Annotated in this window: 56 protein-coding genes (2 of these 56 running past the window's edge); 30 read left to right on the top strand and 26 right to left on the bottom strand. The window is 73.4% G+C overall.

The annotated features are described in order from the left end of the window. Both GA0070564_RS13225 and GA0070564_RS13220 read right to left on the bottom strand, forming a co-directional pair. Window positions 1-13, bottom strand: partial view of an aquaporin gene (locus GA0070564_RS13225; protein WP_245669960.1) — the beginning only. The gene continues 242 nt to the left of window position 1, outside the view; only the first 13 of its 255 coding nucleotides appear in the window; its start codon is at window positions 11-13; its stop codon lies off the left edge, out of view. Between the two features lie 53 nt (window positions 14-66). Beyond that, complete coding sequence (locus tag GA0070564_RS13220; RefSeq protein WP_091608451.1) at window positions 67-441, bottom strand: ArsR/SmtB family transcription factor; 375 nt, start codon at window positions 439-441, stop codon at window positions 67-69. 244 nt (window positions 442-685) lie between these two features. On the opposite strand from GA0070564_RS13220, the gene GA0070564_RS13215 reads away from it, so the two are divergent. Beyond that, window positions 686-1,144: an ArsI/CadI family heavy metal resistance metalloenzyme gene (locus tag GA0070564_RS13215; RefSeq protein ID WP_091608448.1), complete on the top strand. Its 459-nt coding sequence runs from the start codon at window positions 686-688 to the stop codon at window positions 1,142-1,144. 239 nt (window positions 1,145-1,383) lie between these two features. Here the strand turns inward: GA0070564_RS13215 and GA0070564_RS13210 are convergent, their stop codons facing one another. Both GA0070564_RS13210 and GA0070564_RS13205 read right to left on the bottom strand, forming a co-directional pair. Continuing rightward, a complete protein-coding gene (locus tag GA0070564_RS13210; RefSeq protein ID WP_091609163.1) occupies window positions 1,384-2,559 on the bottom strand; it encodes a low temperature requirement protein A in 1,176 nt (391 codons plus the stop codon). 140 nt (window positions 2,560-2,699) lie between these two features. Next, window positions 2,700-2,888, bottom strand: a complete 189-nt coding sequence (locus tag GA0070564_RS13205; protein ID WP_091608444.1) for a hypothetical protein — start codon at window positions 2,886-2,888, stop codon at window positions 2,700-2,702. 128 nt (window positions 2,889-3,016) lie between these two features. Here GA0070564_RS13205 and GA0070564_RS13200 point away from each other — a divergent pair, with 128 nt between their 5' ends. Continuing rightward, the gene (locus GA0070564_RS13200) at window positions 3,017-3,724 is read left to right on the top strand and encodes a VOC family protein (RefSeq protein WP_091608441.1); all 708 of its coding nucleotides are present in this window, start codon (window positions 3,017-3,019) and stop codon (window positions 3,722-3,724) included. A gap of 14 nt (window positions 3,725-3,738) precedes the next feature. On the opposite strand, the gene GA0070564_RS13195 is transcribed toward GA0070564_RS13200, so the two are convergent. Further along, complete coding sequence (locus tag GA0070564_RS13195) at window positions 3,739-4,119, bottom strand: DUF6234 family protein (RefSeq protein WP_091608437.1); 381 nt, start codon at window positions 4,117-4,119, stop codon at window positions 3,739-3,741. 97 nt (window positions 4,120-4,216) lie between these two features. Beyond that, window positions 4,217-5,197 carry an aldo/keto reductase gene (locus GA0070564_RS13190; protein WP_091608434.1) on the bottom strand — a complete coding sequence of 327 codons (981 nt, stop codon included), beginning with the start codon at window positions 5,195-5,197 and terminating at the stop codon, window positions 4,217-4,219. A 244-nt stretch (window positions 5,198-5,441) separates the two neighbouring features. Between GA0070564_RS13190 and GA0070564_RS13185 the strand changes: the two genes are divergently transcribed. Then, window positions 5,442-5,936, top strand: a complete 495-nt coding sequence (locus GA0070564_RS13185; RefSeq protein WP_091608430.1) for a hypothetical protein — start codon at window positions 5,442-5,444, stop codon at window positions 5,934-5,936. Window positions 5,937-6,039: 103 nt separating this feature from the next. Here GA0070564_RS13185 and GA0070564_RS13180 read toward each other — a convergent pair whose 3' ends face one another. Further along, window positions 6,040-6,453, bottom strand: a complete 414-nt coding sequence (locus GA0070564_RS13180; protein ID WP_091608426.1) for a GntR family transcriptional regulator — start codon at window positions 6,451-6,453, stop codon at window positions 6,040-6,042. A 252-nt stretch (window positions 6,454-6,705) separates the two neighbouring features. Between GA0070564_RS13180 and GA0070564_RS13175 the strand changes: the two genes are divergently transcribed. From GA0070564_RS13175 to GA0070564_RS13165, 3 genes are read left to right on the top strand one after another with little or no spacing between them, the layout of a single operon-like run. Beyond that, on the top strand, window positions 6,706-7,023 hold the full coding sequence (locus GA0070564_RS13175) for a DivIVA domain-containing protein (protein ID WP_091609162.1): 318 nt from the start codon (window positions 6,706-6,708) through the stop codon (window positions 7,021-7,023). After that, complete coding sequence (locus GA0070564_RS13170; RefSeq protein WP_141714768.1) at window positions 7,020-7,280, top strand: hypothetical protein; 261 nt, start codon at window positions 7,020-7,022, stop codon at window positions 7,278-7,280. The genes GA0070564_RS13175 and GA0070564_RS13170 overlap by 4 nt, the downstream gene beginning before the upstream one ends. Then, window positions 7,162-7,833 (top strand): inositol monophosphatase family protein, encoded by a 672-nt coding sequence (locus tag GA0070564_RS13165; RefSeq protein WP_091608422.1) that lies wholly within the window; start codon window positions 7,162-7,164, stop codon window positions 7,831-7,833. The genes GA0070564_RS13170 and GA0070564_RS13165 overlap by 119 nt, the downstream gene beginning before the upstream one ends. Window positions 7,834-8,020: 187 nt before the next feature. Here GA0070564_RS13165 and GA0070564_RS13160 read toward each other — a convergent pair whose 3' ends face one another. Next, a complete protein-coding gene (locus GA0070564_RS13160; protein WP_091608418.1) occupies window positions 8,021-8,308 on the bottom strand; it encodes a VOC family protein in 288 nt (95 codons plus the stop codon). 64 nt (window positions 8,309-8,372) lie between these two features. Then, window positions 8,373-9,017 carry a class I SAM-dependent methyltransferase gene (locus tag GA0070564_RS13155; RefSeq protein WP_091608413.1) on the bottom strand — a complete coding sequence of 215 codons (645 nt, stop codon included), beginning with the start codon at window positions 9,015-9,017 and terminating at the stop codon, window positions 8,373-8,375. A gap of 96 nt (window positions 9,018-9,113) precedes the next feature. On the opposite strand from GA0070564_RS13155, the gene GA0070564_RS13150 reads away from it, so the two are divergent. After that, window positions 9,114-9,434: a hypothetical protein gene (locus GA0070564_RS13150; protein WP_091608409.1), complete on the top strand. Its 321-nt coding sequence runs from the start codon at window positions 9,114-9,116 to the stop codon at window positions 9,432-9,434. Here GA0070564_RS13150 and GA0070564_RS13145 read toward each other — a convergent pair. The 3 genes from GA0070564_RS13145 to GA0070564_RS13135 form a co-directional block, all read right to left on the bottom strand. Then, on the bottom strand, window positions 9,422-9,784 hold the full coding sequence (locus GA0070564_RS13145) for a PH domain-containing protein (RefSeq protein WP_091608405.1): 363 nt from the start codon (window positions 9,782-9,784) through the stop codon (window positions 9,422-9,424). The two genes, GA0070564_RS13150 and GA0070564_RS13145, sit on opposite strands and share 13 nt — an antisense overlap. 94 nt (window positions 9,785-9,878) lie before the next feature. Beyond that, on the bottom strand, window positions 9,879-10,208 hold the full coding sequence (locus GA0070564_RS13140; RefSeq protein ID WP_245669959.1) for a hypothetical protein: 330 nt from the start codon (window positions 10,206-10,208) through the stop codon (window positions 9,879-9,881). A 159-nt stretch (window positions 10,209-10,367) separates the two neighbouring features. Then, window positions 10,368-10,676: a 4a-hydroxytetrahydrobiopterin dehydratase gene (locus tag GA0070564_RS13135; protein WP_091608402.1), complete on the bottom strand. Its 309-nt coding sequence runs from the start codon at window positions 10,674-10,676 to the stop codon at window positions 10,368-10,370. Window positions 10,677-10,861: 185 nt separating this feature from the next. On the opposite strand from GA0070564_RS13135, the gene GA0070564_RS13130 reads away from it, so the two are divergent. Then, window positions 10,862-11,332: a (deoxy)nucleoside triphosphate pyrophosphohydrolase gene (locus GA0070564_RS13130; RefSeq protein WP_091608400.1), complete on the top strand. Its 471-nt coding sequence runs from the start codon at window positions 10,862-10,864 to the stop codon at window positions 11,330-11,332. 83 nt (window positions 11,333-11,415) lie between these two features. Here the strand turns inward: GA0070564_RS13130 and GA0070564_RS13125 are convergent, their stop codons facing one another. The 6 genes from GA0070564_RS13125 to GA0070564_RS13100 form a co-directional block, all read right to left on the bottom strand. Next, on the bottom strand, window positions 11,416-12,483 hold the full coding sequence (locus GA0070564_RS13125; RefSeq protein WP_091608397.1) for a succinate dehydrogenase/fumarate reductase iron-sulfur subunit: 1,068 nt from the start codon (window positions 12,481-12,483) through the stop codon (window positions 11,416-11,418). Further along, the gene (locus GA0070564_RS13120) at window positions 12,483-14,396 is read right to left on the bottom strand and encodes a fumarate reductase/succinate dehydrogenase flavoprotein subunit (RefSeq protein WP_091608394.1); all 1,914 of its coding nucleotides are present in this window, start codon (window positions 14,394-14,396) and stop codon (window positions 12,483-12,485) included. Before GA0070564_RS13120 ends, GA0070564_RS13125 begins: the two co-directional genes overlap by 1 nt. A 10-nt stretch (window positions 14,397-14,406) precedes the next feature. Further along, window positions 14,407-15,213: a hypothetical protein gene (locus tag GA0070564_RS13115; RefSeq protein ID WP_091608391.1), complete on the bottom strand. Its 807-nt coding sequence runs from the start codon at window positions 15,211-15,213 to the stop codon at window positions 14,407-14,409. A 354-nt stretch (window positions 15,214-15,567) separates the two neighbouring features. Then, window positions 15,568-17,007 carry a TldD/PmbA family protein gene (locus GA0070564_RS13110; RefSeq protein ID WP_091609160.1) on the bottom strand — a complete coding sequence of 480 codons (1,440 nt, stop codon included), beginning with the start codon at window positions 17,005-17,007 and terminating at the stop codon, window positions 15,568-15,570. A 17-nt stretch (window positions 17,008-17,024) separates the two neighbouring features. Next, entirely contained in the window at window positions 17,025-18,461 is a 1,437-nt protein-coding gene (locus tag GA0070564_RS13105; protein ID WP_091608388.1) for a TldD/PmbA family protein, read from the bottom strand. 112 nt (window positions 18,462-18,573) lie between these two features. Then, window positions 18,574-19,179, bottom strand: coding sequence for a Uma2 family endonuclease (locus GA0070564_RS13100; RefSeq protein ID WP_245669955.1), 606 nt, complete (start codon window positions 19,177-19,179; stop codon window positions 18,574-18,576). 153 nt (window positions 19,180-19,332) lie between these two features. On the opposite strand from GA0070564_RS13100, the gene GA0070564_RS13095 reads away from it, so the two are divergent. From GA0070564_RS13095 to GA0070564_RS13075, 5 genes are all read left to right on the top strand, one after another. Beyond that, a complete protein-coding gene (locus GA0070564_RS13095; RefSeq protein ID WP_091608384.1) occupies window positions 19,333-20,430 on the top strand; it encodes an ABC transporter ATP-binding protein in 1,098 nt (365 codons plus the stop codon). Between the two features lie 55 nt (window positions 20,431-20,485). Beyond that, complete coding sequence (locus GA0070564_RS13090) at window positions 20,486-21,553, top strand: ABC transporter ATP-binding protein (protein ID WP_245669954.1); 1,068 nt, start codon at window positions 20,486-20,488, stop codon at window positions 21,551-21,553. Continuing rightward, window positions 21,550-22,557 (top strand): ABC transporter permease, encoded by a 1,008-nt coding sequence (locus GA0070564_RS13085; protein WP_091608381.1) that lies wholly within the window; start codon window positions 21,550-21,552, stop codon window positions 22,555-22,557. The genes GA0070564_RS13090 and GA0070564_RS13085 overlap by 4 nt, the downstream gene beginning before the upstream one ends. A gap of 14 nt (window positions 22,558-22,571) precedes the next feature. Then, window positions 22,572-23,558 carry an ABC transporter permease gene (locus tag GA0070564_RS13080; protein ID WP_091608378.1) on the top strand — a complete coding sequence of 329 codons (987 nt, stop codon included), beginning with the start codon at window positions 22,572-22,574 and terminating at the stop codon, window positions 23,556-23,558. Window positions 23,559-23,692: 134 nt separating this feature from the next. Further along, complete coding sequence (locus GA0070564_RS13075; protein ID WP_091608375.1) at window positions 23,693-25,435, top strand: ABC transporter substrate-binding protein; 1,743 nt, start codon at window positions 23,693-23,695, stop codon at window positions 25,433-25,435. An 89-nt stretch (window positions 25,436-25,524) separates the two neighbouring features. Here the strand turns inward: GA0070564_RS13075 and GA0070564_RS13070 are convergent, their stop codons facing one another. Beyond that, window positions 25,525-27,669 (bottom strand): S9 family peptidase, encoded by a 2,145-nt coding sequence (locus GA0070564_RS13070; RefSeq protein ID WP_091608371.1) that lies wholly within the window; start codon window positions 27,667-27,669, stop codon window positions 25,525-25,527. Window positions 27,670-27,755: 86 nt separating this feature from the next. Between GA0070564_RS13070 and mshB the strand changes: the two genes are divergently transcribed. From mshB to GA0070564_RS13055, 3 genes are all read left to right on the top strand, one after another. Continuing rightward, a complete protein-coding gene (gene mshB / locus GA0070564_RS13065) occupies window positions 27,756-28,679 on the top strand; it encodes an N-acetyl-1-D-myo-inositol-2-amino-2-deoxy-alpha-D-glucopyranoside deacetylase (RefSeq protein ID WP_176730663.1) in 924 nt (307 codons plus the stop codon). A 17-nt stretch (window positions 28,680-28,696) separates the two neighbouring features. Further along, a complete protein-coding gene (locus GA0070564_RS13060; protein ID WP_091609156.1) occupies window positions 28,697-29,179 on the top strand; it encodes a hypothetical protein in 483 nt (160 codons plus the stop codon). A gap of 82 nt (window positions 29,180-29,261) precedes the next feature. Beyond that, complete coding sequence (locus tag GA0070564_RS13055) at window positions 29,262-29,726, top strand: hypothetical protein (protein WP_091608365.1); 465 nt, start codon at window positions 29,262-29,264, stop codon at window positions 29,724-29,726. 39 nt (window positions 29,727-29,765) lie between these two features. Here the strand turns inward: GA0070564_RS13055 and GA0070564_RS13050 are convergent, their stop codons facing one another. Further along, the gene (locus GA0070564_RS13050) at window positions 29,766-30,728 is read right to left on the bottom strand and encodes a GNAT family N-acetyltransferase (protein WP_091608362.1); all 963 of its coding nucleotides are present in this window, start codon (window positions 30,726-30,728) and stop codon (window positions 29,766-29,768) included. A gap of 79 nt (window positions 30,729-30,807) precedes the next feature. Between GA0070564_RS13050 and fdxA the strand changes: the two genes are divergently transcribed. Genes fdxA through GA0070564_RS13025 form a run of 5 tightly spaced genes read left to right on the top strand, consistent with a single transcriptional unit; the run spans window position 30,808 to window position 34,609 of the window. After that, entirely contained in the window at window positions 30,808-31,134 is a 327-nt protein-coding gene (gene fdxA, locus GA0070564_RS13045; protein ID WP_091608359.1) for a ferredoxin, read from the top strand. Beyond that, window positions 31,131-32,246, top strand: a complete 1,116-nt coding sequence (gene dapC / locus GA0070564_RS13040) for a succinyldiaminopimelate transaminase (protein ID WP_091609153.1) — start codon at window positions 31,131-31,133, stop codon at window positions 32,244-32,246. Before fdxA ends, dapC begins: the two co-directional genes overlap by 4 nt. Window positions 32,247-32,259: 13 nt before the next feature. Further along, window positions 32,260-33,273, top strand: coding sequence for a prephenate dehydrogenase (locus GA0070564_RS13035; RefSeq protein WP_091608356.1), 1,014 nt, complete (start codon window positions 32,260-32,262; stop codon window positions 33,271-33,273). A 47-nt stretch (window positions 33,274-33,320) separates the two neighbouring features. Next, window positions 33,321-33,962, top strand: coding sequence for an SIMPL domain-containing protein (locus GA0070564_RS13030; RefSeq protein ID WP_091609151.1), 642 nt, complete (start codon window positions 33,321-33,323; stop codon window positions 33,960-33,962). Then, a complete protein-coding gene (locus GA0070564_RS13025) occupies window positions 33,962-34,609 on the top strand; it encodes a nucleoside/nucleotide kinase family protein (protein WP_091608352.1) in 648 nt (215 codons plus the stop codon). Before GA0070564_RS13030 ends, GA0070564_RS13025 begins: the two co-directional genes overlap by 1 nt. Here GA0070564_RS13025 and GA0070564_RS13020 read toward each other — a convergent pair. Together GA0070564_RS13020 and GA0070564_RS13015 are read right to left on the bottom strand one after the other, a co-directional pair. Continuing rightward, on the bottom strand, window positions 34,586-37,153 hold the full coding sequence (locus GA0070564_RS13020; protein ID WP_245669952.1) for a hypothetical protein: 2,568 nt from the start codon (window positions 37,151-37,153) through the stop codon (window positions 34,586-34,588). The two genes, GA0070564_RS13025 and GA0070564_RS13020, sit on opposite strands and share 24 nt — an antisense overlap. A 96-nt stretch (window positions 37,154-37,249) precedes the next feature. Beyond that, window positions 37,250-37,804, bottom strand: coding sequence for a sugar O-acetyltransferase (locus tag GA0070564_RS13015; protein WP_091608348.1), 555 nt, complete (start codon window positions 37,802-37,804; stop codon window positions 37,250-37,252). A 191-nt stretch (window positions 37,805-37,995) separates the two neighbouring features. Here GA0070564_RS13015 and GA0070564_RS13010 point away from each other — a divergent pair, with 191 nt between their 5' ends. Then, complete coding sequence (locus GA0070564_RS13010; RefSeq protein ID WP_091608345.1) at window positions 37,996-41,304, top strand: S8 family serine peptidase; 3,309 nt, start codon at window positions 37,996-37,998, stop codon at window positions 41,302-41,304. Between the two features lie 64 nt (window positions 41,305-41,368). Here GA0070564_RS13010 and dapD read toward each other — a convergent pair whose 3' ends face one another. Further along, entirely contained in the window at window positions 41,369-42,328 is a 960-nt protein-coding gene (gene dapD, locus GA0070564_RS13005; RefSeq protein ID WP_091608341.1) for a 2,3,4,5-tetrahydropyridine-2,6-dicarboxylate N-succinyltransferase, read from the bottom strand. Between the two features lie 24 nt (window positions 42,329-42,352). On the opposite strand from dapD, the gene dapE reads away from it, so the two are divergent. Then, window positions 42,353-43,426 (top strand): succinyl-diaminopimelate desuccinylase, encoded by a 1,074-nt coding sequence (gene dapE, locus GA0070564_RS13000; RefSeq protein ID WP_091608336.1) that lies wholly within the window; start codon window positions 42,353-42,355, stop codon window positions 43,424-43,426. Between the two features lie 122 nt (window positions 43,427-43,548). Here the strand turns inward: dapE and GA0070564_RS29305 are convergent, their stop codons facing one another. After that, window positions 43,549-43,704 (bottom strand): hypothetical protein, encoded by a 156-nt coding sequence (locus GA0070564_RS29305; RefSeq protein ID WP_176730662.1) that lies wholly within the window; start codon window positions 43,702-43,704, stop codon window positions 43,549-43,551. A gap of 155 nt (window positions 43,705-43,859) precedes the next feature. On the opposite strand from GA0070564_RS29305, the gene GA0070564_RS12995 reads away from it, so the two are divergent. From GA0070564_RS12995 to GA0070564_RS12965, 7 genes are all read left to right on the top strand, one after another. After that, the gene (locus GA0070564_RS12995) at window positions 43,860-44,759 is read left to right on the top strand and encodes an LOG family protein (protein WP_091609147.1); all 900 of its coding nucleotides are present in this window, start codon (window positions 43,860-43,862) and stop codon (window positions 44,757-44,759) included. Window positions 44,760-44,763: 4 nt separating this feature from the next. After that, the gene (locus GA0070564_RS12990; protein WP_091608332.1) at window positions 44,764-45,309 is read left to right on the top strand and encodes an LOG family protein; all 546 of its coding nucleotides are present in this window, start codon (window positions 44,764-44,766) and stop codon (window positions 45,307-45,309) included. Window positions 45,310-45,475: 166 nt separating this feature from the next. Continuing rightward, window positions 45,476-49,069 carry an ATP-dependent helicase gene (locus tag GA0070564_RS12985; protein WP_091608328.1) on the top strand — a complete coding sequence of 1,198 codons (3,594 nt, stop codon included), beginning with the start codon at window positions 45,476-45,478 and terminating at the stop codon, window positions 49,067-49,069. A 37-nt stretch (window positions 49,070-49,106) separates the two neighbouring features. Continuing rightward, a complete protein-coding gene (locus tag GA0070564_RS12980; protein WP_091608324.1) occupies window positions 49,107-52,625 on the top strand; it encodes an ATP-dependent helicase in 3,519 nt (1,172 codons plus the stop codon). Between the two features lie 199 nt (window positions 52,626-52,824). Next, window positions 52,825-53,028 (top strand): transcription antiterminator/RNA stability regulator CspE, encoded by a 204-nt coding sequence (gene cspE, locus GA0070564_RS12975; protein WP_007464836.1) that lies wholly within the window; start codon window positions 52,825-52,827, stop codon window positions 53,026-53,028. 222 nt (window positions 53,029-53,250) lie between these two features. After that, on the top strand, window positions 53,251-54,561 hold the full coding sequence (locus GA0070564_RS12970; RefSeq protein ID WP_091608320.1) for a DEAD/DEAH box helicase: 1,311 nt from the start codon (window positions 53,251-53,253) through the stop codon (window positions 54,559-54,561). A gap of 179 nt (window positions 54,562-54,740) precedes the next feature. Beyond that, window positions 54,741-54,941, top strand: coding sequence for a hypothetical protein (locus GA0070564_RS12965; RefSeq protein WP_091609144.1), 201 nt, complete (start codon window positions 54,741-54,743; stop codon window positions 54,939-54,941). Here GA0070564_RS12965 and GA0070564_RS12960 read toward each other — a convergent pair. Both GA0070564_RS12960 and GA0070564_RS12955 read right to left on the bottom strand, forming a co-directional pair. Then, window positions 54,928-55,371 (bottom strand): RrF2 family transcriptional regulator, encoded by a 444-nt coding sequence (locus GA0070564_RS12960; protein WP_091608317.1) that lies wholly within the window; start codon window positions 55,369-55,371, stop codon window positions 54,928-54,930. The genes GA0070564_RS12965 and GA0070564_RS12960 overlap by 14 nt on opposite strands. A 4-nt stretch (window positions 55,372-55,375) precedes the next feature. Beyond that, a protein-coding gene (locus GA0070564_RS12955) for an ABC transporter permease (RefSeq protein ID WP_091608314.1) crosses the window boundary here: on the bottom strand, window positions 55,376-55,610 show its end. It continues 653 nt past the right edge of the window; only the last 235 of its 888 coding nucleotides appear in the window; its start codon lies beyond the right edge, outside the window; the stop codon is at window positions 55,376-55,378.

The raw sequence follows: 55,610 nt of genomic DNA, 5'->3' as shown, positions 1-55,610 counted from the left end.
CGACGGCGGCCACCAGGAGGGCGGTGCCGGCGAACTCCGCCGAGGCCCGCCGGAGCAGGGTGAGGCTCAGCCGGCGCTGCTGCCGGCCGGGGCGGCGGAGATCTCCAGCAGCGCGCCGAGCTGGCGGAACGCTTCCGGCTTCACCCGATACCAAACCCAGGTGCCGCGCCGCTCAGCGTCAACGAGGCCGGCTTCGCGCAGCACTTTGAGGTGGTGGGAGATGGTCGGCCCGGACAGGTCGAAGGCGGGAGTCAGGTCGCAGACGCAGATCTCGGGCACCGAGGCGATCATCGACATCAGTCGCAGCCGGACCTGGTCACCGAGGGCCTTGAATAGCGGTGCGACCACGGCGGCCTGCTCCGCGTTCATCGGGCGGACCGCAATCGGCGAGCAGCAGGCCACCGCGTTGAGGTCCGCTACCGGCAGCTCTTGTTTCGACATTCTTCTAGCTTGACAGATTTCAAAACAGGAGGCAACGTGGGTCCTGCTTCGAAAAACATCTAGGCAAGGGCCGGAGCGATGATCAAGCTGTTCCGGCGTCGCCACGCCGACGCCCAAGCCGTGAGGTTCTGCGACTCGTGCGGCCAGGTGTGCACTGCGGCCTGTCGCGCCGACGCCCACTACCAGCGCAACCGCGCCACCGCTCTCGTCAGCCACATCCGCTGAACCCGATCAGGAGGCAGTCATGTCCCGTGTCCAGCTCGCCCTGCGCGTGTCCGACCTCGAAGGCTCCGTGGCCTTCTACTCCACGCTGTTCGGCGTCGAGCCGGCGAAGCGTCGCCCCGGCTACGCCAACTTCGCCATCGAGAACCCGCCGCTGAAGCTGGTGCTCCTTGAGGGTGAGGCCGGCCAGCCCACCGTGCTGGACCACCTGGGCGTCGAGGTGTTCAGCACGGACGAGGTCATCGCCGCCACCAAGCGACTGACCGACTCCGGCCTGATCACGCTGGAGGAGAACAACACCGAGTGCTGCTACGCCCTCCAGGACAAGGTGTGGGTACGTGGCCCCGGTAACGAGCCGTGGGAGGTCTACACCGTCAAGGCCGACTCCGCGCAGTTGGACAAGGCCACCGAAAGCGCGTGCTGCACCCCAGCCGCCGAGAAGGAGCCGGCCACCAGCGGGGCCGCATCGACCTGCTGCTGATCACTACGCCCTCGCGCGCCCGTCCTCTGTCTAGAAGGCGGGCGCGCAGTGCTGGGGCACAACGGGGGCACAAGACAGCGTCAAACGCCGTCAACCGGCGCGAGATGACGAGGGAGCGGAAGATGCCCTAGCAGCGCGGGGACGACGTTGCTGAAGGTCACGGGACTGCCGGTCCAAGTTCCGCTTCAACGTCTGAGTCCGGCACCGGCCGCCCGCGCTGCCTTCCGTGCCACGGCCCGCTAGGTCGGTGGGGACGGTGGCTCGGGTCTCCGCCCGTGGGAGCGGGCTGCGTCGGCGACGGCAGTCCCGGCCAGAACCGTGGTCGCGGCGAGGGCGGCCAGCAGCGGCGGCCCGAGCGGCATCGCGGGTGTCAGGGCGGCCAGCGCGAGCAGGCCGATCAGCCGATGCCGGGACACCCGGGCGAACACCGTGTATTCGAAGCCGGCCCGGCCGACCAGGAACAGTGCGGGTCCGCCGAGGATGACCGCGACCCAGGCCGGTGGGGTGTGTCCGAGTGGATGGGCGATGACGAGTTCGTCACCCACGGCGGTGGCGACGATGCCAGCCAACATGATCAGTTGGGCGAACGCTGCCCACTGCGCGAGGCGGTTGCGGTCGGACGCCGCTGCGATGGCGGCCGGCACCAGTTCCCCGGCCCGGTGGATGTAGATGCGCCAGAACAGCGCGGTGCCGACGAACGACACGACGAACGCGGCGATCTGTGGAGCCGCGAAGTCGCTGCCGTCGAGGGTCAACGCGACGACCAGGATCAACTCCCCGAGCGCGATGATGAAGAGTTGGCGGTACCGCTCGGCCAGGTGTTCGGCCACGATCGCCCACTCGGATCGGGGCGAGCGACCCAGTCCGGGGAAGGAGTAGCGAACGACGGCCGCCGTGTAGTCCACCGCGAGAGCCAAGGTCCACAGGACCGCACGCCCGGTGCCCGGCACGAGCGCGCCCCCGATCCAGGGCACCGCCGACACAGCGAACCAGGCCAGCACCCGGATGCTCCTGCGTTGCAACTCGTGGCCGTGCTGGGCGAGGACGAGGAAGAGTTGGCGACCGACCGGGATGGCGACGTACGTGCCGGCGAAGAGCAGGCTCCGCTCGCCGAACGCGTCGGGCAGCACGACCGCCAGCAGCAGGCTGCCGAGCATGGTCGCGGTGACCATCAGCTGGATCGTCGGATGTTGCGGGTCGTAAAGGTCGGTCGTCCACGCGGTGATGCTCCAGATCCACCAGACCGCCATCAGCAGCACCAGCGTCTGGTAGGCGCCCTCCCACGAGAGATCGTCGATCAGCCCACGTGAGAGTTGGGTGAGCGCGACGACGAACACCAGGTCGAAGAAGAGCTCCAGGTAGTTCGCCTGCGGCGGCACCTCGGGCCGTCGCAGGAACCTGGCACCGCTCGGCATCATCCCGTCCCCGTTCCGCCGGCTTTGCGCCGGGGTTGGGGCATTCGTAACATGCGGCCGTGCCGGTTGGTCCGGATAACGCGGCGATGGCCGGGAGGGGGGCGGCCCGGGTTACCCGGACGGGCGACGGCCGAGGCCGGTCAGGCGAAGACGAAGTGCTGCTGGCCGGGCATGCCGGCCGCGCCGACGGTGGCGAGCAGGTGGCGGTCCGCGTCGAGGCGGTAGGTGCACGGCCAGTACGCCTGGCAGTCGCGGCAGCGCCGCGGGTCGTCGTCGTGCTGCCGGTGCTGGTCGGCCAGGGTCCGCCAGAGTTCGGTGTCGGTGTCCATTCCGTTCTGATACCCAGCGAACGGTCCGGTCAGCCCTTCTTCCGCCGGATTGTTCGGGGGGACACCCGACTCGGGGCGGCGTCGGTAACCCGGTTGGCGCGGCGCTGCCCCGTGTCTACGGTGCGGGGATGCTCTCACGAACGCTGACGGTGGCCTTCGACGCGGACGACCCCACCCGCCTGGCCCGGTTCTGGGCCGGCCTGCTCGGCCGGGAGGTGGTCGAGGACGCCCGGGGAGCGCTGCTGCCCGGCACGGACACCCAGGTCGGCCTCCGCTTCGTCCCGGCCGGTCCGGACGAGGGCGGGCCGCACCGCCGCCTGCACCTGCACGTGACCAGCGACGCCGTCGGCGACCAGCAGCGGGTGGTGGCGGCGGCGCTGCGGCTCGGCGCCGCTCACCTCGACGTCGGGCAGCTCCCGGAGGAGAGGCATATCGTCCTGGCCGACCCGGAGGGCAACGCGTTCTGCGTGATCGAGCCGGAGAACAACTACCTCGCCGGCTGCGGCCCGTTCGGCGAGGTGGCCTGCGACGGCACCCGCCAGGTCGGCCTCTTCTGGAGCGCGGCGGTGGACTGGCCGCTGGTCTGGGACTCCGACGAGGAGACCGCGGTCCAGTCGCCGCACGGCGGCACCAAGGTGGCGTGGGGCGGCCCGCCGGTGGCCGCCAAGGAGGTACGCAACCCGCAGCGCTTCGAACTCACGCCGACCGGCGGCGACCAGCGGGCCGAGGTCGACCGGCTGGTCTCGCTCGGGGCGACCCGGGTGGGGGCCGGCGCGGCCGGCGTGATCGTGCTGGCCGACCCGGACGGCAACGAGTTCGTCGTGCTCGGGAGCTGAGCGGGCGCGGCGGGTCAGCCGCCGGGGCAGCGGGTGTCGCCGCCGCTCAGTTCGCGGCAGCCGGGCACCGTCGTCGCCGGGGGAGGCGGGCTCGGATCGCGGTAGGCGACCGCGCCCAGCGCCAGCGCGGGTACACCGACCGCGACCGCCAGCACCAGGAACCCGATCGCCGTGCGCCTGAGCCGCATCTCGGACGCCACCAGGGCGATCAGCAGCGGCCCACCCGCCGCGAGGAGGCCGAGGAACACCGCGGCGTCGGACGCCCGCCGGCCCAGGTCCGCCGAACCGGCGTCCCCTGGGGAGTACGAGGCGGCCCACTGCTCCATCCCGATGGTGAACAACCACCACCCGAGGGCGAGCAGGCCGCCCACCCAGAGCAGCACCAGAAGTCCCACGACCGGAGCGCCGTGGCGCGGGGGCGCGGGTGTCGACGTTTTGGTCATGCCGCCCAGCGTGGCCCGGGCGGCATCGCTGGCACATGAGCCGGCGTACTCAGGAGAAGCCGAGGACCGGGTGTGGCCGGTAGGGGCTCTCCAGCGTCTCGTTCTCCTCGTCGGTGAGGTGCAGGTCGAGGGCGGCGACGGCGTCGGTGAGGTGGTGCGGCTTGGTGGCGCCGACGATGGGCGCGGTGACGCCGGGCCGGTCGGCCAGCCAGGAGAGCGCGACCTGCGCGCGGGGCACGCCGCGCGCCGCGGCCACGGCGGCGACCGCGTCGACCACCCGCCGGTCGTCGGCCTCGGTGCCGGCATAGAGGGTACGACCGAACTCGTCCGTCCCGGACCGCTCGGTGGTCTCGTCCCAGTCGCGGGTCAGCCGGCCCCGGGCCAGCGGGCTCCACGGGATGACCCCGACGCCCTGGTCAGCGCAGAGCGGCAGCATCTCCCGCTCCTCCTCCCGGTAGAGCAGGTTGTAGTGCGGCTGCATGGACACGAACCGGGTCCAGCCGTGCGCGTCGGCGAGCCAGAGCGCCTTGGCGAACTGCCACGCGTACATGGAGGAGGCCCCGAGATAGCGGACCTTGCCGGCCCTGACCAGGTCGTGCAGCGCTTCGAGGGTCTCCTCCAGCGGCGTGCCGGGGTCCAACCGGTGGATCTGGTAGAGGTCCACGTAGTCGGTGCCGAGCCGGCGCAGGCTGTTGTCGATCTCGGTCATGATGTGCTTGCGGGACAGGCCGGCGCCGTTCGGCCCGGGCCGCATCCGCCCGTGCACCTTGGTGGCGATGACCACCTCCTCGCGGCGGGCGTACTCGTTGAGGGCCCGGCCGACGATCTCCTCGCTGGTGCCGTCGGAGTAGACGTTGGCGGTGTCGAAGAAGTTGATCCCCGCCTCGATCGCCTGCCGGATGAACGGGCGGGCCTGGTCCTCCGGCAGTGACCACGGGTGCGGGCCGCGGCCGGGCTCGCCGTAGCTCATGCAGCCGAGGCAGAGAGCGGACACCTCGAGGCCGGTGGATCCGAGAGTGGTGTAGCGCATCAGGTGGTGCTCCGTTCCGTCGTGTCCCGGGCCCCGTACCCCGTCCCGGCGGGAGCGAACGGGGCGCCCGTCCGAGCGCACCCGAAAAGCGGTTGTGAGGCTCGACACAGTCCTTTATGGTCGGTCGCAATCAGTACTCAGAAGCGGTCCTCCGGCTGATGTTGATCGCCGGGACTCCTCTTCCGTTCATCCGGACCAACGGGGGAGCGGGCACACGGGTGCCCTGCTCCGGTAGGGAGACGACGTGAAGCGCAAACCGACCACACCGCTGCGGCTGCTCTGGGCGGCCCTGACGGCGGTGACCCTCGTCCTGCTGGGCGGGCAGGCCCCGGCGATGGCCTCCCTGCCTTCGGACTACAGCATCACCACCTCGGTGATCCTGCACGGCAGCAGCTACTCGGAGTCCTACAGCCGGACCATCGTCATCCGGAACGGGCGGGGCGAGAAGGTCGGCGACGGCGAGTTCCGCGCCGACCCGCTGAACGGCTCGCCGGGCGACGCCCTCGGCGCGTGCGACGACCTCGCCGACGGGCTGGGCGTCGAGATCCGGATGGACATCGGCTCGTCCAGCGGCTTCTACTCCACCGACCGGATCGCCTCGACCCGCGGCCGCAACTCACCCACCTGCACCGGCTGGGTGACCGGCGACATCGCCGAGAACACTCCGGTGGCGCTCAAGGTGTGCCTGGTCAGTGGCTCCCTGGAGTACTGCAGCGGCGTGTACTACGCCCGGGCCTGACGCCCGCGCAGGGCCGGCGGCCGCAGGGCCGACCCAACGAAAAGACCGCTTCCGGGTACGCCGGGAGCGGTCTTTTCCGTCCGTCGGGCCGCCCTGGATGGCGTCAACGTTCGGGCCGGGTCAGCTCCACCTCGTCACCGGGCAGCACCTCGACCTCGCCGCCGGGGTTGCGGACCTCCAGGATCGGTACGCCCTCATCGAGCTGCATCGTCCGCCGCTCCTTGCCGCTCGGCATCCGCGCCACCACCGTGGCACCCGGTCGCAGCTCGACCTGCCGCCGCTGTGGCACCTCACGAACCCGGGTGCCCATCGGACGGGTCGTGGTGACCAGTCCCTCGGACCTCAGCAATGAGATGGCCATCCGCACCGCGTCCCGACCGATTCCGTGTTCCTGGCTGAGCTGGAGCTCGGTGCCGACGGGCGCACCGGCGGCGAGGTCGCCGGACTCGATCCGTTCGCGAATCAGGTCGGCGAGCTGCACATAGACCGGCGTGTGCGAATACGGATCGATGGTCATTCGTCAAGCCTTGTGCCCCTGTGGCAACGAGCCATGTTGGCATTGTTGGAACATTGCCATCTTGCTAGAGTTCCGAATAGCAAGGGGTGCTCGCCGGGTGACCGAACGCTCTCACCCGAAGGTGTCCCTAGCTGTGTGCGGCCCCGCTGTCGTACCGCTGATCGGAGCTGCGGTGGTGGGGCGGGGTGGTCGGCCCGCGCGCGGCGGGCGGGTCGACCGCCCCTTCCAGTCCGACTCCGAGAGGTGGAGACCATGCGTGCCTTGCTGCGGCGTACCGGCCGGAACCAGCGACCGATCCGGACCCGGGCGCCAGGGGCGAACTACCGATCGTCGGCGTACCTGCCGTTGCTGCCCTGGCAGGTGCGGGAGCGGCGGTTCCGGTGGACCCGCCTCGGCCGTCGTGGCCTGGATCCCGACGAGGTGCGGACGTTCCTCGACCGGGTCGCCGGCGATCTCGCCGCGGTCCACGACGCGCTCCGCGAGAGCCGCCTGGAGACGGCCCGGATCAAGGAGGCGCTGCGCCGCTGGCAGTCCGAGCAGGCGCAACGGGACCAGGCGGCCCGGCGGTGAGGGCCGGGCGGGAGCGCTTCGTCGTACACCTGCCGTTGGTCACGACCGACCTGGCCGCGGCCCTGCGGCTGGCCCGGGTGGTGGCGCGGTGGGCGGGCCTGCTGCCGGCCGCCGACCCGGGGGAGACCACCGTGTCCGTTGAGGACGACCAGGGCGTACGCCATCGGGTCTTCTGCGACCTGCGGCTGCCCGGCGGCCGGCGGTGCCTGCTCCGGGCCGACCACGACGGGCCGTGCGCCCGCAGATCGACTCGTTGACCGCTGCGGCGGTATCCCGCTCAACTTCGCGGCCCGCACCCAGCTGGTGGCGGTGAACGTGGCCCTGGGCACCGGTTCCCACGTCACCGCGGCTGCCGTGGCGGACCCGTTCACCGACGAGGTCTTCTGGACCGACGGCGCCCGCGCCTCCGTCCGCCGCGCCGGCACGGACGAGCCGCTCGCGCCGACGGCGGAGTCCCGGCTGGTGGACGTCAACCTGGACCCGCCGTTCCCGAACGCCCCCGCCTTCCGTGCGGTCCGGCTGCTCGCCGACGACCGGCTCCTCGCCCGGTTCGGGCCCCGGGTGCTCTCCACCAGCCTGGCGCTCACCTGGGTGGTCGCCGGCCGGCGGGCCGCCTACCTGACCGACGGCGCGGCCGCCGACAGCGTCCACTTCGCGGCCGGGATCGCGCTGTGCCGGGCGGCCGGCTGCGTGGTGACCGACCTGCACGGTGCGCCGCTCGCGGCCGGGCCGGTCGGGCTGCTCGTCGCCGCGGACGCGCAGACGCACACCGAGCTGCTGTCCCTCGTCCGCGACCAGCTCACCGGCTGAGCCGGCTCAGAGTCGCGGTGGCCGGCTCAGCGCGTGGTGGCCGGCGCGCAGGGCGGAGGCCGGTTCGGAGCGTCTCGGCGAACCACCGGAGCAGCCCCGGCCAGCCGCTGCCGTGGGCGACCGCCCCACGGACGCCCTCCCAGCCGGGGCCGTGTGCGTCGAGTTGGTCGTGCACCAGCGTGACCGCTCAGAGGGGCTGGACCAGCTGGATCGGGTTGCCGTCCGGGTCGGCGACCCAGGCGATCAGCAGCCGGTCGAGCCACCGGTACGGCGCCGCAAGGGCGGCAGCGCCGGCGGCCGTGACCCGGGCGAAGGCGGCGGTCGTGTCGTCGGTCCAGAGGACGACGGCGGCCCGCTGGCCCTGGCTGATCGGATCCGGGCCGTGGTCGTCCCGGGTGGAGCGTGCCCACGCAATACCGATCTTGTAGCCGTCGAGGGCCAGGTCGACGTGGATGACCTGCGGCGTCCGGAACATGGACCGACCCTCGTCAGCGCCGCCCGGCCTGTGCCGACCGCCGTCCGGGCAACGGATTTTCCGGTCAGGCCGGACGGCGGGCCAGCAGATAGCAGCGTTCCGTCGACGCCTCCTGCGGCAGGGGCGAGCGCTCCAGCCGGGCCCGCACCACCAGACCGACATCCCGCAGCGCGTCGGCCACGAGTTCCACCGGGAAGAAGTGGAAGTCCACGTCCACCGGGTGCCCCCACCAGTCGTCCAGGTGCCGAGTCTCGGTCCCGACGTGGAAGGCGACCAGCAGCGTCCCGTCGGGCCGCAACACCCGGCGCATCTCGGCGAACGCCGGCCGCAGCTCGTCGGCCGCCAGGTGGATCACCGAGTACAGCGCCACCGCCGCGTCGAACTCGCCGTCCGCCGCCGGAAGCCCCAGCAGGTCGCCCTCCCGGAACTCCACCCCCGGGTACGCCGCCCGCCCGGTGGCCACCATCGCAGGGGAGAGATCGACGCCGACGGCGCGTACCCCCTGACCGGCCAGCCACGCCGCCACGTGGCCCGGCCCGCAGCCCAGGTCGACGACGACCGGCTCGGGGCCGGCCTCCTCGACCAGCGCGGCGAGCAGCGCTCGGTCCAGCGGCTTGCCGTCCAGTTCGTCGCCGATGCGCTCCCGGTAGGTTTCGGCGACCGTGTCGTAGCTCCGGCGTACCCGATGGTGTTCCGCGATGCCCGGCATGGCCGCCAGCCTGCCAGCCCCACGGCCCTCGTGTGGGGTCACGGGCCCGGCCGGCCGCCCCTAGGCTGAGTTGACGCCGACGGATCGGGGGACGCGGTGGAGCATCTGGGCGCCTGGTCGGGCGGGGTGGTCGGCGGGCTGTTCGCGCTGGTGGGCCTGACGCTGCTGGTCAAGGGCGTCGTCCGGCGGGACCCGGTGGCCCGGCGGCACGGCTGGCAGTACCTGGCGATCGGGGTCGGTCTCGGGCTGGTCGGCGTGGCCGCGGGCCACGGCGGCTGGGCGGGGTGGCTCGTGTTCCCCGGCATGGCCCTGGCCTGGGTGGTCAACCGGCAGATGTCCCCGGGCGCGAACGCGCCGACCGGCTGGCGGCCCTGGCGGCGCCACCCCGCCGACGGGCCGGGCGGTCACGAGATGTAGTGCAGGATGACGTTGTGCACGTGGTGGCTCTTCTCGGCCCCGCGGAACTCCACCTCGTAGGTGTGCGTGCCGACGTGGATGGCGATCGCGCCGGTGGAGAAGAACGACCCGCCCCACGACTTGTTGCTCACCACGCTCACGCTGGTGATCTTCGAGTACGGGATGCTGGTGATCGCGTACTTCTTGCCGACGAACGAGCGGTCCTGGATGATCACGCGTCGGTCGGTCAGGCCGATGAACCCGGTCCCCGTCCCGACGGCGTCGTAGACGGCGATGATCCGTTCGGAGTCGAGCAGGCCGCTCTGGATCTGCTGGAACTGCTCCTTGCGGTCGTACGTCGCGTTGGCCATGCACCCCACGGTAGGAACCCGGGACCACACCCGGACGCGGCGGAGCCCCGCCGGTCACGGGGACGGGCGGGGCTCCGGCGAAGACGCGGGTGCGTCAGTGGTCGACGCGCGGGTCGTGGTCCCGGGTGCGGGTGCCCGACTTGGCCAGACCCCGGCTGACCAGGTAACCGATGGTCAGCAGGGTGATGTACCACCAGGCCTTGTCGGCCGCGAAGTAGTCACCGCCGTTGTTCGCGGCACCGTCACCGACCGCGTTCGACGCGATCAGCACGCCGATGACGGAGAGCAGGTAGACGGCCAGCTCCGTGGTCTTCCACGACGGCTTGGTCTCCTCGCCGTGCAGGTGGTGGCGGGTGCCCCGGTCCAGGTGGCCGTCGTGGTCGCGGTCGGTGCGACGGTCGTTCTTGGTGGTCGGTGCAGTCATGGTCAGCTCCCAAGAAGCGTGGTATCAGGTCTTCCGTCCTTAACGGGACGGTCTGCTTCATCCCGTGCAGATTGGTTACCCGCGCCCTGATTCGAGGAAACAAAATTTCTCAGGAAACTGCCAGCGACCCGGCTGACCAGGCCGGACGCGCAACGGCGATCAGGCGCCCGTGACGGCGCGGTACGCGTCCTCTATGCGGGCGGCCAGCAGGACCTCGCCCTCGGTGAGCGGCTCATCGTCGCCGTGACCCAACCGGATCTGGGTGTGGTCGGCGCGTCGGCTGATCTCCGGCCGCAGCCGCAGCGCGTCCGCGACCACCTTGACCCGCTCGGTCAGGGCCGCGTGCTGGGTGTCGTCGATGACCAGGGTGCGGCGGATCTGCTCGCCCTCACGCGTCCAACCGGTCAGCAGGGTCAACGCGTCGGTGAGGTAGTCGTGCTTCGTCCGGCCGTTGAAGAGCGCGCGCATCACCGCACCTCCCAGGCGTCGTTGCCGGCTTGTGGCCAAATCGTCGCCGTCCCGTGTCTTCGTCGGTACCCCCAAGTCTTGTCGCCGCGCTGGGGGTGTGTCCACGCCCACACTTCCCAGATCTACTGTCCTGGCGGCCGGTCACGGTACCCGAATCGCCGATTGATCTGGCACGCTGGACGGCCGTGCGGACCGAACGGGCTAACGGAAATGGGCAGGCCGACCGACGGGACCTGAAGGTCGTGGTCGGAGCGGCGATCATCGCGGACGGGCGGGTGCTCGCCTGCGCCCGCTCCGCGCCGCCCGAGGTGGCCGGCCGGTGGGAGTTCCCCGGCGGCAAGGTCGAGCCCGGCGAGACCGAGCCCGACGCCCTGACCCGCGAGTGCGCCGAGGAGCTCGACGTCCGCGTACAGGTCGGCGAGCGGGTCGGCCGGGACGTCCGGATGGCGCACGGCCGGTCGGTGCTGCGCGTCTACTACGCCCGCCTGCTGCACGGCGACCAGCCCAGGCTGCTGGAGCACTCGGCCCTGCGCTGGCTCGCGGTCGACGAACTCGACAGCGTCGACTGGCTCCCGGCCGACGTGCCGATCGTGCCGGCGCTGCGTGCCCTGCTCACCCGGCCCGGAGCGGGGGACGGGCAGGCCGCCCGGGCCTGAGCCGGCGGAAACGGACAGCGCGTCGAAAACGGGACGGGGGCCGCCGGCATGTGCCGTGGCCCCCGTCGTGGTGCTCGTCGTGCTCAGTGCTTCTCGTCCTGCTGCGGGTGAGCGAAGTTGAGGTGCTCGGGCGGCAGCGGGAAGGTGACGTCGTCGCCGAACGGCGACGGGGCCGCCGCCCGGTCGAAGGTGAGTTCCGTCAGCGGCAGCTTGCCGTTGTCGTCCACCGCCGGTGCCGTCGGGTGCGGCACCTCCCGGTGCCAGTTCACGCCCTGCTGCGCCTGGCGCTCGGCCCGGGCGTCGTGCGAACCGCCGGCGTGCGAGTGCACACCCCGGTGGGCCGCGCTGGTGGTCGCGGCGCCGCTGTGCTGCCCGCTGTTCACGCTGGTCTGAGGCACCTGACCCCTCCGGAAGATCTTGCTACCAAGCCACACGAGGGGATCGTACCTGCGGTCGACGACCCGTTCCTTCATGGGGATGATCCCGTTGTCGGTGATCTTGATGTGCTCGGGGCAGACCTCGGTGCAGCACTTGGTGATGTTGCAGAAGCCCAGACCCTGCTCGGCCTGCGCGTACTCCTTGCGGTCGGTCTTCGCGTCCAGCGGGTGCATGTCCAGCTCGGCGGCGCGGATGAAGAACCGCGGGCCGGAGAAGGCCTGCTTGTTCTCGTCGTGGTCGCGGATCACGTGGCAGACGTTCTGGCACAGGAAGCACTCGATGCACTTGCGGAACTCCTGCGAGCGCTCCACGTCGACCTGCTGCATCCGGTACTCGCCCGGGGCCAGGTCGGCCGGGGGCGCGAACGCCGGCGTCTCGCGCGCCTTCTCGTAGTTGAAGGAGACGTCGGTGACCAGGTCGCGGATGACCGGGAAGGTCCGCAGCGGGGTCACCGTGACCGTCTCCGCCTCCTCGAAGGTCGACATCCGGGTCATGCAGCTCAGCCGCGGCTTGCCGTTGATCTCCATCGAGCACGAGCCGCACTTGCCCGCCTTGCAGTTCCACCGGCAGGCGAGGTCCGGCGCCTCGGTGGCCTGGAGCCGGTGGATGACGTCGAGGACCACCTCGCCCTCGTTCACCTCGACCGTGTAGTCCTGAAGGTCACCGCCGGACTCGTCGCCCCGCCAGATCCGGAACTGCCGCTTGCTTCCCATCAGTTGCCCGCCTCCTTCGCGAGGGCGTCGAACTCGGCGAGCTCCTCGTCCGTCAGGTACTTGCCCAGCTCCGCCCGGTCGAAGAGATTGATCAGCTCGGGGCGCATCTTCGGCAACGGCTTGTGCGTCAGCCGGACCGTGTCGCCCTCCAGGGCGCAGACCAGGTTGACCCGACGCCACTTCGGGTCCATCGCCGGGTAGTCCTCCCGGGTGTGCCCGCCGCGCGACTCCTGCCGCTCCAGGGCGGCCTTCGCGGTGCACTCCGAGACCACCAGCATGTTGCGCAGGTCCAGGGCCAGGTGCCAGCCCGGGTTGTAGCGCCGGCCACCGGCCGCGCTGACCTTCGCCACCCGCTCCCGCAGCTCGGCCAGCCGGGACAGCGCGTCCACCAGCTCGCCCTCCCGGCGGATGATGCCGACCAGGTCGCCCATGACCGCCTGGAGGTCCTGCTGGAGGACGTACGGGCTCTCGCCGGTGTCCCGCTGCAACGGCGCCAGGGCCGTCTCCACCGCGGCCTCGACCGCGGCCACCGCCAGCTTTGGGCGGGCGGTCAGCCCGTCGGCGTACGAGGCGGCGTGGCCACCGGCCCGCTTGCCGAAGACCAGCAGGTCGGACAGGGAGTTGCCGCCGAGCCGGTTGGAGCCGTGCATGCCGCCGGAGACCTCACCGGCGGCGAAGAGCCCGCGCACCGTGCCGAACGCCGCCCCGCTGTCCGGGTCGACCTCCACGCCACCCATCACGTAGTGGCAGGTCGGGCCGACCTCCATCGGCTCCTTGGTGATGTCGACGTCCGCCAGCTCCTTGAACTGGTGGTACATCGACGGCAGGCGGCGACGGATCTCCTCGGCCGACTTGCGGGAGGCGATGTCCAGGTAGACGCCTCCGGCGGGCGTACCCCGGCCCTCCTTGACCTCGGTGTTGATCGCCCGGGCGACCTCGTCGCGGGGGAGCAGCTCCGGCGGACGCCGGTTGTTGTCCGGGTCGGTGTACCAGCGGTCCGCCTCCTCCTCGGTCTCCGCGTACTGCTTGCGGAAGACGTCGGGGACGTAGTCGAACATGAACCGCTTGCCCTCGGAGTTCTTCAGCACGCCGCCGTCACCGCGGACCGACTCGGTGACCAGGATGCCCTTCACCGAGGGCGGCCAGACCATGCCGGTCGGGTGGAACTGGAGGAACTCCATGTTGATCAGCGTGCCGCCGGCGCGCAGCGCCAGCGCGTGTCCGTCCCCGGTGTACTCCCACGAGTTCGAGGTGACCTTGTAGGAGCGGCCGACGCCGCCGGTGGCCAGCACGACGGCCGGCGCCTCGAAGAGGACGAACTCGCCGGACTCCCGGTAGTAGCCGAACGCGCCGGCGATCCGGTCCCCGTCGAGCAGCAGCTCGGTGATCGTGGTCTCCGAGAAGACCCGGATCCGGGCCTCGTAGTCGCCGTGGTCGCGCTTGTCCTCCTGCTGGAGGGAGACGATCTTCTGCTGGAGGGTACGGATCAGCTCCAGGCCGGTCCGGTCACCGACGTGCGCCAGCCGCGGGTACTCGTGGCCACCGAAGTTGCGCTGCGAGATCTTGCCGTCGGGGGTGCGGTCGAAGAGCGCACCGTACGTCTCCAGCTCCCAGATCCGCTGCGGCGACTCCTTCGCGTGCAGCTCGGCCATTCGGAAGTTGTTCAGGAACTTGCCGCCGCGCATGGTGTCCCGGAAGTGCACCTGCCAGTTGTCCCGGCTGTTCACGTTCCCCATCGCCGCGGCGGCGCCGCCCTCGGCCATCACCGTGTGCGCCTTGCCGAACAGCGACTTGGAGATGATCGCGGTGCGCTTGCCCGCCAGCCGGGCCTCGATCGCCGCGCGCAGGCCGGCGCCGCCGGCCCCGATCACGACGACGTCGTAGTGGTGTCGTTCGATTCGCGTCTCAGTCATGTCCGGGCTCTCAGTTGATGAACCGCAGGTCGGGGAACCAGCCGGCGGCGATGGCCATCACGTAGAAGTCGGTCAGCGCCAGCGTGCCGAGGGTGATCCAGGCGAGCTGCATGTGCCGGGTGTTCAGCCAGGACACCCCGGTCCAGGCCTTGTAGCGCACCGGGTGCTTGGAGAAGTGCTTCAACCGGCCGCCGATGATGTGCCGGCAGGAGTGGCAGGAGATCGTGTACGCCCAGAGCATCACCACGTTGACCAGCAGGACGACGTTGCCCAGCCCGAAGCCGAAGCCCTTGGGGGAGTGGAAGGCGTAGATCGCATCCCAGGTGTTGATCAGCGAGATGATCGCCGCGGCGTAGAAGAAGTAGCGGTGCAGGTTCTGCCCGAGCAGCGGGAACCGGGTCTCCCCGCTGTAGGACTTGTGCCCGTCCGGCACGGCGCAGGCCGGCGGCGACAACCAGAACGACCGGTAGTACGCCTTGCGGTAGTAGTAGCAGGTCAGCCGGAACAGCAGCAGGAACGGCAGGGTCAGCGCGGCGTCCGGGATGATCCACCAGCCGGGCAGGAAGCTGCCGAAGTGCGAGGAGCCCTCGACGCACCGCTCGGTGACGCACGGCGAGTAGAACGGCGTCAGGTAGTGGTAGTCGGGGACCCAGTACCACCTGTGCATGAAGACCCGGACCGTCGCGTAGATGACCCACGCGCTGAGCCCGACGACGGTGATCAGTGGGGCGAACCACCAACGGTCGGTACGCAACGTCTTCGCCGCGATGGCGGCGCGCGCTCGCGCTCCCCGCGGCCTCGTTGCCGTAGAAGTCATTCGAGTCGTCTCCCTGACGGCGCAGCCCTCGCGGGCCGCGGATCACGTTCTCGTTCGCCTCAGCGGACCGGCGGGACCGCGTCCACTGGCACGTCTTTGCGCACGCATGTGACCGCGCCGCGAAAGGGCGCAGCTAAGTGACACACGTTACGCCGATCTACACGGCCCGGCCGTGCAACGCAGTGTCCCGTGTGTCCCTCAGCTTGGAAAGACCCTAGACCAAGATCAATATCTCGGCGTGTTTCCTCGGGGAATGACGCGGATTGCGGAAAACCGGTCCTTCTCGGCCCGGAGAAGGAGCGTGGTGCGGCAATCCGGGCCTCACGCCTTCTCCGGCTCGGCAGGCCGGCCCGGTCAGCCGGAGGCGCCGCCGGTGAAGTTCCAGGAGGCGAGCCGCACCGGCGGCGCCTCCCACCAGACACCGTCGTCCCGGTCCGGCAGGCGTACCGCCCGGGTGCCCAGGCCGAGCACCGCGCCGGGCCCCAACGCCCGCGGGTACGCCTCGGTGAACCGGAGGTCGCGTACCGCCCGCACCGGCACCCCGTCCTCGACCAGCCACACCCCGTTGCGGGTCAGGCCGGTGATCACCAGGCTCTTCGGATCCAGCACCCGGGTGTACCAGAGGTCGCTGACCAGCAGCCCGCGCGTCATCCCGGCCACCAGGGCGGCGGTCTCCGGATCGGCCACCGCGCCGGTCACCCCGCCCGGGTCGGTGCCGCCCGTCGCCGCACCGCCGTGCGTTGCCGCGCCGTCCGCTGCTCCGCCGTTCGGTCCCGCGCCGTTCGGTGCCGCGCCGTTCGTTGCCGGGAGCAGCCGCAGGTTGTGCGGGACCGGGCCGAAGGTGGCGGCCCCGGGCATGCCGTGACCGGTGGACTCCGCGCCCGCCTCGGCCGCGCTGCGCCGGTCGTACGCCAGGGCGCGGGTGGTGCCGCCGTCGACCAGGGTCAACGCCCGACGCGCGGTGCCCTCGGAGTCGAACGGCATGTGGGAGCCGTGCAGCGGATCGTCGACCAGGGTCACCGCCGGGTCGAACTGGGCCGTCCCCGGCTCGGCGAAGGACTGCCGCTCGGCGTGCCGCTTGCCGTTGAAGCCGTACCAGGAGAGGTTCTCCAGCAGGTCGGCGACGGCGGTGGGCTCGAACACCACCTCGTACCGCCCCGGGGGCAGCTCGACCGGGTCGGCGGCGGCGCGGGCCTTCGCGGCGGCCCGGGCGCCCAGCGCCGCGCCGTCCAGGTCGGCCAGTCGGTCGACGCCGAGCCGGGCCACGCCGTCCGCGCCGCCGGCCCGGGCGATGCCGTCCATCGCCGCAGCGGCCGACCGCCCGGTCGCGGCGTGCCCGGCCGAGTTGGCGAACGCCTCGACCGTGGCGGAGGTGCGGCAGTAGCCGGCCGTCTCCAGCCCGCCGGCCGCCGCGACGAAGGCCCGGACCCGTTCCGCCCGGTCGTCGGGCTCGGCGTGCCCGGTGGGGTCGTCCCAGGCGGGCCCGGCCGGGACCGGGGTGGGTGCGAGCAGCCCCGGCCAGTCCTGGTCGGGCGGGCAGAGCCGGGCCGCCGCGAGGGTCCGCTCGACCAGCGCGGTCAGGCCGTCCGGGTCGACCAGGCTGCCGCCGCCGGTGGCCGTCCGCCCGTCGACGTGCAGTCGCAGCCGCACCGACACGGCGACCTCGTCGACGTTCTGGTGGATGAAGGAGTTGGCGAACCGGGTCAGCGCCAGGCGCCGGCGGGTCACCCCGACCTCGGCCTGTGCGTCCGGCCCGGCGAGGCGGCGGACCAGCTCCACCACCCGGCCGGCGATCCCGGCTTCGGTGTCGGTCACGCGCGCACCCCCACTCGGACGTTACGGAAGCGGGCCGGCGCGGCCGGGTGACCGGTGTGCCCGATCTGGCCGGGCTGGCCCTTGCCGCAGTTCGGCGTGCCCCACGGGACGATCTCCGAGGAGAGCATGTCCATCGAGCGCCAGAAGTGCGGGCCGATCCCGGTGTACGTCGGGTTGCGCAGCATCCGCCCCCGCCGGCCGTTCTTGACCTCCCAGCCGATCTCGCAGCCGAACTGGAAGTTGAGCCGCTTGTCGTCGATCGACCAGGAGCGGTTGAGGTCCATCAGCACCCCGTCGTCGGTCGCGGCGACGATCTCGTCGAGGGTGTGCGGACCGGGCTCCAGGCCCACGTTGGTCATCCGCACCATCGGCAACCGGGCCCAGCCGTCGGCGCGTACGCTGCCGCCGTGGTCGAGACCGGCGACGGCGGCCGAGTCCCGGCCGGCGAGCACCCCCACCCACCGCCCCTCGCGGACCGCGTCCCGGGCGACGGCGGGGGAGCCCTCGTCGTCGAAGCCGAAGCTGCCCAGCGCACCCGGGATGGTCGGGTCGATCGTGACGTTCATCAGCTCCGAGCCGTAGCGCAGCGAGCCGAGCTGGGCAAGGTCCAGCCAGGACGTGCCGGCGAAGGCCGCCTCCCAGCCGAGGATCCGGTCCAGCTCGATGGCGTGCCCGACCGACTCGTGGATCTGGAGGGCGAGCTGCTCGCCGCCGAGGATCAGGTCGGTCTCGCCGGCCGGGCACTCCGGCGCGGTCAGCAGGGCCCGGGACTCCTCGGCGATCCGGGCGGCGTGCGCGGTCAGGTCGAGGGAGTCGACCAGCTCCCAGCCGGTGGTGCCGTACTGGCCGCGATAGCTCGGGTAGGACCGGCGCTGGGTCTCGCGCTCGCCGATGGAGGTGGCGGAGATGCCGCCGCCGCACTCGCGGATCCGCTGGTCGATCCGGTGCCCCTCGCTGGAGACGAACCACTTGGCCGTGTCCCAGATCTGGTAGAGCCCCTCGGCCAGGTCGGCGCCGTGCTCGCGCATCGTCGCGGTGGCCCGGACCAGCAGGTCGCCCTTGTCCGACAGCGGCACCCCGAGCGGGTCCACCGCGCACTCCGACGCCCAGCTCGCGGTGACCGCCGGGGACGGCACCAGGTCGATCGGCGGGCCGGGCACCCGGGCGCTGGCGGTGGCGATGGCCGCGGCCTGCCGCCCGGCGGCGCGCGCGGCGGCGTCGGAGAGCTCCGGCACGGCGTGGAAGCCCCAGCTCGACCCGACCAGCGCCCGCACCCCCAGCCCGATGCTCTCGTGCTGGGTCAGCTCCTCGATGGCGCCGTTGCGGGCCGACATCGACTCGTAGCGGCGGTGCATCACCCGGGCGTCCGCGTAACGCGCGCCGGCGTCGAGGGCGGCCTGGACGGCGGCGGTGGCCGCGTCGAACTCGCTCATGCCGGCCGTCCGCTTTGCTCCGTGCCGGCATGGGGCACGTCCGCGCTGCATCGATGGTCCGCTCGCTGGCGCTCGCTCATGGACCGACCCTAGGCGAGCCCACCGACATCCGTCAGGGGACGAGATCCTCCGGCCGGATCGTCGCGCGGACGGGTTCGGTCAGCTCCAGGACCTCACCGGGCTTTGTGACGGAGCGTTCGACATAGTGCGCACCCTGACGCTGGTAGAGGTGCATCATCCGGGTTTCCTGGTCGACCAGGAGATACCACTCGATGCCGGCGGCCGCGTAGTAGTGCATCTTGAGCACCTTGTCGGTCGCCGCGTTGCTCGGCGAGATGATCTCGCAGACGAGTCGGACGGCTGCGGCGTCGATCATCAGCTCGTCTAGGTCCACCGGTTCGGTGACGACGAGGTCGGGGATCGGGACACGGCCGGGGCGCAGCCGGACGTTCACCGCCTCCAGCAGTTCGAGCCCCGCCGGCTCGGCAGCGGCTTCCAGCAGGTTGCCCAGCTTCCGCGAGATTCGCTGGTGACGAGGGGTGGGCGCAGGGGTCACGTGGAGGCTCCCGTCGAAGAGTTCGACGCGTTGCGGCGTCTCGCCGAGGGCGAGGTACTCCTCTTCGGTCCACGGTCCGTCATGGTTGTCGAACACCGCCGCGGTCGTCATGGTCACCCCCACCTCGTGTGTCGGGAATTCTCCGATCGTCGCCGCGACCATGGTCGCACCTCGGGTGCGACAACGGAGCCAGGTCCGGGCTGCGGAGGCGTTGTCGACTCGTTACGCTCGGCCCTGCTGACACCACCCGCCGTGTAGCTTATTTTCACCTCCGGCTCATTGTTGTAGGTTCCCTACAACCCGAGGGAGGCGGTCGTGGACAGTCCGGAACCGGCGCGGTCGGACGACCGCCCCGAGCCGCCGACGCGGCGCGCGGCGGAGGAGCCCTATCTGCGCGTACGCGACCTGCGGGTCCATTTCGACACCACCGACGGCGTGGTCCGCGCCGTCGACGGGGTCTCGTTTGGCGTGGACCGGGGACGCACCCTCGGCATCGTCGGCGAGTCCGGCTCCGGCAAGAGCGTCACCTCGCTCGCCGTCCTCGGGCTGCACGACCCACGGCGCGGCAGCGTCACCGGCGAGATCAGCCTCGGCGGCCGCCAGCTGGTCGGCCTGCCGGAGGAGGAGGTACGCCGGCTGCGCGGCCGGGACGTCGCGATGATCTTCCAGGATCCGCTCTCCGCACTGCACCCGTACTACACGGTGGGGCGGCAGATCGCCGAGGCGTACCGGGTGCACCACCCGCGCGCCGGCCGACGGGAGGCCCGCAACCGGGCGGTCGACATGCTCGGCCGGGTCGGCATCCCGCAGCCGGCCCGCCGCTTCGACCAGTATCCGCACGAGTTCTCCGGCGGCATGCGGCAACGGGCGATGATCGCCATGGCCCTGGTCAACGACCCGGCCCTGCTGATCGCCGACGAGCCGACCACCGCGCTGGACGTGACCGTGCAGGCGCAGATCCTCGACCTGCTCGCCGACCTCCAGGCCGAGTTCCACTCGGCGATCATCCTGATCACCCACGATCTCGGCGTGGTCGCCCAGGTCGCCGACGAGGTGCTGGTCATGTACGGCGGTCGGGCCGTCGAGCACGGCAGCGTGGAGCAGGTGCTGCGCCGCCCGCAGCACCCGTACACCTGGGGGTTGCTCTCCAGCGTGCCGTCGTTGCACGGCGACGCGGAGGCGGACCTGGTGCCCATCCCGGGCAACCCGCCCTCACTGATCAACCTGCCCTCGGGCTGCGCGTTCCACCCCCGCTGCCGGTACGCCGGCCGCAACGGCGACCGGTCGCGCACCGAGGTCCCGGCGCTGCTCCCGGCGGGGGAGCCCGGGCACCTGGTCGCCTGCCACCTGCCAGCCGGCGAGCGGGACCACCTCTACCGGTCCGACGTCGCCCAGGTGGGGGTCGCCCGGTGAGCGCGAGGAACGCAGCGCAGCGGAGTCCCGCAGTCGCGAACGGAGGTGGGCACAGATGAGCGCCGAGCCGCTGCTGCGGGTCCGCGGGCTGAGCAAGCACTTCCCGGTCCGGGACGGGTTCCGGACGACGGGCCTGGTGCGGGCGGTCGACGGTCTGGACTTCGACGTCCGGCCGGGGGAGACCCTGGGACTGGTCGGCGAGTCCGGCTGCGGCAAGACCACCACCGGCCGGATGCTGGTCCGGCTGCTGGAGCCCACCGCGGGGACGATCGAGTTCGCCGGGCGGGACATCACCCACGCCGGCCGCCGCGAGCTGCGTCCGCTGCGGCAGGACCTTCAGATCATCTTCCAGGACCCGTACGCCTCACTGAACCCCCGGCACACCGTCGGCCGGATCGTCGCCATGCCGTTGCAGGTCAACGGGATCGACCCGCCGGGCGGCGTGAAGCGTCGGGTGCAGGAGCTGCTGGAGCTGGTCGGGTTGAACCCGGAGCACTACAACCGCTACCCGCACGAGTTCTCCGGAGGCCAGCGGCAGCGGATCGGCATCGCCCGCGCCCTGGCGCCGCGGCCGAAGCTGATCGTCGCCGACGAGCCGGTCTCCGCCCTGGACGTGTCGATCCAGGCGCAGGTGGTGAACCTGCTGCGGGACCTGCAACGCGAGCTGGACCTGGCGTTCGTCTTCATCGCCCACGACCTGGCCGTGGTCCGGCACTTCTGCCAGCGGGTCGCCGTGATGTACCTGGGTCGGATCGTCGAGATCGGCGACCGGGTGGACATCTACGAGCGGCCGCAGCACCCGTACACCCGGGCCCTGCTGTCGGCGATCCCGGACGTGACCGCGCTCGGCCCGGCCGGGCGGATCCGGCTGGTCGGCGACGTGCCGACCCCGCTGGACCCGCCGTCGGGCTGCCGGTTCCGGACCCGGTGCTGGAAGGCGACGGAGCGCTGCGCCACGGAGGAGCCGGCGCTGGTCCCGCGCGACGGTGGCCGGCAGGCGACCGCCTGCCACCACCCGGAGGGCGGCCCGGTGGCGGCGCAGCCGCAGAACGGTCCACCGGCGGCCCGGCGGGGAAGTGACCCGGCACCGGTGGGTGGCGGCGTCGAGGAGGTGGCGGAGTGAGCCTGTCCCCGGTGGAGGGTGTGGCGCTGGCCGAGATCGAGTCGGCCGGCGACGGCGACGCGCCCCAGGCCAATCGGTTCGTCGGCCGGTCACCCGGCCAGCTCGCCTGGGCGAGACTCAAGCGCGACCGGACCGCCCTGGTCAGCGGCGCGATGCTGGTCTTCCTCGTGCTGGTCGCGCTGGCCGTCCCGCTGATCCAGGCGCTGTACGGGGTGGGGCCGAAGGAGCAGTTCCAGAACCGGTTGGACGGCTTCGGCATGCCGCTGGGCTATGCCGGCGGCGTCACCGGTGAACACTGGTTCGGGCTGGAGCCGGCGCTGGGCCGGGACATCTTCATCCGGATGGTGCACGGGCTGCGTACCTCGCTGTTCATCGCGTTCGCCGCCGCCGTGATCACCGCCGCGATCGGGGTGGCACTGGGCACCCTCGCCGGCTACCTGGGCGGCTGGGTCGACGCGGTGATCAACTGGGTCACCGACCTGACCCTGGCCATGCCCTTCCTGATCATCGCGCTGGCGTTGACGCCCACCGTGGCGCTGCGCTTCTACGGCCAGCGGGAGGCCGTCCCGGCGTACTTCCAGATCGGGGTGCTGATCGGGATCTTCGCCCTCTTCGGCTGGACGAGCACCGCCCGGCTGGTCCGCGGCCAGGTCATCGCGCTGCGCGAGCGGGAGTTCGTGGACGCCGCCCGGGCCAGCGGGGCCGGGTTGGGGCACATGCTCTTCCGGCAGCTGCTGCCGAACGTCTGGGCGCCGATCCTGGTCTCCTTCTCGCTGGCGGTGCCGCAGTACATCACCAGCGAGGCGGCGCTGTCGTTCATCGGGGTCGGGCTGACCGACGAGACGCCGAGCTTCGGCCGGATGATCTACCGCAGCCTGGACTACCTCCAGACCGACCCGGCGTACGTCTTCTTCCCCGGCATCACGATCTTCGCGCTCGTGCTCGCCTTCAACCTCTTCGGCGACGCGCTGCGCGACGCGCTCGACCCGAAGTCGTCCCGGTAGCAGGGGGCACCTCCATGACACGTTTCCTGGTCCGCCGGCTGCTCTCGGCGGCGCTCACCCTCTTCGCGGTCAGCGTGCTCAGCTTCCTGATGTTCTTCGCCCTGCCGCGCGACCCGGTCACCGGCATGTGCCCGAAGAACTGCAACCCGGAACGCCTGGAGCGGGTCCGGCAGGAGCTGGGCCTCAACGATCCGCTGATCGCCCAGTACGCCGGCTACATGAAGGGCATCGTCACCGGGCGGGACCTGGGCAGCGCCCAGGGCGGCAGGTGCGACGCCCCCTGCCTGGGCTGGTCGTACGTCTCGAACGAGGCGGTGACCGACTCGATCGCCCGGGTGCTGCCGGTGACGTTGAGTATCGTCATCCCCGCGGCGATCCTCTGGCTCCTGCTCGGGGTGGGGTTGGGCATGGTCTCCGCGCTGCGCCGGGGCACCTGGCTGGACCGGGCCGCCATCGGCTTCTCGCTGACCGGCGCCTCGTTGCAGCTCTACTTCGTCGGCGCGGTGCTGCTGATCGTCTTCGTCTACAACCTCCGGTTGCTGCCGGTGCCGAGCTACACGTCCCTACTGGACGATCCGCTGCGGTGGGCCAGCGGGCTGGTGCTGGCCTGGGTGGCGCTGGCCTTCCTCTTCTCCGCCATCTACGCCCGGCTGTCCCGGGCGCAGATGCTGGAGACGCTGTCGGAGGACTTCGTCCGGACCGCCCGCGCCAAGGGCCTGGCGAAACCGGCCGTGTACGGGCGGCACGCGCTGCGCGCGGCGATCACCCCGGTGGTGACCATCGCCGGGCTGGACGTGGGCGGGGCGCTGGGCGGGACGGTGATCACCGAGACCACCTTCGGGCTGAACGGGATGGGTCGGCTGGCCGTGGACGCGGTCCGCTCCGGGGACCTGCCGACCATCATGGCCACCGTGCTGATCGCGGCGATCTTCGTGGTGCTGGCCAACATGGTGGTGGACCTGCTCTACGCCGCGATCGACCCCCGGGTCCGGCTGCGCTGACGGTGCACGGCGACCGCCGTGGATCACGACGGAATTTATCGACAACTGTTACACAAATTGTAGGTTTTCTTCTTTACGATCCTCGGGACGTCGGCGGAACACCCCCGGCGGCAACGGGGTGGAGGAGGTAGGAGATGCGACCACGCGCAGCGGCCGCCGCAGGCGGCGCCATCGCACTGGTTGTGGCGCTCGGCGCCTGTTCGGAGAACACCGGCGAGGGCACCACGGTGGACAGCACCCGGCAGCAGACCGGGGTGATCGCGACCGACCCGAAGGACTCCCAGGGCCCGGCCGCCGAGGTGGCGGGCGCCACCAAGGGTGGCACGTTCACCATCATCCGGGAGACCCCCATCTCCCACCTGGACCCGCAGCGGACGTACTCGTTCGCCGGCCTGATGGCCAACCCGCTCTTCGCCCGCTACCTGACCACCTGGAAGGACGACGGCAAGGGTGGCCTGGTCCTGGTGGGCGACCTGGCCGAGACCCCGGGCAAGAACGTCAACAACGACTGCAAGGTCTGGGAATTCACCATCAAGGACGGGGTGAAGTTCGAGGACGGCAGCCCGATCACCGCCAAGGAGATCGCGTACGGCATCGCCCGCTCCTTCGACCCGGACCTCACCGGCGGCCCCACCTACCTCCAGGAGTGGCTGGCCGACACCGCGCAGTTCGACACCAAGTGGGACTTCAAGAAGAACAAGACGTCGCTGCCGCCCGGCCTGACCACGCCGGACGCGAAGACGCTGCGCTTCGAGTTCGCCAAGCCCCGCTGCGACCTGCCCTTCGCGGTCTCGCTGCCGACCACCGCCCCGCTCAAGCCGGAGAAGGACACCGGGGTCAACCTGGACCAGAAACCGTTCTCGTCCGGGCCGTACAAGATCGCCAAGAACCAGGCGGGCGTCCAGATCACCCTGGACCGGAACCCGAACTGGGACCCGGCCACCGACCCGGTGCGTCACCAGTACCCGGACCAGTTCGTCTGGACCTTCGGCCCGACCGCCGACGCCGCGGTCAACCGGGTGATCGCCGACAACGGCGCCGACCAGAGCGCCCTGGCCTGGAACTACGTGCCGGCGTCGCTGGTCGCGAAGGTGGCCGGTGACCAGGCGCTGAAGTCGCGGACCATCCTGTCCCCGACGCCGAGCGCCAACCAGCTCGTGATCAACAACCAGCGGGTCAAGGACCTCAAGGTCCGCCAGGCGCTGAACTACGCCATCGACCGCGAGGGCCTGGTCAAGGCGCTCGGCGGGACGACCGTGGCCCAGCCGATGACCACCCTGATGCCGCCGTCGACCATCGGCTACAAGGCGTACGACGCGTACCCGGCCGGTGCCACCGGCAACCCGGAGAAGGCCAAGGAGCTGCTCGGCGGGCAGACCCCCGAGCTGGTCCTCGGCGTCGCCGACAACACCAACGAGCAGCAGATCGCCGTTCAGCTCAAGGGCAACCTGGAGCGGGCCGGCTTCAAGATCACCGTCCGGAACATCCCGGACGACGCGAAGCTCGACGAGGTCAAGAAGAAGGACAACCCCTGGGACCTCTACATCGGTAACTGGGCGGCCGACTGGCCGAGCGGCGCGTCGATCCTGCCGGTGCTCTACGACGGCCGGACCATCAAGCCCGAGGGGAACAGCAACAGCGCGTTCTTCAACGACGACGCGATCAACGCCGAGATGGACCGCATCCTGGCGCTGCCCCCGGCCGAGCAGGGCCCGGAGTGGGGCAAGCTCGACGAGCGGATCATGAAGGAGTTCGCCCCGGTGGTGCCGCTCTACGTCGACGTGGCGTACGCGGTGCACGGTTCCAAGGTCGGCGGGGTCTTCATCTCGTCCGTCTTCGGCTACCCGTCCTTCGCCAACGCGTACGTCAAGCAGTAGCCCCCAGCGTTAGCAGGGGCCCCTTATTAACACGCCGATGTTAATAAGGGGCCCCTGCTATACCGCAGGCGTTAAAAGGGGGCCCCTCCTTACAGCGCGGCGCGCAGGAAGTCCAGCTCCAGCCGGAGCAGGCGCTCGGCGGTGCCCCCGGCGGCCATATGGGTGGCGCCGGTCAGCGGCAGCACCGAGTGCGGCCGGCCGGCGGCCAGCAGGGCCGCCGACAGCCGCAGGGTGTGCGCGGCCACCACGTTGTCGTCGACCAGGCCGTGCACCAGCAGCATCGGGCGGGCCTCGTCCGGGCCGCGCACCGGCTCGGCGGCCAGCTCCACCAGCGAGTGGTGGGCGTACACGTCCATCCCGTCGTCCGGCAGGCCCAGATAGCGCTCGGTGTACGCGGTGTCGTACAACGTCCAGTCGGTCACCGGGGCGCCGAGGATCGCCGCCCGGAACAGCTCCGGGTGGCGCAGCACCGCCAGCCCGGCCAGCCAGCCCCCGAACGACCAGCCGCGTACGGCCACCCGGCCCAGGTCCAGGTCGGGGTGCTTCTCGGCGAGCGCGGCCAGCGCGTCCATCTGGTCGGTCAGCACCACGTCGGCCATCCGCCGGTGGATCGCCTTCTCGAACGACGGCGACACCCCGGGGGTGCCCCGGTTGTCGATCGTCACCACCGCGAAGCCGGCGTCGGCCCACCACTGCCGCTCCAGCCAGGCCGCCCGGGCGGCCACCACCTCCTGGTGGCCGGGGCCGCCGTAGACGTCCAGCAGCACCGGCAGCCGCCGGCCGGTGACGTGGTTGTCCGGATAGAGCACCGCGGCCGGCAGCCGGCGGTCGGTCACCCGCTCCAGCAGCGGCAGCGGCGCGTACGGCGGGGTGGCGGCGAACGAACGCAGCTCGGCCACCTCCTGCTCGGCCCGGCACACCGTCCAGCGGGTCCCCGGGTGGTCCAGCGAGGCGAACCCCGTCACCAGCACGTCCCCGCCGACCGCGGCGGTGTGCCAGCCCGCGTCGGTGGTCAGCCGGCGGGCGTCCACCCCACCGCCGATCGCGGTCCGCACCCGGAACAGGTGCCGCTCGCTCGGCTCGCCGTCGCTCGCCTCCACCAGCAGGTCCGCCGGGCCGCCCGCGCCGTTGGGCAGCCGCCCCACCACCCGGCGGACGTAGAGCGAGGGCGGGGTGAGCAGGGTGCCGTCGGCGAAGAGGCAGCGGGCGTCGTACCCGTCGTGGGCCAGTTCCCCACCGACCAGCACCCGACCGTCGGGCAGGTGCGCCGGGGTGCCCGGAATCGGCTCCACCCAGCGCGGGTCGGCCAGCTCGGCGTGCACCTGCGTCTCCCCGGTACGCGGGTCCACCGCGAGCACCAGCCCGTGCTGCTGGGAGCGGCGCAGCACGGTGATCAGCGGCCCGCCGTCCGCCCAGTCCACCGAGGTCAGGTACGGGTAGGTCTCCCGGTCCCAGTGCACGTCGACCCAGCCGTCGTCCAGGTCGAGCAGGTGCAGGCTGACCTCGGCGTTCGCCCCGCCGGCGGCCGGGTAGGGCAGCGTCGTCGGCGGGCTGGCCGGGTCGGCCGGGTCGTGCAGGTGCCAGCGGGGCAGCCGCGAGTCGTCGACCCGGGCGGCCAGCACCGAGCGCCCGTCCGGCGCCCACCAGTAGCCCCGGAACCGGCCGAACTCCTCGGCGGCGATGTGCTCGGCCAGGCCCCAGGTGACCCCGGAGTCCTCCCCGGCGAGCAGGGTGTCCGTGCCGTCGGGCTCGACCACCCGCAGCTGGCCGCGGCGTACCCCTTCCGCGGTGTCGGTGACGTAGGCCAGCCGTTCGCCGGTCGGGTCGGGCCGCGGGTCGATCACCGGGCCGACGGTGGCCACCTCGATCACGTCGCCGTGCACCAGGTCGGCCCGGAACACCCGCCCGGTCAGCGCGAAGACCGCGACCCGGCCGGCCGCGTCCAGGGCGTACGAGCCGATGCCGGCGGCGCTCAGTCGCTGCCGCTCGCGCAGCGCCCGTTCGCCGGGGGAGAGGGCGGCCGGGTCGGCGTCCGCGCCGAGCAGCGCCGCCGGGTCGGCGACCAGTCGTTCCTCGCCGGCGGCCACGTCGTACAGCCAGAGGGCGTCGGCGGGGTCCTCGGGGCCGGCCGAGCGGAGGAACACCACCCGGGAACCGTCCTCGGCGACGGTGACGGCGCGCGGCGCCCCGAGGCTGAACCGACGGGTACGGGCGGCCAGCTCGGGAAAGTCCACAACCCGGATCGTAGAGCCGCGTCGGGCGTGATGTGGCCGACCTGGGCGGACACGTCAGCCCGTGCAGAGGCGGACCGCCGGATAGAGTGACGGTCGTGACGACGCTGCCCGACCGCCGCCTGCTGCTGGTCCACGCGCACCCCGACGACGAGTCCATCGGCACCGGCGCGACGATGGCCCACTACGCCGCGGACGGCGCCCACGTCACCCTGGTCACCTGCACCCTCGGCGAGGAGGGCGAGATCCACGTGCCGGCGCTGGCGCAGCTCGCCGCCGCCGAGGCCGACCAGCTCGGCGGGTACCGGATCGCCGAGCTGGCCGCCGCCTGCGCCGAGCTCGGCGTCGCCGACCACCGCTTCCTCGGCGGCGCCGGCCGCTACCGCGACTCCGGCATGATGGGGATGGCCACCAACGAGCACCCCCGGGCCTTCTGGCGGGCCGACCTCGACGAGGCCGCCGGGCTGCTGGTGGAGGTGATCCGCGAGGTCCGCCCGCAGGTCCTGGTCACGTACGACCCGAACGGCTTCTACGGTCACCCGGACCACATCCAGGCGCACCGGGTGGCGATGCGGGCCGTCGAGCTGGCCGCCGCCGAGGGGATCGCCCCGGCCAAGGTCTACTGGACGGCGATGCCGCGCAGCGTCCTCGAGGCCGGCCTCAACCACTTCACCGAGTCGTCGGACAACCCCTTCGCCGGCATCGACCACGCCGACGAGCTGCCCTTCGGCACGCCGGATGCGGAGATCGCCGCCCGGATCGACGCCACCGACCAGCACGCGGCCAAGGAGGCGGCGATGCGGGCGCACGCCACCCAGATCCCGGCCAACTCGTGGCTCTACTCGATCGCCGGGAACTTCGGCGCGGAGTTCATGGGGGTGGAGTACTTCACCCTGGCGGTCGGCGGGAAGGGCCCGGGCAGCGGCCCGTACGGCTGGGAGGACGACCTCTTCGCCGGCCTCGCGCCGGACGGCGCCGACCGGTCACCGGCCGTGGCGGTCGGCTCCCGGTGACCGTGCCCGTCGCGCCGATGTCCGTCCTGCCGGAGCAGACCACCCCGCCGCCACCCGGCCGGTCGGGGCGGCTGCTCGACGTGGCGCTGCGGGTGGCCGGCGGCGTGGTGGCGCTGGTGGCCGGCGCGCTGGCCGGGGTGCTGGAGCTGATCCTCGTGGTGGCGGCCTGGGAGTTCGTCAAGGGCCGGTCCACCTCCGCCGGGGAGGTCCTGGTGGGCCTGGCGTTCGGCGTGGCCGGGCTCGGCCTGGTGGTGGCGACGACGGTGGCGGTGAGCTGGTTCGCGCACGCCGCCGTCGGCACCCGCTGGGCCGCCCTGCTGCCCGCGCTGCCGTGGTTCGTGCTGATCGCGGTGGCCGCCGTCCGGACCCGCGAGGGAGACCTCCTGCTCGGCGGGGACAACGTCCTGGGGCTGGGGATGATCCTCGCCGGGGCGGTCACCTTCGCGGTGATGATCTTCCGCCAGCTGCTCGCCCCCGCCGCGGCCGTACCCCGCGGGTGATGACGACACCCGGGTACGGGTGGTACATATTCCTGCCAGAGGGCCCGCCGACCCCGGCGGGCGGTACGGCGGGAGAGGTGCGATGAGGGATCGGTGGCGCGCGATCGGCGCCCTCGCGGCGGTGCTGTTCGCGGTCAACGTGCTGGCCCGACTGATCATCAGGTTCGGCTTCGAGGGCGACGACAGGGCGGCGGACCGGGTCTCGCTGCTGATGTTCGTGGCGATCGGCCTGATCCTGGCCGTGGTGGCCTTCCGGCAGGGCGCCACCCGCCCGCTGGCCCGCTGGTCCGCCGACGTGGCCGCCGCGGTGGGCGTGGCGTTGGCCCTGACCGTGCTGGTCGGTCCGCTGCTGGTGGGCAACAACCCGTTCGGCGCGGGTGCCGGGCTCTTCTTTGCCCAGATCTGGCTCTACCTGGCCGCCGCGCTCGCCGGCGTCGCCATCGGCTACCTCCTGCTGACCGCGCTCGGCCGGGACCACCGCTCGCAGCTGCTCAAGCGGTACGCGGAGATCAAGTCCGCCAAGCCCCGCAAGGTCGTCCGCCGCTGACCCACCGGCCCCTTCCGCAGCCTGCGGCAGGCTGGGGTGTCAGGCCGGTGGGGCGACCCGGGTCAGGTAGGTGTGGTGGGTGGTGAAGCCCAGCTGCCGGTAGAGGCCCACCGCCGCCGTGTTGCGCTGCTCCACCTGGAGGAAGGCGTCCCTGGCGCCGGCCTCGACGCCCCAGGCGACCAGCTCGCGGACCACCCGGCCGGCCAGTCCCCGACGGCGTGCCTCGGGGACCACCTCGATCAGGCTCAACCCCAGCCAACGGCCCCCGCCGGTGACCGTGCCGCGCCCCATGGCGACCAGCGCGCCGTCGGCGTACACGTGGGCGAAGCGGACCTGGTCCACGGCGGTGAGCACGTGCCGGGCGGCCTCCGGGAGGCCACCCTTGCGCCCGGCGGCGACGCTCAGCCACTCCGGCGACGGCGCGGTGGCCAGTTCCACCGGCGGCGCGGCGGCCGACGCCGGCGGGGCCGGCGGCAGCGCGGCCAGCGGGACGGTCTGCACCAGCACCGGCGGCCGGGCGCCCCAGCCGCGGGCGTCGAGTTCCGCGCCGACCGGGGCGGCCAGCGGCAGCGGGGTGTTGACCATGGCCGGCTGGCCGAGGTCGGCGTACCAGCGTTCGATGGCGTCCACCGCGGCCGGCAGCGGCCGGTCCGGGTCGCCGATCGGCAGCGCCGAGTTGGCCCGGCCGCTCCACCCGGCGGCGCTGCGCAGCAGCCAGTCACCGAGCCGGCCGCGGACCGCGGCGGGCCACGCCTCGTCCGAGGCGACCTCCAGCGCCACCACCGAGGCGGCGGTCGGCCGGGCGGTCGGCGGCACCCGCTTGGCCCGGTGCACCTGGGCCAGCGGAACGGTCAGCCGGCCCTGCCGGGTGGCCAGGGTGATCTGGGTCTCGGTCAGTTCGACCAGCTCGCCGAGGGCGTCCGAGAACTGCGGCCGGCCTTCGCGAATCCCCACAATTCGCCGGACCACGATCCGGTGTCCCACATCCTGCTGTCGGAGCACGATCGACCTCCTCCCCGGCGAGATACTAGGCTCTTACCCGTCGCGGTGATCGCGGCGAGTCTTGCGGAGGAGAAGACCGGTGACCTACATCATCGCCGAGCCGTGCGTGGATGTGCTCGACAAGGCATGCATCGAGGAATGCCCGGTCGACTGCATCTACGAGGGCAATCGGATGCTCTACATCCACCCCGACGAGTGCGTCGACTGTGGTGCCTGTGAGCCGGTGTGCCCGGTCGAAGCGATCTTCTACGAGGATGACGTGCCGGAGCAGTGGAAGGACTACACCGGCGCGAACTACGAGTTCTTCGAGGACCTGGGCTCGCCCGGCGGCGCGTCGAAGATCGGCAAGGTCGAGAAGGACGCGACCTTCGTGGCGGCGCAGCCGCCGCGCGGAGAGAGCCACTGAACCGGCCCGCGCCGGTCTCGTCGCGGCTGCCCGACTTCACCTGGGACACGCTGGACGCCGCGGCCACCCTGGCCGCGGCGCACCCCGGTGGACTGATCAACCTCTCGATGGGCACGCCGGTCGACCCGGTGCCCCAGGTGATCCGGCAGGCGCTCGCGGACGCCTCCGACGCTCCCGGCTACCCGCTCACCGCGGGCACCCCCGCGCTGCGGGAAGCCATCGCGGCGTGGGTGGCCCGGGCGTGCGGCGCAGGTGTCGACGGGCTGGGCGTGCTGCCGACGATCGGTTCCAAGGAGCTGGTCGCCTGGCTGCCCACCCTGCTCGGGATCGGCCCCGGCGACGTGGTCGTGGTGCCGTCCATCGCCTACCCGACCTACGAGGACGGAGCCCGGCTGGCGGGCGCCACCACGGTCCGCGCCGACTCGCTGACCGCGGTCGGTCCGACCCCCCGGGTACGCCTGGTCTGGGTGAATTCGCCCGGCAACCCGACCGGTCGGGTGCTGCCCGCCGCCCACCTGCGCAAGGTGGTCGACTGGGCGCGTGAGCGCGGCGCGGTGGTGGCCAGCGACGAGTGCTACCTGCCGCTGGGCTGGTCCGCCGACGCCGAGCCGGTGTCGGTGCTCTCGCCCGAGGTCTGCGGCGGCTCGTACGACTCGGTGCTGGCCGTGCACTCGCTCTCCAAGCGTTCCAACCTGGCCGGCTACCGGGCCGGGTTCGTGGCGGGTGACCCGAGGCTCGTCGCCGAGCTGCTCAAGGTGCGCAAGCACGCCGGCATGATCGTGCCCGCCCCGGTGCAGGCCGCGATGGTGGCCGCCCTGGGCGACCAGGCGCACGCCGACACCCAGCGGGAGCGTTACCGGGCCCGGCGGGAGCGGCTGTACGCGGCCTTCACCGGCGCCGGGTTCACCGTCGAGCACTCCGAGGCCGGGCTCTACCTCTGGATGACCCGGGACGAGGACTGCTGGGCGACGGTGGACTGGCTGGCCCGGCGGGGCATCCTGGTCGCGGCCGGGGTCTTCTACGGCCCCGGCGGCCAGCGCTACGTCCGGGCGGCGCTGACCGAGTCCGACGAGCACGTCGCCGCGGTCACCGGCCGGCTCGCCGAGGCCTGACGGCCCGACCACCATGGGCGACGGTGGAACGGGCGCGCCGCCGCGGGCGGCGGTGGTCGGCACCGGACTGATCGGCGGTTCGGTGCTGCTGCGGCTGCGTCAGGCCGGCCTGGACGTGGCCGCCTGGGACCCGGACCCGGCCACCCGGGCGCTGGCCCGTGACCGGGGACTGGCCAGCCCGGACACCATCGCGCAGGCGGTGGCCGGCCGGGACGTGGTCTTCCTCTGCGGCCCGCTGCCCACGCTCACGGCGACCCTGGCCCAGGTGGCCGCCGTCACCGGCCCGGACTGCGTGCTCACCGACGTCGGCAGCACCAAGCGCGCGGTGGCCGCCTTCGCCGCCGCGCACGGCCTGGCCGGCCGGTTCGTTCCCGGCCACCCGATGGCCGGTACGGAGCGGGCCGGCCTCGCCGCGGCCAGCCCCGACCTCTTCACCGGCGCGGCCTGGGTGCTCTGCCCGGACCCGGCGGGGATCGGGCGGTTCCGGGTGCTGACCGCGCTGCTGCGGGAGGTCTTCCGCGCCCGGGTGGTGCCGATGGACGCGGTGGTGCACGACCGGGTGGTGGCGCTCTCCTCGCACGTGCCGCACCTGCTGGCGGGGGGCCTGGCCGGCGCCGTCGACGCCTCCCCGGTGCGCGACGCCGTGCTCTCCCTGGCGGCGGGGAGCTTCCGGGACGGCACCCGGGTCGCCGGCACCCCGGCCCCGCGCACCGCCAACATGCTGCTGGACAACCGGGACGAGGTGCTGGCCCAGCTGGACGAGGTGCGGGCCGCGCTGGACGAGCTGGCCACCGCGCTGCGGCGGGACGACCGGGCCGCGCTGGTCGCCGGCTACCAGCGGGCGGCCACCGCCCGGGCTGCCGTCGCGGCCGCTGGGTCGCGCCCGGTCCGCGCCGACTTCCCGCTGGACGCCGACCCGGCCGACGAGGTGGCCTGGCTGTGCGACCTCGGGACGGCCGGGGGACACCTCACCGACTGCCGGGTGGCCGGCGGCGTGGTCGCGTACCGGGGGCTCCGCCCGGCCTGACCCCGACGCCGAGGCGCGTCCGGTCTCCGGCGACTAGGGTGTTGGTCATGGTGGACGCTCCGGTCGTGGCGGTACGCGGCGAGGCGTACCGGGAGGTGGCGCCCGAGCTGGCCCGGTTCACGGTGACCGCGTCGGCCCGGGACCGGGACCGGGAGGCCACCCTGACCCGGCTGGCCGAACGGACCGCCGCGGTGCGGGTGCTGCTCGACTCGTACGGGCCCCTGATCGCCCACCGGGAGACCGGTGACCTGCGGGTGCGGCCGGAGACCAAGCGTTCCGGGGAACGGGTGGTGGCCTACCACGGGCGGGTCGCCACCACGGTCACCGTCACCGACTTCACCGACCTGGGTGAGCTGATGCTCCGCCTGGCCGACCAGGACCAGGTCGAGGTCTCCGGGCCGTGGTGGTCACTGCGCCCGGACAGCCCGGCGTACCGCGAGGCCCGGCACGCGGCGATCGCCGACGCGCTGGCCCGCGCCCGGGAGTACGCCGAGGCGCTCGGCGCCCGGGTGACCGGCCTGCTGGAGCTCTCCGACACCGACGGCGCCGGCGTGCCGATGATGGCCCGGGCGTTCAAGGGCGGCGGCGCCGGTGGCGGCCCGCCGGAGCTGGACCTGGACCCGCAGCCGCAGGGCGTCAACGCCGTCGTGCTGGCCCGCTTCACGATCAGCGAACCGGCGCTGAGCTGATGCCCGAGGCCGACATCCTTACGCTCGACGACCTGGTGGACCGGGCCCGGGCGCTGGCCGCCGACGGTCCACGGCAGCTGCTGGGCATCGCCGGGGCGCCCGGCGCGGGCAAGTCCACCCTGGCCGAGCGGGTGGTCGCGGCGGTCGGCCCGACCGCGGCGCTGGTGCCGATGGACGGCTTCCACCTGGCCCAGGTCGAGCTGCGCCGGCTGGGCCGGGACGCCCGCAAGGGCGCCGTCGACACCTTCGACGCGTACGGCTTCGTGGCGCTGCTGCGTCGGCTGCGCCGACTGGAACCCACCACCGTGTACGCTCCGCAGTTCCGCCGGGACCTGGAGGAGCCGGTGGCCGGGGCGATCGCGGTGCCGCCCGAGGTGACGCTGGTGGTGACCGAGGGCAACTACCTGCTGCTGCCGGAATACCCGTGGGACGAGGTGCGGGCGCTGCTGCACCAGGCCTGGTTCCTCGATCTGGACGCGGAGCTGCGGTTGCGCCGGCTGACCGCCCGGCACGAGGCGTACGGGCGGTCGCCGGAGCAGGCCCGACAGTGGGCGCTGGGCACCGACGAACGGAACGCGGCGCTGGTCGCCGGCACCGCCGGCCGGGCCGACCTGGTGGTCCGGCTAGCCGACCCGCTCGCGGGGTGACGGGACGGCCCGGCGCAGCAGCCGGGCCACCACCGCCCGTTCCCGCCGGAACTCCACCGCCTCGGGATAGCCGCTGTGGTTGCGGATCGGTGGGTCGGCCACCTCGCCCCCGCTGGGGTGCAGGGCCTCCGGGTCGGCCACCGGGACGTCCCGTTCGCCCGCGTCGACCGGCCAGCCGAGCGGGTCGGTGTCCCGCCAGAAGTTGGTCCAGGCGACGTACCCGGCGGGCGGGGTGAGCGCCGTGGCGAGCACCCGTAGCCGTTCCGGGCCGAAGTAGGCGGGGAAGACCCGCCCGTAGAGGCGGGTGAGCTGGCAGCCGTAGGAGAAGAACCAGGTGTGCCGCCGCCAGCGGGACGGCAGTTGGAACAGCACCGCGGCGCAGATGACCGCGCCCTGGCTGTGCCCGGAGAGGATCACCCCGTCCATCCGGCTGGGGTCGTTCGGGGCCAGCCCGAGCAGCCCGGCGATCCGGGTCTGCAACTCCGGCACGGCGCGTTCGGCATAGCTGGGTGGGGCGAGCGGGTGCGCCGCCCGGGGCCAGAAGGTGCCGACGTCCCAGAACACGCCCACCGTGCGGCGTACGGTGTCGTTGCGGTAGACCAGCAGGCCCACTCCGGCGATCACCAGCGGCAGCCAGGCCAGCATCGAGTCGCCCACGTCGGCGACCCGGTCCAGGGCGCCCCACCAGCCGGTCGCCGGTGCGACGGCTGGCCGGTCCCGGGAGAGGGCGGCCGCGCAGCTGAGCGTCACCAGCACCGCGCTGACCGTGGCATGGCAGCCGATCAGTCGTACGCCGTGGTCGCCGACGAGGCGGTGCAGCGCCCGGAACCGGGCGACGTCGCGGCACCGCCGCAGGTCGTGTGCGGAGAGCCCGTCGGCGTGCCGGGCCAGTCGGGCGTACTCGCGGCGGCGCAGGGTGTGGAAGAGCATCCCGGCGCGCAGCGCGACGCCGCCGAGGGCGAGCAGTGCCACCACGCACGCCAGGCCGGCCCAGAGCACCGGCTCCGGTGGCCGTACCGCCGGCCCTCCGTGCGGGCCCGTCCCGCCGTCGAGCCGGTCGGTGACCCAGGAGAGCAGGCCCGCGCAGTAGGCGATCGCCAGCAGCCAGCCGAAGCCGGCGATGAGCGCCGGGCCGCGCCGACCCCAGGCGATGCCGGTACGCGGTCCGAGCGGTTGGTGGTCGCCGTCGTCCCGGGTCGGGGGCAGCAGCAGTCCGGTGCCGGCCACCGCCAGGGCGGGCACGGCGAACATCCACGCCGCCAGCCCGTCCGGGGCCGGCGGCAGTCCCGGCAGACCGCGTTCGAGCCAGGTCACCGCGGGTGCCAACAGGAGGCCGGCCAGGACCGGGGGGAGGAGTCCACGGCGGCCGGACCGGGCCACGGCGCCGATGGCCATCAGCAGCAGGACCTGGTAGCTGGCGAGCCAGGCGACCATGCCGTCGTAACCGGGCAGCGACCGGTCGGCCCCGCAGCCCGCGATGTCGGCGTCCAGGGTGCACCCGACGGGCGGTCGCAGGTCGGTCAGGGGTGGGCCGGCGGGGCCGTCGGGCAGCAGCAGGAGCAGGAAGGTCCCGGCCAGCCCCAGGCCGGTGAGGGCGGCGACCGCCAGGCTCCACGGTCCCAGCGGGGTGTCCCCGGCGCGCCGGCTCAGGTAGGGCCGCCCGACGGCCACCACGGCGATCACCAGGACCGTGCCGAGGACGGCGACGGTCGGCCAGGCCACGGCGGCCCGGCCACCCCGGGGTGGGTCCATCAGGATCACCGCGGCCAGGGGCACCGCCGCCGCCGCCACCGCGCCGGTGCACAGGTGCAGCACGGCGGCCCGGCGAAGTTGCCCTTCCCCGCACCAGAACGTGGGGTCCTGCAGGGGGTTGGCCGCCGGCTCGGCCTCCGGTTCGGCGTCCCGGCCGGCCGAGCGGGGTCGGGCGGGCATCTCGGCCTCGTACTGGTAGGTGCGCCAGGTGACGAGGCCCAGCAGGACGAGCAGGGCCAGCGGCAGCAGCAGGCCGGCGGCGAGCGCCCGGGTGCCCTCGCGCCACCAGCCGTCGGCGAGGAACTCCCACGGCCCGGGGAGCTGGGCGAGGCAGCCGCGGTCCACGCACTGCCAGGCGATCAGGTCGACGCCGATGCCGGTCACGCTGACCACCAGGGTGGCGGTGAGGCTCAGGCAGAACAGCCGGATCAGCCAGGCCGTGATCCCGGACCGGCTGCCCCACCGCTCCCGGTCCGGGTCCGCCGGGATCCCGGGTCGGGCGTAGAGGGCGACGTTGGCCAGGGTGAACGGCAGCAGCACCGTCCAGAGCGCCCGTTCCACGTCGCGCGCGGTCCGTGCGCCGGAGGTCAACTGCCCCCAGCTGTACGCCTCGACGGCGACCGGGTCGTCCGGCCGGGCGGCGGTGGACCGGTAGAAGCCGGTGACCGCACCGCCGGCTACCAGCCACGGTTGCGGGCCGGTGCCACCCGGTTCCGGCGTCAGTCCGAGGAGCTGCTGGGGTGGGGTGTTGGAGACCCCGTGCACCCGCAGCTCCAGCACCCGCTCCACCATGTCGTGCCTCCCGGTAACGCTTCCATTACCCAGAGTGCTCCTGCTGGACCGGTTCCGCTACCCCCAGATCTGCCGTTTTCGCATTTCAGTGCCGCTCTACAGGGTGCGGGTCGGCCTCGCCGGGTTGCCCACGGCGACCACGTTGGGTGGCAGGTCGCGGGTCACCACCGCGCCGGCGCCGACCACCGTGTTGGCGCCGATGGTCACGCCGGCCAGCACGATGACGCCGCCGCCCAGCCAGACGTTGTCCTCGATGGTGATCGGGGCGGAGCCCTCCCACTTGGCCCGGCGGGCCTCCGGCTCGACCGGGTGGGTGGCGGTGAGCAGTTGGACGTTCGGTCCGATCTGGACGTCGGCGCCGATGGTGATCGGGGCGATGTCGAGGAAGACCGCGTTGAAGTTGACGAAGCAGCGGGGGCCGAGGTGGATGTGGGCGCCGTAGTCGCAGTGGAAGGGTGGGCGTACCCAGGTCTCCTCGCCGACGGAGCCGAGCAGCTCCTTCAGGGCCGCCAGCCGGCCCTGCGGGTCGCTCGCGGAACTGGTGTTGAAGCGTTCGGCCAGTCGGGCCGCCCGGTCCAGGTCGGCCATGATCTCGGGGCCCTCGGCGATGTAGGGCTCGCCGGCCAGCATGCGTTCCTTCATGGATGCCATCGGCCGATCATGCCTGATGCGGTTGGGAGTCTTGGGGCGGTTATGTCGGCTTGGCGACTACATATTGCATACCTGGTATGCAATCCTGAGGCGATCCATCGATGTAGCTCCCATCGATGTAGACGCCTCAGGAGGAGGAACCGTTGCCCCGAAGCAGAAGAAAACTGGCCGCACTCGGCCTCACGCTCGGGATGGTGATCGGCGGGCAGACGCCGGTCTCCGCCGCACCACCGGCCGCCGCACCGGCCGGCCCGGCCACCGCCGCCCCGGCCGCACCCCCGGTCACCGGGCGGCCGGCGACCGTCACCCTGCTCACCGGTGACCGGGTCACCGTCACCCCGGACGGCCGCGCCGCCGTACGCCCCGGCGCCGGCCGCTCGCACGTCAACTTCCTGGTCCGCCGCGAACGCGACCATCTCACCGTGCTCCCGCAGGACGCGCTGCCGCTGATCCGCGCCGGCCGGGTCGACCGGCGGCTCTTCGACGTCACGGGGCTGGTCGCCGCCGGCTACGACGACGCGCACCGGGACACGCTGCCGCTGCTGGTGTCGTACCGGCAGGGGGTGGCCCGGCGGGCGGCGGCCCCGGTCGCCGGCGCCCGGGTGACCCGCGAGCTGCCCGCGATCGGCGGCGCGGCGCTGGTGGCGACGAAGACCGACACCGCAGGCGTCTGGGCCGGCCTCACCGCCGGACGGGCCGGCGCCCGGGTCGACACGGCAGGGGGTGTCGACCGGATCTGGCTCGACGGGAGGCGGCGGGTCACCCTCGACCACAGCGTGCCGCAGATCGGTGCGCCCGCCGCGTACAAGGCCGGCTTCACCGGCAAGGGCGTGACCGTCGCGGTGCTCGACACCGGCGTCGACCTCACCCACCTCGACCTGGCCGGCCGGGTCGCCGAGGCCCGCAACTTCAGCGCGGTGCCCGAGAACGACGACACGGTCGGACACGGCACCCACGTGGCCTCCATCATCGCCGGCAGCGGCGCGGCCTCCGGCGGGAAGTACCGGGGCGTCGCACCGGACGCCACCCTGCTCTCCGGCAAGGTCTGCGAGGACGAGGGCTGCACCGACTCGGCCATCCTCGCCGGCATGCAGTGGGCCGCCGTCGACAAGCACGCCACCGTGGTCAACATGAGCCTCAGCGGCTGGGACACCCCGGAGATCGACCCGCTGGAGCAGGCGGTGCAGACGCTGACCGCGCAGACCGGCACCCTCTTCGTCACCGCCGCCGGTAACGACGGGGCCGACGGCTCGGTCGGCTCGCCGGCCAGCGCCGACGCCGCCCTCGCCGTCGGCGCGGTGGACCGGAACGACGAGCTGGCCGACTTCTCCAGTCGCGGCCCGCGGCTCGGTGACGACGCGATCAAGCCGGACATCACCGCCCCCGGCGTCGACATCGTCGCCGCCCGGGCCGCCCACGGCGTGATCGGCGACCCGGTGGGGGAGAAGTACGTGGCCCTCTCCGGCACCTCGATGGCCACCCCGCACGTGGTCGGCGCGGTCGCGCTCCTCGCCCAGCAGCACCCCGGCTGGAACGCCGGCCGATACAAGGCCCTCCTGATGGCGTCGGCGAAGCCGCACCCGGCGCAGACCGCCTTCCAGCAGGGCGCCGGCCGGGTGGACGTGGCACACGCCATCACCGAGCAGGTCACCAGCGACCCGGCGAGCGTCTCGTTCGGCAAGGCGCTGTGGCCGCACGGCGACGACGCGCCGGTCACCCGGACGGTCCGCTACCGCAACGGCGGCACCGCGCCGCTGACCCTGGAGATCGGCACCGAGATCAGCGGCCCGGGCGGGCGAACCGCACCGGCCGGGATGTTCCGGGTCAGCCCGTCGCGGCTGACCGTGCCGGCCGGCGGCACCGGCCAGGTGACCGTCACCGCCGACACCCGCCTCGGCGGGGCGGACGGCTTCTGGACCGGCCGGCTGGTCGCCCGCGCCGGAACCACCGTCGCGGTCACGCCGCTGGCGGTGAACCGGGAGGTGGAGAGCTACAACCTGACCATCCGGCACGAGGACCGGTCCGGCCGGCCCTCCGACGAGCACTACACCTCGCTGGCCAACCTGGACCGCTTCGACTTCCCCCTGGACATCGACGGGCCGGACGCCGAGGCGACCGTCCGCGTCCCCAAGGGTCGGTACGCGCTCAACAGCCTCATCGTCCGCTCCGACGAGTCCGACAACTGGGTCGAGACCACGATGCTCGCCCGGCCCGACCTCGTGGTTGACCACGACCAGCGGATCACCCTCTCCGCGCGGGCCGGACGGCCGGTCCGGATGACGGTGCCCCGTGCCGACGCCAGCCCGGAACTGATCGACGTGAGCACCACCTACTACGGCAAGGACGTGATCTACGGATTCGGGCTCTGGGCGGTCAGCTTCGACGGGCTGTACACCGCCCACCAGGGTCCCCGGGTCTCCGCCGACCGGTTCGTCGCCAGTCTCTCCAGCCAGTGGAGCGACGGGACGCGGACCAGCCCCTACCTGTACGCCCTGAGTGAGGTCTTCCCCGGCCGGATGCCGACCGGCTTCGCCCGGGACTACCGGCGGCGGGACCTGGCCACCGTGGTGCACCACTTCCGGGGTGGATATCCGGGGATGCAGGCCGAGCGGTACGTCATGCCGGAGTCCGGCTACAACACGGGCGGCTCGGCGCTGATCCTCGCCACGCCGGTGCCCGGCCGGCGGACCGAGCACTACAGCACCAGCCCCGGGATGCGCTGGGCCTCGGAGCTGGACTTCGGCACCCCGACCGAGGAGGGCTGGCTGGACGTCAAGGCCGTGCTGGAGTCGGTGCCGACCGCGTACCGGGCCGGCCGCACCACGCACGAGGAGTGGAACTCGGCGCCGTACGGGCCGTCGTTCCCGCAGCCCCGCTGGCCGGAGCAGGGCATCACCCGCCTCGGTGACACGCTGCTGGTGATCCTGCCGGTGCACAGTGACGCGGCCGGGCACCCCGGCGGGTCGCTGAACGACACGGAGCGGACCGCCCTGTACCGCAACGGCAAGCTGCTCGCCGAGAGCGACTCGGCCGGGTACGCCGAGTTCACCGTGCCGCCGGGGGCGGCCGACTACCGGGTGGTGACCTCGGCCCGCCGCGGCTTCACCGACCTGAGCAGCGACGTCTCGGCCGCCTGGACGTTCCGGTCCGGGCACGTGGCCGGCGACGACTGGGTGCGGCTGCCGGCGATGGCGGTGCGCTTCACGCCGCCGCTGCGGGCGGACAACAGCGCCCCGAAGGGCCGGGAGTACGTCATTCCGGTGGCGGTGCAGCGGCAGCCCGGCGCGCCGGCGGCGAAGCTCAAGGCGCTCACCGTCGACGTGTCGTACGACGGTGGCAGGAGCTGGCGGTCGGCCCGGGTGCGGCACACCCCGCTGGGCTGGCTTGCCGTCGTGCGCCACCCCGACCGGGCCGGGCTCGTCTCGCTGCGGGCCGCCGCGCGGGACGCGGACGGCAACACGGTGACCGAGCGGATCATCGGGGCCTACCGCCTGCGGTGACCCAGGTGTAAGGAGGGGCCCCCTATTAACACACGGGTGTTAACAAGGGGCCCCTCCTTACACGTCAGTCGTTGGCGTGCAGCGCGGCGTTCAGCTCGATGCCCTTGCCGCTGCGCTGCCTGGCCTCCAGCGCGCCGGAGACCGAGTTGCGCCAGAAAAGCAGCCCGTCCACCCCGGAGAGCTCGCGGGCCTTGACCACCCGCCCGTCCGGCAGGCTGATCTTGGAGGCGGCGGTGATGTAGCAACCCGCCTCGACCACGCAGTCGTCGCCGAGGGAAATGCCGACGCCGGCGTTCGCGCCGACCAGGCTGCGCTCGCCGATCCGGACCCGGTCCTTGCCGCCGCCGGAGAGGGTGCCCATGATCGAGGCGCCGCCGCCGATGTCGGAGCCGTCACCGACCACCACACCCTGCACGATCCGGCCCTCGACCATCGAGGTGCCCAGCGTGCCGGCGTTGAAGTTGACGAAGCCCTCGTGCATCACGGTGGTGCCGGCGGCCAGGTGCGCGCCGAGCCGGACCCGGTCCGCGTCGGCGATCCGCACCCCGGCCGGGACCACGTAGTCGGTCATCCGGGGGAACTTGTCCACCCCGTACACGGACAGGTGGCGGCCGGCGGCCCGCTCGATGACCCGCAGCTCGTCCACCCGCTCGGGCGGGCACGGCCCGGCCGAGGTCCAGGCCACGTTGGCCAGCTTGCCGAAGATGCCGTCGAGGTTGAGCTCGTTGGGCCGCACCAGGCGGTGGGAGAGCAGGTGCAACCGCAGGTACGCGTCGGCAGCATCCTTGATCGGGTCGTCCAGCGAGCCGATCACCGTGGTCACCTCGGCGGTACGCAGGCCGGGCAGCGCCCGTTCGCCGATCGCGCCCGGCGGGAGGTCCAGGACGTCGGCCTGGTCCTCCCCGGGGACCAGCGGCAGCTCGCCGAGGCCCAGCTTGCCGGTCGGGTACCAGGTGTCGAGCACCTGATCGTCAGCGGTGATCGTGGCGAGGCCGATGCCCCAGGCAGACTGTGCAGTGGTCACGATTTTGACGGTACCGTGCGAGACATGCAGAACCCGCTGACCCCCGAGGTCCTGGCCGATCCGGTGGCGCTCACCCGCGTCCTGGTCGACATGGAGTCCGTCTCCCTCAACGAGAAGGCGATCGCCGACTGTGTCGAGGAGGTCCTGCGGTCCGTCCCGCACCTGACCACGTACCGGCACTCCAACACCGTGATGGCGCGTACCGACCTGGGCCGGCCCCAGCGGGTGGTCCTCGCCGGCCACCTGGACACCGTCCCGCACAACGACAACTGGCCGTCGACCATGCGCGGCGACCTGATGTACGGCTGCGGCACGTCGGACATGAAGTCCGGGGTGGCGTTCGCGCTGCACCTCGCGGTGACCCTGCCCGACCCGCGGTACGACGTCACCTACCTCTTCTACGAGGCGGAGGAGATCGAGTCCCGCTACAACGGGTTGACCCTGGTCTCCCAGGCGCACCCGGAGTGGCTGGAGGCGGACTTCGCGGTGCTGCTGGAGCCGACGTACGGCATCGTCGAGGCCGGCTGCCAGGGCGTGCTGCGGGCGACGGTGACCACCACCGGCGCCCGGGCCCACGCCGCCCGCTCCTGGCACGGTTCGAACGCGATCCACGCCGCCGGTGAGGTGCTGCGTCGGCTGACGGCGTACGAGGCGCGTCGGGTGACCATCGACGGCTGCGACTACCGCGAGGGGCTCAACGCGGTCGGCATCCACGGCGGGGTGGCCGGCAACGTGATCCCGGACCGCTGCGAGGTCGAGGTGAACTTCCGGTACGCCCCGGACCGCGACCCGGCCGCCGCCGAGGCGCACGTACGCGAGGTGTTCGACGGCTTCGACCTGGTGGTGACCGACTCGGCCGCCGGGGCGGCGCCGGGCCTGGACGCCCCGCCCGCGCGGGAGTTCCTCGAGGCGGTGGGCGCCGAGCCGATCGGCAAGCTGGGCTGGACCGACGTGGCCCGCTTCGCCGCCCTGGGCATCCCGGCGCTCAACTTCGGCCCCGGCGACCCCAACCTGGCCCACCACAAGGACGAGCACGTCGAGATCGGCAAGATCCGCGACGGCGCCGCCACCCTGCACCGCTGGCTCACCCCCGCCTGACCGGCCCGCCGCCCCCCGGCTGCTCCTCGTCGACCAAGGAGTTTGCGTCACCGGAGAACGCTCCCGGTGACGCAAACTCCCTGGTCGCCCCGCTGGGCGGGGCTGGGGAGGGTGGGGTTGGTCTAGGGGGTGGGGGCGAGGGGCTCGGAGTGGGCGGGCTCGGTGTGGTCGCTGGGGTGGTCATCCATCTGGCGGGCGCGGCGGCGCTCGGCCACGACGTCGTGGATCCGTCGCTGCATCTGACGACGGATCCGGATCATCTCGCTGCTACTGATCACGCTGGCTCCTCCCCCGAAGGCGCGTGCCCCGGCATACCGGGTATGTGAATGGTAAGACGCTTGTACAAGGGGATTGGTTGCCCAAGATCGGCAACTATTTCCCGCCGAAGCCGGCCCGCACGCCAACCGTGAGCTGCTCCACTACGGTGACCTTCATGAGCCAGAGCAACGGGCGCCAGCCCGGCCGCGACCCGGAACGGCACCGGGGTGCTGTGACGCTGCGTCGCGGCGCCATCCCGTCCAGCACCGCCGACCAGCGCCTGCTGGACTCCAGCGGGCGCGGGGACTGGAAGACCAAGGACGCCTGGCGTGCGCTGCGGATCCTCTCCGAGTTCGTCGAGGGTTTCGACACCCTCGCCGACCTGCCGCCGGCGGTGAGCGTCTTCGGCTCGGCCCGCAGCAAGCCGGAGAGCCCCGAGTGCCGGCTGGCCGAGGAGCTCGGGGCCGCGCTGGCCCGAGCCGGCTACGCCGTGATCACCGGCGGCGGCCCGGGCGTCATGGAGGCGGCGAACCGGGGCGCCAGCGAGGCCGGCGGCCTCTCCGTCGGCCTCGGCATCGAGCTCCCCTTCGAGCAGGGCCTCAACGACTGGGTCGACCTGGCCATCGACTTCCGGTACTTCTTCGCCCGCAAGACCATGTTCGTCAAGTACGCCCAGGCGTTCGTGGTGCTGCCCGGTGGCTTCGGCACCATGGACGAGCTCTTCGAGGCGCTGACCCTGGTGCAGACCGGCAAGGTGACCCGGTTCCCGGTGGTGCTGATGGGGCAGGCGTACTGGCAGGGGCTGCTGGACTGGCTGCGGGACACGATGGCCGCCGACGGCAAGATCGGCCCGGTCGACCTGGAGCTGATCTGCGTCACCGACGACGTCGACGCGGCGGTCCGGCACATCGTGGAGGCCGAGGCGGCCCTCTCCGCCGAGCAGGAGGCGGTACGCGAGGAGTCCGTCGCGCGTACCGGGGAGGACCAGCGGGCCGCCGCGGAGGCGACGCCGGAGCCGGAGCGTACCCGGGGGTCGGCCGGTGGACGGGTCACCCGGCCGGGCGGGGAGGTCTGATCCGGTGGCGGCGATCTGCGTCTTCTGCGCCTCCTCCCGCACCCTCGACCAGCGCTGGCTGGACCTGGCCGCCGAGACCGGCGCGGAGCTGGCCCGGCGCGGGCACACACTGGTCAGCGGCGGCGGCTGCGTCGGGATGATGGGCGCCCTGGTCGACGGTGCCCGGGCGGCCGGCGGCCGGACGATCGGGGTGATCCCGCAGGCGCTGGTGGACCTGGAGGTGGCCGACCTCGCCTCGGACGAGCTGCTGGTCACCGACGGGATGGCCAGCCGCAAGACCCTCATGATCGAGAAGTCGGACGCGTTCCTCACCCTGCCCGGCGGGCTGGGCACCCTGGACGAGCTCTTCGAGGTCTGGACCACCGCCACCCTCACCATGCACACCAAGCCGATGGCCCTGGTGGACACCGACGGCTTCTACCGCCCGCTGGTCGACTGGCTCGGCGGCCTGGCCGACCAGGCCTTCCTCAAGCCCGCCGGCCTGGCCCTGCTCACCGTGACCGACACCGTCCCGGCAGCCCTGGACGCCCTCGAATCCCACCTCACCTGACCCACCCCACCCCACCCCGCCCGCCGGCCCCCTCGGTCCGTTGATCATGAAGTTTGCGGCACCAAACGAGATCCACTTCGCCGCCAACTTCATGATCGACGTGAGCTGGGGCTGAGCGCGGGGTGGTGGGGGCGGAGATGTCGTACCGGCGTGGTGGGATGAGGTGATGCAGGCGTACCGGCTGGTGCGCCGGCCCGCCGAGGGGGTCCGGGGGGACCGCGCGGTCGACGGGTCGGTGCGGGGGGATGGTCGGTCCACAGAGGGGGCCGAGGAGGGCCGCCGGCCCGAGGGGTCGGCGGGCGATGCCGCGCAGGCCGAGATCGTCGCGCACACCGACGGCCCACTGCTGGTCGTCGGCGGCCCCGGCACCGGCAAGACCAGCACCCTGGTCGAGGCGGTGGCCGCCCGGGTCGCCGAGGGCGTCGACCCCGAACGCGTCCTGGTGCTCACCTTCAGCCGCCGGCAGGCCACCGACCTGCGGCACCGGCTGGAGGCCCGGATCGCCGCCGACGGGCACCGGGTGCTTCGCGAGCCGCTGGTGCGCACCTTCCCCGCGTACGCCTTCGGGCTGCTGCGCCGGGCCGCCGCCGAGCGGGGCGAGCCGTCGCCCCGGCTGCTCACCGGTCCCGAGCAGGATCTGATCATCCGCGAGCTGCTCGACGTCGTGGGCGAGGAGCCAGAGGACGACCCGGTCGGCTGGCCGGAGGACCTGCGCCCCGCGCTGCGTACCCGGGCCTTCGCCGCCCAGCTGCGGGACCTGCTGATGCGCGCCGCCGAACGCGGGGTCGGGCCGGTGGAGCTGGCCCGGCTGGGGGAGAAGCTGGGCCGCGCCGACTGGCCGGCCGCCGCCCGCTTCCTCCGGGAATACGTGGCCGTCCTCGCGTTGCGCGACGTCAGCAACCGCGGCTCCATCGCGTACGACCCGGCGGAGCTGGTCCGGGCCGCCACCGGCATGCTCCTGGACGACCCGGAGCTGCTCGACGCCGAGCGCCGCCGGCTGCGTCACGTCTACGTCGACGAGCTGGCCGACACCGACCCCGCCCAACAGGACCTGCTGCACGTGCTGGCCGGCGGCGGCCGGTCCCTGGTCGCGTTCGCCGACCCGGACTCCTCCACGTACGCGTTCCGCGGCGCCGACCCGGCCGTCGTCACCACCTTCCCGCACCGGTTCCGGACGGCCTCCGGCGCGCCCGCCGCCCGGATCGTGCTGACCACCTCCTACCGGGCCGGCGCGCGGCTGCTCGGCGCCACCGGCCGGCTGGCCCACCGGCTGCGCGGTCCGGCGGCGCACCGGCGGTTGCACCCGCTGCCCGACGCGCCCCCCGGCGAGCTGGAGGTCCGCACCTTCCGTTCGGCCACCAGCGAGGCGGTCTGGCTGGCCCACGCGCTGCGCACCGCGCACCTGCTCGACGGGGTGCCCTGGTCGCGGATTGCGGTGCTGGTGCGGTCCACCGCGCTGCGGCTGCCGTCGTTGCAACGGGCGCTGCACGCGGCCGGCGTGCCGACCGTGGTGCACGGCGAGGACCTGCCGCTGCACCTGCAACCGGCGGTCGCGCCGCTGCTGCTCCTGTTGCGCTGCGCGCTGGAGCCGGAGCGGCTGGACGAGGAGTCCGCCGTCGCGCTGCTGCACTCCCCGCTGGGCGGCGCCGACCCGCTGGCCGAACGGCGGCTGCGGCAGGGCCTGCGCGCCCTCGCCCTGGCCACCGGCGACCGACGCCCCTCCGGTGAGCTGATCGTCGACGCGCTGCGCGACCCGGAGGAGCTGGGCGCGATCGACCGGCGGTGGGCGGAGCCGGCGCAGGCCGTGGCCGGGCTGCTGGCCATCGCCCGGGAGACCGCCGAGCGGCCGGGCACGACCGTCGAGGACGTGCTCTGGTCGGTCTGGAACGCCAGCGGCCTTGCCGAACGCTGGGCCGGGGAGATCACCCGGGGGCGGGCCGCCACCGGCGAGCACGAGAGCGCGCAGCGCTGGCGGGCCGAGGCGGCCGACCGTGACCTGGACGCCGTGCTGGTGCTCTTCGACGCCGCCGCCCGGTTCACCGACCGGTTGCCCGGCGCGCGTACCGAGGTCTTCCTCGACCACGTGCTCGGCCAGGACCTGCCGGCGGACACCCTGGCCGCCAGCGCGGACCGGGGAGAGGCGGTACGCCTGCTCACCGCGCACGCCGCCAAGGGGCTGGAGTGGGACCTGGTCGCGGTGGCCGGGGTGCAGGAGGGCACCTGGCCCGACCTGCGGCTGCGCGGCAGCCTGCTCGGCTCGGAGCGGCTGGTCGACGTGCTGGCCGGCCGGGCCGACGGCACCGCCCTGCGGGCCGGCCTGGTCGGGCAGACCTCCGCCCTGCTCGACGAGGAGCGCCGGCTGTTCCACGTGGCGGTGAGCCGGGCCCGGCGCCGGCTGCTGGTCACCGCGGTCGCCTCGGCGACGGTGGGCGGCGACGACCACGAGGAACAGCCCAGCCGCTTCCTGCACGAGCTGGGCGCCACCGAGCCGCCCGCCGTCGGCGGCGGTGGGCAGGGGCCGACCGGCCCCGCCCCCGAGCCCCGCCCGACCGGCCCCGCCCCCGAGCCCCGCCCGACCGGCCCCGCCCCCGAGCCCCGCCCGGCCGGCCCCGCCCCGGGGCCCCGCCCGACCGGCCCCGGCCCCGGACCGGCCGCCACCGTCGGCACGGCGAACGGCGGCGCACCGGAGGGGCCGGTGTCGGTGGTCGACGAGGAGCACGAGGACGGGCCACCCGGTGACCTGCCGGTCACCCTGCCGCCCCGGGCGCTCACCCTCTCCGCGCTGGTCGCCGAGCTGCGTACCGCGGTCACCGACCCGGCGGCCCCGGCGGCCCGGCGGCAGGCCGCGGCGGGCGAGCTGGCCCGGTTGGCCGCCGCCGGGGTGCCCGGCGCGCACCCGGACCAGTGGTGGGGGCTGCGCCCGCTCTCCGACGACCGACCGCTGGTCGACGAGGGCGACCCGGTCCGGGTCACCCCGTCTGCGATGGAGAGCGCGCTGCGGTGCAGCCTGCGCTGGCTGCTGGAACGGCACGGCGGAAGCGGCCCGGCCAGCGCCGCGCAGGGCGTCGGCAACCTGGTGCACGCCGCCGCGATGCTCGCCGAGGACGCCAGCGCCGACCGGACCGCCCTGCTGGAGTACGTTGCCGCGCGGTTCGACGCGATCGAGCTGGCCGCCCGCTGGATGGTCGGCCCGGAGCAGGCCCGCGCCGAGGCGATGGTGGACAAGCTGCTGCGCTGGCTGGCCGGCAACCCGCGCCGGCTGCTCGCCATCGAGCACGAGTTCGCGGTCCGCCTGGACGACCCGCAGCGCCCGGTCGAGCTCAGGGGCCGGGTGGACCGGCTGGAGGTCGACGACGACGGCCGGCTCGTGGTGATCGACCTCAAGACCGGCAAGTCCACCGCCGTCACCGAGCGAGAGGTCGCCGAGCACCCGCAGCTCGGGGCGTACCAGGCGGCGGTGGAGGCGGGGGCGTTCGCCGAGTTCGGCGAGGAGCCGGGCGGCGCCGCGCTGGTGCAGCTCGGCACCGGGGGCAGGGATGCGCGGGAGCAGACCCAGGCCGCCGCCGGGGAGGGCCCGGCGGCCGGCTGGGCGACCGCGCTGGTCCGGCGGACCGCCGATACGATGGCCGCCGCCACCTTCGCCGCCGTCGCCAACTCCAAGTGCCGGGTCTGCCCGGTGCGCACCAGCTGCCCGGTCTCGGGGCAGGGCCGCCAGGTGGTCGAGCCGCCGGCCACCCGAGCCGCCCCGGAGGACCAGTGAGCACGCCGAACGCACCCGGGCGGCTGGAGGGCCCCCGGTGACCCAGCCCGCGCTCTTCGGCACCGCCGCCCCAGCGCCCCGCACCGCCGACGCCGGGCCCCGCTACACCCCGGTCGAGCTGGCCAGGCTGCTGCGGCTGCCGGCGCCCACCCGGGAGCAGGCCGCGATCATCGCCGCGCCGGTGGCGCCGCTGCTGGTGGTCGCGGGCGCCGGCTCGGGCAAGACCGAGACGATGGCCGCCCGGGTGGTCTGGCTGGTGGCCAACTCGTACGTCCGGCCGGAGCAGATCCTCGGCCTGACCTTCACCCGCAAGGCGGCCGGCGAGCTGGCGCACCGGGTGCGTACCCGGCTGGACCAGCTGGTGCGGCGGCTGGGGCGGCGCGGCCGGGACCCGCTGGACGACCCGCTGGCCGGCGAGCCGACCATCGCCACCTACCACTCGTACGCCGGCCGGATCGTCACCGAGCACGGCCTGCGGGCCGGCTACGAGCCCTCCACCCGGCTGCTCACCGAGGCGTCCCGATGGCAGCTGGTGGACCTGCTGGTCCGCAACTACGACGGGGACATGTCCGAGGTCGACCGGATGCCGAGCACCATCACCGACGCGGTGCTGGCCCTCGCCGGCGAGCTGGACGAGCACCTGGTCGACCCGGACGACCTGGCGGCCTGGACCGGCCGGTTCTTCGCCGACGTGCAGTCCCGCCCCGGCCGGGTCTACGCCGACGTGCGCAGGGCGTTGCAGCTCCAGCAGACCCGGCTGAAGCTGCTCCCGCTGGTCCGGGCGTACGCGCGGCGCAAGGACGACTTCGAGGCGATGGACTTCGCCGACCAGCTGGCCCGGGCGGCCCGGGTGGCCCGGGACCATCCCGGCGTGGGGGAGATCGAGCGGGACCGCTACCGGGTGGTGCTGCTCGACGAGTACCAGGACACCAGCCACGCCCAGGTGGTGCTCCTGGGCGCGCTCTTCGGCGGCGGCCACCCGGTGACCGCCGTCGGCGACCCCTGCCAGTCCATCTACGGCTGGCGCGGGGCCAGCGCCGGCACCCTGGAGCGGTTCCCGACCGACTTCGCCCGCGCCGACGGCACCCCCGCCGAGGTGCTCGGCCTGAGCACCAGCTGGCGCAACCGGCCGGAGATCCTCGGGGTGGCCAACGCGCTGTCGGTGCCGCTGCGCGCCGCCGGGGCCCGGGTGCCGGAGCTGCACGCCGCGCTGAGCGTCAAGGACCCGATCGGCCACCGCACCCCGCACGGCCGGGCCGCCGGCACCGTGCACTGCGCGCTGCTGGAGACGTACGCCGACGAGGCCGACTGGATCGCCGACAGCGTCCTCGCCGCCTGGCGGGGGGCGGCCCGGACGCCCGACGCGCTGCCCGAGCACATCCCGGTGCCGCAGCGCCCCACCACCGCCGTGCTGGTCCGGCTGCGCAGCCAGATCCCGGCGATCGAGGGGGCGTTGCGGGCCCGGGGGCTGCCGGTCGAGGTGGTCGGGCTGGGCGGTCTGCTGGACACCCCCGAGGTGCGGGACGTGGTCTGCACGCTGCGGGTGCTCGCCGACCCGACCGACGGGGCGGCGCTGCTGCGGCTGCTCACCGGGGCGCGCTGGCGGATCGGCCCGCGGGACCTGGTGGCCCTGCACCGGCGGGCCCGGGCCATCGCCCGGGAGCGGCAGCGGTTCACCGGCGACGACGGGCCGGAGATCAGCGTGGACGCCCTCGACGAGGCGACGCTGGTCGAGGCGCTGGCCGACCTGGGCCCGGCGCAGGCGTACTCCGACCAGGGGTACGCCCGGCTGCGGGCGTACGGCACGGAGCTGGCGCTGCTGCGCTACCGGCTGGACCAGACGCTGCCGGAGCTGATCGCGGACGTCGAGCGGACCATCGGCCTGGACGTGGAGGTGGCGGTCCGGGCCGGCCGGGACGGCACCGGCGACGCCGGGCTGGCCCGCGGCCACCTGGACGCGCTGGGCGACGTCGCGGCCCGGTTCGGTGGCGAGACGCCCGGCGCCACCCTCGCCGGCTTCCTGGCCTTCCTGGCCGCCGCCGAGGACGAGGAGCGCGGACTGGCCCCGGGTGAGGTCGAGGTGGTCGAGGGGGCCGTCCAGATCCTCACCGCGCACGCCGCGAAGGGCCTGGAGTGGGACGTGGTGGCGGTCGCCGGCCTCACCCGGGGCGTCTGGCCGGGGCCGGTGCGCAACTCCGACCACTGGCTGGGCGGGCTCGGTGTGCTGCCGTTCCCGTTGCGCGGCGACGCCGACGGGCTGCCCGAGCTGGGCTTGGCCGAGGCGGAGGACCAGCGTGGGGTGGCCCGGGCGGTGGCGGACTTCATCGACGCCTGGCGGGCGCACGACGAGCGGGAGGAGCGCCGGCTGGCGTACGTGGCGGTGACCCGGCCCCGGCGGCTGCTGCTCTGCTCCGGCTACTGGTGGGGGGAGGCGGCGAAGCGGTTCCGCGGACCGTCGGTCCTGCTGCGCGAGATCCACGACGCCTGCCTGGACGGCGGGGACGGGCTGCTGGTCGACCGGTGGGCGCCCGAGCCGGCCGGTGACGCGGTGAACCCGACCACCGAGCTGGTGCTGCGCGCGGAGTGGCCGGCCGACCCGCTGGGCGCCCGCCGTCCGGCGCTGGCCGAGGCCGCCGCCCTGGTCCGCCGCTTCCTCACCGACCCGGAGTCGGCCCGCCGACCGGCCGACCCGGAGTCGGCCGAGCGGCCCGCCGACCCGGGCCCGGGGGCCGGCGCGGCGTCCGGCCCGGTCCCGCCGGTCGAAGCGGCGTCCGGCCCGGTCCCGCCGGTCGAAGCGGCGGTCGGTCCGGAGGGAGCGCCGGAGGTGGCGGCCGACCCGGAGGTGGTCCGCTGGCGGCGGGAGGCGGACCTGCTCCTCGCCGAGCGGGCGGAGCTGCTGCGCCGGGCCGAGGCGGTGGAGGTCACCCTGCCGGGCCACCTGTCGGTGACCCAGCTGGTGGGGCTGCGGCGCGACCCCTCGGCGCTGGCCCGGGCGTTGCGCCGGCCGATGCCCACCGAGCCCAGCCCGTACGCCCGCCGGGGCACCGCCTTCCACGCCTGGCTGGAGCAGCGGTTCGGCGCCGACCGGCTGCTCGACGTGGACGAGCTGCCCGGCGCGGCGGACGCCGACGCGGCGCCCGACGGGGCGTTGGCCGAGCTCCAGGAGCGCTTCCTGGCCAGCGAGTGGGCGGACCGGGTGCCGATCGAGGTGGAGGTGCCGTTCGCCACGGTCCTCGCCGGGGTCGTCGTCCGGGGCCGGATGGACGCGGTCTTCGCCCGCCCCGGCGGCCGGTACGACGTGGTCGACTGGAAGACCGGCCGGCAGCCCGCCGGGCGGGAGGCGGAGGTGGTCGCCGTGCAGCTGGCCGTCTACCGGCTGGCCTGGGCGGAGCTGGCCGGGGTGCCGGTGGAGCGGGTGGGCGCCGCGTTCCACTACGTGCGGGACGGGGTGACCGTCCGCCCGGCCGACCTGCTGGACGCCGACGGGTTGACCGCGCTGATCGCCGCGGTGCCGGAGGAATTTGCGCCAGGGGGTGGCGCTCAGGTCGATCCGTGATACGTTGGTCCCGTTGCAGTTTTGGTTACCAGAGACTCTGTGTGCGCCTGGCGGATTGTGGCCCCAGGCGCCGTTTGTTGTGTCCGGAGATCTCCGGGCGGGGCGACCAGCAGCGACAGGTGTGCCGTGGACTGCGACACACTCCTCTTCGAGTCCGCAACAAGTGCGGGTTCGACGTTCCGTCAAGGAGACGAAACAAATGGCTATTGGCACCGTCAAGTGGTTCAACGCTGACAAGGGCTTCGGCTTCATCACCCCGGACGGCGGCGGCGCTGACGTCTTCGCCCACTTCTCGGCGATCCAGTCCTCCGGCTACCGGAGCCTGGACGAGAACCAGCGGGTCGAGTTCGAGGTGACCCAGGGCCAGAAGGGCCCGCAGGCGGAGAACATCCGCCCGCTCTGATCCTCGGATCCACCCGGTAACACCCTCCACGCCCTTCCGGGCGTGGCGACGGGACCGGTCCGCCGCGCCGCCCCCCGCTCCGGCGGGACGCGGCGTGCTGCGGCGGACCGGCCCGTACCCAATCGGTTCGTGCTTGTGAGTCCCGGCGGACGTCTCCGCCGGTCGACAGCGCCGTCGGCGGCGCATCCCTCGACACGTGCCGCGTCGAGGAAGGCATTCCGCATGACCATGACCATTCCCAGCTTCGCCGCGACCGGCCTGGAGCCGGCGCTGGTCGCCGAGCTCACCGCGCAGGGCATCAACGAGCCGTTCCCGATCCAGGCGGCGACCCTGCCCGACTCGCTGGCCGGCCGGGACGTGCTCGGCCGGGGCCGCACCGGCTCCGGCAAGACGCTCGCCTTCGGGCTGCCGCTGCTGTCGCGCACCGCCGGCCGTCGGGCCCGCCCGGGCCGCCCGCTGGCCCTGGTGCTGGTGCCGACCCGGGAGCTGGCCCAGCAGGTCACCACCGCCCTGGCCCCGTACGCGAAGGCCCTCGGGCTGCGTTGCGCCACCGTCGTCGGCGGCCTGTCGCTGCAACGGCAGGCGGACGCGCTGCGGGCCGGCGCCGAGGTGGTCGTGGCCACCCCCGGCCGGCTGCACGACCTGATCAACCGGGGTGACGCGCGACTCGGTGAGGTCGCCATCACCGTGCTCGACGAGGCCGACCAGATGGCCGACATGGGCTTCCTGCCGCAGGTGACCAAGCTGCTGGAGCAGGTCGCCCCGGACGGCCAGCGGATGCTCTTCTCGGCGACCCTGGACGGTGGCGTGGACCGGCTGGTCCGCCGCTTCCTGAGCAACCCGGTGTCGCACTCGGTGGACCCGGGCACCGCCACGGTGACCGCGATGACCCACCACGTGCTGCACGTCGACGCGGCCGACAAGCCCGCCGCGCTCACCCAGATCGCCGCCCGCGAGGGCCGCACCATCCTGTTCATGGGTACCAAGCACCGCGCCGACCGGCTCGCCCGCCAGCTGCTCTCCAAGGGGGTACGCGCCGCGGCCCTGCACGGCGGCAAGTCCCAGCCGCAGCGCACCCGGATCCTGGAGCAGTTCCGCACCGGGCAGGTGACCGCCCTGGTCGCCACCGACGTGGCGGCCCGGGGCATCCACGTCGACGGCCTGGACATGGTGGTCAACGTGGACCCGCCGACCGAGGCGAAGGACTACCTGCACCGGGGTGGGCGTACCGCGCGGGCGGGGGAGTCCGGCACCGTGGTCACCCTGGTCCTGCCGGAGCAGCGCCGGGACGTGTCCCGGCTGATGAGCGTGGCCGGCATCAAGCCCCAGTCGACCCAGGTGCGGCTCGGTGACGCGGCGCTGTCCCGGGTCACCGGGGCCCGGGAGCCCTCCGGGGTGCCGGTGACCATCGTCGCTCCGCAGCCGGCGCCGGCCGCGCGTCCGCGTACCGCCGGTGGCGGCGGCGAGGGCGGCCGTTCGGCGCACCGCACCTCGGGCCGGTCCCGGCGGCCGCGCCGCCCGCGTACCGTCTGATCCTCCTTCCGGCCGCAGCGGCCGGGCACCGCCTCCGCGGCGGTGCCCGGCCGCTGCGCCGTTTCTCCGGTCACGAGTCGGTTAACCGGCCCGATTGGGTCCGATCGGCGACTGTCGCCGGAGGCGGGGTGGGGCCAGGCTTGCTGACGGGGGTGCGACCGGACGCGGGAGGGGTGACCATGGCGGGCGACGCCGGCTCGGGGGCGGTACGCGAGCTGCTGGTGGTGCTGGCGCTCGCCGGAGCGGGGCTGCTGCTCGCCATGGTCGCGGCGTTCGCGCCGTGGCACCCGACCCCGGGGGTGACCGCGCCGGCCGGGGTGGTGGGTCTGCACCTGCCCGGCGCCCCGCCCACCCCGCCCGCCGGCACTACGACGGGCTGACCCGGTCCCGGTCGACCAGCAGGTCGGTCAGGGTGGTGCGGTCCACCACCACGGCGATCGCCCCGTCCACGGCGAGCCACACGTCGCGCAGCCCGGTGGCGACCCCGTGGTAGCCGGCGTCCGCCGCCGGGAGGCCGCGCACGGTGGTCAGCGACCCACCCACCGCGCGGAGCACGTCGCCGACGCTGATCTCGGACGCCGGGCGGGTGAGGGCGTAGCCGCCCTCGGTGCCGCGGTGGCTGAGCAGCAGGCCGGCCCGGCGCAGGTCGAGCAGGATGCCCTGGAGGAAGCTGAGCGGGATGCCCTGCGACTCGGCCAGGGTGGCCGCCTTGACCAGCTCGCCGGAGCCGGGCCGGCCGGGCTCGCCGCCGGCGTCGGCGACGGCGAGCATGGCCCGGACGGCGTAGTCGCTGCGCGCGGAGACGTACACGGGCTCAGTTGCCGGCCTGGTCGAGTACGCCCCACCGGCGCCGGATCGCCTTGTCGGCGGCGCCGAACGCCGCGTCGACCAGCAGGCCCACCACCAGGATGACGATCATGATGGCCATCAGTCGGGGCGCGTCGGAGAAGTCCCGGGCGTAGGTGAGCTGAGCGCCGATCGAGGTCTTCTCGGCGATCACCACCAGCAGCTCACCGGCCATCAGGCTGCGCCAGGCGAACGCCCAGCCC

The organism is Micromonospora mirobrigensis (assembly GCF_900091555.1).
Taxonomy (GTDB): domain Bacteria; phylum Actinomycetota; class Actinomycetes; order Mycobacteriales; family Micromonosporaceae; genus Micromonospora; species Micromonospora mirobrigensis.
The sequence above is the reverse complement of the archived record's forward strand: the minus strand, read 5'-3'. Positions and strand labels throughout refer to the sequence as shown.

Coding starts and splice junctions, on each gene's coding strand:
- GA0070564_RS13105 (WP_091608388.1), bottom strand. CDS start 18,461: ATGAGCGAGTTCGACGCGGCCACCGCCGCCGTCCAGGCCGCCCTCGAC.
- dapE (WP_091608336.1), top strand. CDS start 42,353: ATGCAGAACCCGCTGACCCCCGAGGTCCTGGCCGATCCGGTGGCGCTC.
- GA0070564_RS12985 (WP_091608328.1), top strand. CDS start 45,476: ATGCAGGCGTACCGGCTGGTGCGCCGGCCCGCCGAGGGGGTCCGGGGG.
- GA0070564_RS13055 (WP_091608365.1), top strand. CDS start 29,262: ATGAGGGATCGGTGGCGCGCGATCGGCGCCCTCGCGGCGGTGCTGTTC.
- GA0070564_RS13140 (WP_245669959.1), bottom strand. CDS start 10,208: ATGACTGCACCGACCACCAAGAACGACCGTCGCACCGACCGCGACCAC.
- GA0070564_RS13145 (WP_091608405.1), bottom strand. CDS start 9,784: ATGGCCAACGCGACGTACGACCGCAAGGAGCAGTTCCAGCAGATCCAG.
- GA0070564_RS13135 (WP_091608402.1), bottom strand. CDS start 10,676: ATGCGCGCGCTCTTCAACGGCCGGACGAAGCACGACTACCTCACCGAC.
- GA0070564_RS13115 (WP_091608391.1), bottom strand. CDS start 15,213: ATGACTTCTACGGCAACGAGGCCGCGGGGAGCGCGAGCGCGCGCCGCC.
- GA0070564_RS13075 (WP_091608375.1), top strand. CDS start 23,693: ATGCGACCACGCGCAGCGGCCGCCGCAGGCGGCGCCATCGCACTGGTT.
- GA0070564_RS13100 (WP_245669955.1), bottom strand. CDS start 19,179: ATGGTCGCGGCGACGATCGGAGAATTCCCGACACACGAGGTGGGGGTG.
- GA0070564_RS13015 (WP_091608348.1), bottom strand. CDS start 37,804: ATGGCATCCATGAAGGAACGCATGCTGGCCGGCGAGCCCTACATCGCC.
- GA0070564_RS13220 (WP_091608451.1), bottom strand. CDS start 441: ATGTCGAAACAAGAGCTGCCGGTAGCGGACCTCAACGCGGTGGCCTGC.
- GA0070564_RS13120 (WP_091608394.1), bottom strand. CDS start 14,396: ATGACTGAGACGCGAATCGAACGACACCACTACGACGTCGTCGTGATC.
- GA0070564_RS12970 (WP_091608320.1), top strand. CDS start 53,251: ATGACCATGACCATTCCCAGCTTCGCCGCGACCGGCCTGGAGCCGGCG.
- GA0070564_RS12965 (WP_091609144.1), top strand. CDS start 54,741: ATGGCGGGCGACGCCGGCTCGGGGGCGGTACGCGAGCTGCTGGTGGTG.
- GA0070564_RS13025 (WP_091608352.1), top strand. CDS start 33,962: ATGCCCGAGGCCGACATCCTTACGCTCGACGACCTGGTGGACCGGGCC.
- GA0070564_RS13215 (WP_091608448.1), top strand. CDS start 686: ATGTCCCGTGTCCAGCTCGCCCTGCGCGTGTCCGACCTCGAAGGCTCC.
- GA0070564_RS13155 (WP_091608413.1), bottom strand. CDS start 9,017: ATGCCGGGCATCGCGGAACACCATCGGGTACGCCGGAGCTACGACACG.
- GA0070564_RS13010 (WP_091608345.1), top strand. CDS start 37,996: ATGGTGATCGGCGGGCAGACGCCGGTCTCCGCCGCACCACCGGCCGCC.
- GA0070564_RS13210 (WP_091609163.1), bottom strand. CDS start 2,559: ATGCCGAGCGGTGCCAGGTTCCTGCGACGGCCCGAGGTGCCGCCGCAG.
- cspE (WP_007464836.1), top strand. CDS start 52,825: ATGGCTATTGGCACCGTCAAGTGGTTCAACGCTGACAAGGGCTTCGGC.
- GA0070564_RS13160 (WP_091608418.1), bottom strand. CDS start 8,308: ATGTTCCGGACGCCGCAGGTCATCCACGTCGACCTGGCCCTCGACGGC.
- GA0070564_RS13190 (WP_091608434.1), bottom strand. CDS start 5,197: ATGCGCTACACCACTCTCGGATCCACCGGCCTCGAGGTGTCCGCTCTC.
- GA0070564_RS13200 (WP_091608441.1), top strand. CDS start 3,017: ATGCTCTCACGAACGCTGACGGTGGCCTTCGACGCGGACGACCCCACC.
- GA0070564_RS13060 (WP_091609156.1), top strand. CDS start 28,697: ATGTCCGTCCTGCCGGAGCAGACCACCCCGCCGCCACCCGGCCGGTCG.
- GA0070564_RS13030 (WP_091609151.1), top strand. CDS start 33,321: ATGGTGGACGCTCCGGTCGTGGCGGTACGCGGCGAGGCGTACCGGGAG.
- GA0070564_RS13080 (WP_091608378.1), top strand. CDS start 22,572: ATGACACGTTTCCTGGTCCGCCGGCTGCTCTCGGCGGCGCTCACCCTC.
- GA0070564_RS13125 (WP_091608397.1), bottom strand. CDS start 12,483: ATGGGAAGCAAGCGGCAGTTCCGGATCTGGCGGGGCGACGAGTCCGGC.
- GA0070564_RS13035 (WP_091608356.1), top strand. CDS start 32,260: ATGGGCGACGGTGGAACGGGCGCGCCGCCGCGGGCGGCGGTGGTCGGC.
- GA0070564_RS13090 (WP_245669954.1), top strand. CDS start 20,486: ATGAGCGCCGAGCCGCTGCTGCGGGTCCGCGGGCTGAGCAAGCACTTC.
- GA0070564_RS13180 (WP_091608426.1), bottom strand. CDS start 6,453: ATGACCATCGATCCGTATTCGCACACGCCGGTCTATGTGCAGCTCGCC.
- GA0070564_RS13205 (WP_091608444.1), bottom strand. CDS start 2,888: ATGGACACCGACACCGAACTCTGGCGGACCCTGGCCGACCAGCACCGG.
- GA0070564_RS12995 (WP_091609147.1), top strand. CDS start 43,860: ATGAGCCAGAGCAACGGGCGCCAGCCCGGCCGCGACCCGGAACGGCAC.
- GA0070564_RS13020 (WP_245669952.1), bottom strand. CDS start 37,153: ATGGTGGAGCGGGTGCTGGAGCTGCGGGTGCACGGGGTCTCCAACACC.
- GA0070564_RS13175 (WP_091609162.1), top strand. CDS start 6,706: ATGCGTGCCTTGCTGCGGCGTACCGGCCGGAACCAGCGACCGATCCGG.